This window comes from Brevundimonas sp., from assembly GCF_041648055.1.
Lineage (GTDB): Bacteria > Pseudomonadota > Alphaproteobacteria > Caulobacterales > Caulobacteraceae > Brevundimonas.
The window spans coordinates 1-56232 of record NZ_JBAZPS010000013.1 but is presented as its reverse complement, the minus strand read 5'-3'; the positions used below and the strand labels follow the sequence as shown (position 1 = coordinate 56232).

The 56232-nt window shown below is 67.0% G+C and carries 51 protein-coding genes and 4 pseudogenes (1 of these 55 only partly in view); 19 read left to right on the top strand and 36 right to left on the bottom strand.

The window, feature by feature from the left end:
- From WC585_RS16080 to WC585_RS16025, 12 genes are all read right to left on the bottom strand, one after another.
- Positions 1-534: the beginning of a TrbI/VirB10 family protein gene (locus WC585_RS16080; protein ID WP_154725254.1), read on the bottom strand. 627 nt of this gene lie to the left of the window's left edge; 534 of the gene's 1161 nt are visible here — the first part of the coding sequence; the start codon lies at positions 532-534; its stop codon lies beyond the left edge, outside the window.
- Positions 531-1571, bottom strand: a complete 1041-nt coding sequence (trbG, locus tag WC585_RS16075) for a P-type conjugative transfer protein TrbG (protein ID WP_154725253.1) — start codon at positions 1569-1571, stop codon at positions 531-533. Before trbG ends, WC585_RS16080 begins: the two co-directional genes overlap by 4 nt.
- Positions 1550-2233, bottom strand: coding sequence for a conjugal transfer protein TrbF (gene trbF, locus WC585_RS16070; RefSeq protein WP_154725252.1), 684 nt, complete (start codon positions 2231-2233; stop codon positions 1550-1552). Before trbF ends, trbG begins: the two co-directional genes overlap by 22 nt.
- Position 2234: 1 nt before the next feature.
- Positions 2235-3680, bottom strand: coding sequence for a P-type conjugative transfer protein TrbL (gene trbL / locus WC585_RS16065; RefSeq protein ID WP_230307489.1), 1446 nt, complete (start codon positions 3678-3680; stop codon positions 2235-2237).
- Between the two features lie 4 nt (positions 3681-3684).
- On the bottom strand, positions 3685-4431 hold the full coding sequence (locus tag WC585_RS16060; protein ID WP_154725251.1) for a conjugal transfer protein TrbJ: 747 nt from the start codon (positions 4429-4431) through the stop codon (positions 3685-3687).
- Positions 4382-6805, bottom strand: a complete 2424-nt coding sequence (gene trbE, locus WC585_RS16055; protein WP_373258906.1) for a conjugal transfer protein TrbE — start codon at positions 6803-6805, stop codon at positions 4382-4384. Before trbE ends, WC585_RS16060 begins: the two co-directional genes overlap by 50 nt.
- 7 nt (positions 6806-6812) lie before the next feature.
- On the bottom strand, positions 6813-7091 hold the full coding sequence (locus WC585_RS16050; protein WP_154725249.1) for a VirB3 family type IV secretion system protein: 279 nt from the start codon (positions 7089-7091) through the stop codon (positions 6813-6815).
- Entirely contained in the window at positions 7091-7411 is a 321-nt protein-coding gene (locus WC585_RS16045; RefSeq protein ID WP_154725248.1) for a TrbC/VirB2 family protein, read from the bottom strand. Before WC585_RS16045 ends, WC585_RS16050 begins: the two co-directional genes overlap by 1 nt.
- Before the next feature lie 268 nt (positions 7412-7679).
- Entirely contained in the window at positions 7680-8636 is a 957-nt protein-coding gene (trbB, locus tag WC585_RS16040) for a P-type conjugative transfer ATPase TrbB (RefSeq protein ID WP_154725247.1), read from the bottom strand.
- Positions 8637-9086 carry a hypothetical protein gene (locus WC585_RS16035; RefSeq protein ID WP_196066296.1) on the bottom strand — a complete coding sequence of 150 codons (450 nt, stop codon included), beginning with the start codon at positions 9084-9086 and terminating at the stop codon, positions 8637-8639.
- The gene (locus WC585_RS16030; protein WP_373258902.1) at positions 9083-10954 is read right to left on the bottom strand and encodes a type IV secretory system conjugative DNA transfer family protein; all 1872 of its coding nucleotides are present in this window, start codon (positions 10952-10954) and stop codon (positions 9083-9085) included. The genes WC585_RS16035 and WC585_RS16030 overlap by 4 nt, the downstream gene beginning before the upstream one ends.
- Position 10955: 1 nt before the next feature.
- The gene (locus WC585_RS16025) at positions 10956-11576 is read right to left on the bottom strand and encodes a GntR family transcriptional regulator (protein WP_196066295.1); all 621 of its coding nucleotides are present in this window, start codon (positions 11574-11576) and stop codon (positions 10956-10958) included.
- A gap of 236 nt (positions 11577-11812) precedes the next feature.
- Here WC585_RS16025 and WC585_RS16020 point away from each other — a divergent pair, with 236 nt between their 5' ends.
- The 3 genes from WC585_RS16020 (at position 11813) to WC585_RS16010 (ending at position 14952) form a co-directional block, all read left to right on the top strand.
- A complete protein-coding gene (locus WC585_RS16020) occupies positions 11813-12298 on the top strand; it encodes a helix-turn-helix domain-containing protein (protein ID WP_154725245.1) in 486 nt (161 codons plus the stop codon).
- Positions 12299-12550: 252 nt separating this feature from the next.
- Positions 12551-13207, top strand: a complete 657-nt coding sequence (locus tag WC585_RS16015; RefSeq protein WP_154725244.1) for a lasso peptide biosynthesis B2 protein — start codon at positions 12551-12553, stop codon at positions 13205-13207.
- Positions 13207-14952 (top strand): asparagine synthase-related protein, encoded by a 1746-nt coding sequence (locus tag WC585_RS16010; protein ID WP_373258900.1) that lies wholly within the window; start codon positions 13207-13209, stop codon positions 14950-14952. The genes WC585_RS16015 and WC585_RS16010 overlap by 1 nt, the downstream gene beginning before the upstream one ends.
- On the opposite strand, the gene WC585_RS16005 is transcribed toward WC585_RS16010, so the two are convergent.
- The 4 genes from WC585_RS16005 to WC585_RS15990 form a co-directional block, all read right to left on the bottom strand.
- Positions 14915-17386 carry a prolyl oligopeptidase family serine peptidase gene (locus WC585_RS16005; protein ID WP_373258898.1) on the bottom strand — a complete coding sequence of 824 codons (2472 nt, stop codon included), beginning with the start codon at positions 17384-17386 and terminating at the stop codon, positions 14915-14917. The two genes, WC585_RS16010 and WC585_RS16005, sit on opposite strands and share 38 nt — an antisense overlap.
- 6 nt (positions 17387-17392) lie before the next feature.
- Complete coding sequence (locus tag WC585_RS16000; protein WP_373258896.1) at positions 17393-20326, bottom strand: TonB-dependent receptor domain-containing protein; 2934 nt, start codon at positions 20324-20326, stop codon at positions 17393-17395.
- A gap of 88 nt (positions 20327-20414) precedes the next feature.
- Positions 20415-21392, bottom strand: a complete 978-nt coding sequence (locus WC585_RS15995; RefSeq protein WP_154725240.1) for a FecR domain-containing protein — start codon at positions 21390-21392, stop codon at positions 20415-20417.
- 14 nt (positions 21393-21406) lie between these two features.
- Entirely contained in the window at positions 21407-21919 is a 513-nt protein-coding gene (locus WC585_RS15990; RefSeq protein ID WP_373258895.1) for an RNA polymerase sigma factor, read from the bottom strand.
- Positions 21920-22621: 702 nt separating this feature from the next.
- Between WC585_RS15990 and WC585_RS15985 the strand changes: the two genes are divergently transcribed.
- Positions 22622-23536 (top strand): HEPN domain-containing protein, encoded by a 915-nt coding sequence (locus WC585_RS15985; protein WP_154725238.1) that lies wholly within the window; start codon positions 22622-22624, stop codon positions 23534-23536.
- Between the two features lie 8 nt (positions 23537-23544).
- Here WC585_RS15985 and WC585_RS15980 read toward each other — a convergent pair whose 3' ends face one another.
- From WC585_RS15980 to WC585_RS15960, 5 genes are all read right to left on the bottom strand, one after another.
- Positions 23545-23949, bottom strand: a complete 405-nt coding sequence (locus WC585_RS15980) for a hypothetical protein (protein WP_154725237.1) — start codon at positions 23947-23949, stop codon at positions 23545-23547.
- An 88-nt stretch (positions 23950-24037) separates the two neighbouring features.
- The gene (locus WC585_RS15975; RefSeq protein WP_154725236.1) at positions 24038-25279 is read right to left on the bottom strand and encodes a DUF3363 domain-containing protein; all 1242 of its coding nucleotides are present in this window, start codon (positions 25277-25279) and stop codon (positions 24038-24040) included.
- A 331-nt stretch (positions 25280-25610) separates the two neighbouring features.
- A complete protein-coding gene (locus WC585_RS15970; RefSeq protein WP_154725235.1) occupies positions 25611-26552 on the bottom strand; it encodes a DUF2493 domain-containing protein in 942 nt (313 codons plus the stop codon).
- Positions 26553-27209: 657 nt separating this feature from the next.
- Entirely contained in the window at positions 27210-27398 is a 189-nt protein-coding gene (locus WC585_RS15965; RefSeq protein WP_154725234.1) for a hypothetical protein, read from the bottom strand.
- A gap of 111 nt (positions 27399-27509) precedes the next feature.
- Positions 27510-28061: a GcrA family cell cycle regulator gene (locus WC585_RS15960; protein WP_373258894.1), complete on the bottom strand. Its 552-nt coding sequence runs from the start codon at positions 28059-28061 to the stop codon at positions 27510-27512.
- 391 nt (positions 28062-28452) lie between these two features.
- Between WC585_RS15960 and WC585_RS15955 the strand changes: the two genes are divergently transcribed.
- The 4 genes from WC585_RS15955 to WC585_RS15940 are packed head-to-tail and all read left to right on the top strand — an operon-like array spanning position 28453 to position 31635.
- Entirely contained in the window at positions 28453-29595 is a 1143-nt protein-coding gene (locus WC585_RS15955; protein WP_154725232.1) for a tyrosine-type recombinase/integrase, read from the top strand.
- An 11-nt stretch (positions 29596-29606) separates the two neighbouring features.
- Positions 29607-30239: a hypothetical protein gene (locus tag WC585_RS15950; RefSeq protein WP_373258892.1), complete on the top strand. Its 633-nt coding sequence runs from the start codon at positions 29607-29609 to the stop codon at positions 30237-30239.
- Positions 30236-30724: a hypothetical protein gene (locus WC585_RS15945; protein WP_373258890.1), complete on the top strand. Its 489-nt coding sequence runs from the start codon at positions 30236-30238 to the stop codon at positions 30722-30724. The genes WC585_RS15950 and WC585_RS15945 overlap by 4 nt, the downstream gene beginning before the upstream one ends.
- Complete coding sequence (locus WC585_RS15940) at positions 30724-31635, top strand: tyrosine-type recombinase/integrase (protein WP_373258889.1); 912 nt, start codon at positions 30724-30726, stop codon at positions 31633-31635. The genes WC585_RS15945 and WC585_RS15940 overlap by 1 nt, the downstream gene beginning before the upstream one ends.
- Here the strand turns inward: WC585_RS15940 and WC585_RS15935 are convergent, their stop codons facing one another.
- The 9 genes from WC585_RS15935 to radC all read right to left on the bottom strand — a co-directional run bounded on the left by WC585_RS15935 (position 31636) and on the right by radC (position 42124).
- The gene (locus WC585_RS15935) at positions 31636-32100 is read right to left on the bottom strand and encodes a hypothetical protein (RefSeq protein WP_373258888.1); all 465 of its coding nucleotides are present in this window, start codon (positions 32098-32100) and stop codon (positions 31636-31638) included.
- A 79-nt stretch (positions 32101-32179) separates the two neighbouring features.
- Complete coding sequence (locus tag WC585_RS15930) at positions 32180-32473, bottom strand: hypothetical protein (RefSeq protein ID WP_373258919.1); 294 nt, start codon at positions 32471-32473, stop codon at positions 32180-32182.
- 11 nt (positions 32474-32484) lie between these two features.
- Positions 32485-32955 (bottom strand): DUF6878 family protein, encoded by a 471-nt coding sequence (locus tag WC585_RS15925; protein ID WP_373258887.1) that lies wholly within the window; start codon positions 32953-32955, stop codon positions 32485-32487.
- A gap of 74 nt (positions 32956-33029) precedes the next feature.
- A complete protein-coding gene (locus WC585_RS15920; protein ID WP_373258886.1) occupies positions 33030-33449 on the bottom strand; it encodes a single-stranded DNA-binding protein in 420 nt (139 codons plus the stop codon).
- 34 nt (positions 33450-33483) lie between these two features.
- A complete protein-coding gene (locus WC585_RS15915; RefSeq protein ID WP_373258885.1) occupies positions 33484-33837 on the bottom strand; it encodes a single-stranded DNA-binding protein in 354 nt (117 codons plus the stop codon).
- Between the two features lie 136 nt (positions 33838-33973).
- Positions 33974-38233, bottom strand: a complete 4260-nt coding sequence (locus WC585_RS15910) for a strawberry notch-like NTP hydrolase domain-containing protein (protein WP_373258884.1) — start codon at positions 38231-38233, stop codon at positions 33974-33976.
- A 156-nt stretch (positions 38234-38389) separates the two neighbouring features.
- Positions 38390-40474: a ParB/RepB/Spo0J family partition protein gene (locus WC585_RS15905; protein WP_373258882.1), complete on the bottom strand. Its 2085-nt coding sequence runs from the start codon at positions 40472-40474 to the stop codon at positions 38390-38392.
- On the bottom strand, positions 40471-41427 hold the full coding sequence (locus WC585_RS15900; RefSeq protein ID WP_373258880.1) for a toprim domain-containing protein: 957 nt from the start codon (positions 41425-41427) through the stop codon (positions 40471-40473). The genes WC585_RS15905 and WC585_RS15900 overlap by 4 nt, the downstream gene beginning before the upstream one ends.
- Before the next feature lie 7 nt (positions 41428-41434).
- Positions 41435-42124 (bottom strand): DNA repair protein RadC, encoded by a 690-nt coding sequence (gene radC, locus WC585_RS15895; protein WP_154726960.1) that lies wholly within the window; start codon positions 42122-42124, stop codon positions 41435-41437.
- A 116-nt stretch (positions 42125-42240) separates the two neighbouring features.
- On the opposite strand from radC, the gene WC585_RS15890 reads away from it, so the two are divergent.
- The 4 genes from WC585_RS15890 to WC585_RS15875 all read left to right on the top strand — a co-directional run bounded on the left by WC585_RS15890 (position 42241) and on the right by WC585_RS15875 (position 47171).
- Positions 42241-42660, top strand: a complete 420-nt coding sequence (locus WC585_RS15890) for a nuclease (protein ID WP_373258878.1) — start codon at positions 42241-42243, stop codon at positions 42658-42660.
- Positions 42661-43200: 540 nt separating this feature from the next.
- Positions 43201-45000, top strand: coding sequence for an acyl-CoA dehydrogenase (locus tag WC585_RS15885; protein ID WP_373258876.1), 1800 nt, complete (start codon positions 43201-43203; stop codon positions 44998-45000).
- Positions 45001-45006: 6 nt separating this feature from the next.
- Entirely contained in the window at positions 45007-46260 is a 1254-nt protein-coding gene (locus WC585_RS15880) for a TetR/AcrR family transcriptional regulator (protein ID WP_373258875.1), read from the top strand.
- Between the two features lie 119 nt (positions 46261-46379).
- Entirely contained in the window at positions 46380-47171 is a 792-nt protein-coding gene (locus tag WC585_RS15875) for an SDR family oxidoreductase (protein ID WP_373258874.1), read from the top strand.
- Positions 47172-47200: 29 nt separating this feature from the next.
- On the opposite strand, the pseudogene WC585_RS15870 reads toward WC585_RS15875, so the two are convergent.
- A pseudogene (locus WC585_RS15870) lies at positions 47201-47344 on the bottom strand (transposase); the annotation flags it as partial.
- Between the two features lie 163 nt (positions 47345-47507).
- On the opposite strand from WC585_RS15870, the gene WC585_RS15865 reads away from it, so the two are divergent.
- Together WC585_RS15865 and WC585_RS15860 are read left to right on the top strand one after the other, a co-directional pair.
- Positions 47508-47966 carry a PaaI family thioesterase gene (locus WC585_RS15865; protein ID WP_154726955.1) on the top strand — a complete coding sequence of 153 codons (459 nt, stop codon included), beginning with the start codon at positions 47508-47510 and terminating at the stop codon, positions 47964-47966.
- A gap of 141 nt (positions 47967-48107) precedes the next feature.
- A protein-coding gene (locus tag WC585_RS15860) for an IS5 family transposase (protein ID WP_373258873.1) occupies positions 48108-48865 on the top strand; the annotation gives its coding sequence in 2 pieces (ribosomal slippage) (positions 48108-48429 and positions 48429-48865; 759 coding nt in all).
- Positions 48866-48947: 82 nt separating this feature from the next.
- On the opposite strand, the pseudogene WC585_RS15855 reads toward WC585_RS15860, so the two are convergent.
- A pseudogene (locus tag WC585_RS15855) lies at positions 48948-49134 on the bottom strand (IS1595 family transposase); the annotation flags it as partial.
- Between the two features lie 66 nt (positions 49135-49200).
- On the opposite strand from WC585_RS15855, the gene WC585_RS15850 reads away from it, so the two are divergent.
- The 5 genes from WC585_RS15850 to WC585_RS15830 all read left to right on the top strand — a co-directional run bounded on the left by WC585_RS15850 (position 49201) and on the right by WC585_RS15830 (position 53601).
- The gene (locus WC585_RS15850) at positions 49201-49845 is read left to right on the top strand and encodes a TetR/AcrR family transcriptional regulator (RefSeq protein ID WP_025292348.1); all 645 of its coding nucleotides are present in this window, start codon (positions 49201-49203) and stop codon (positions 49843-49845) included.
- Positions 49846-49875: 30 nt separating this feature from the next.
- Entirely contained in the window at positions 49876-50553 is a 678-nt protein-coding gene (locus tag WC585_RS15845) for a type 1 glutamine amidotransferase domain-containing protein (protein ID WP_025292349.1), read from the top strand.
- A gap of 174 nt (positions 50554-50727) precedes the next feature.
- Positions 50728-52152, top strand: a complete 1425-nt coding sequence (locus WC585_RS15840) for a coniferyl aldehyde dehydrogenase (RefSeq protein ID WP_025292350.1) — start codon at positions 50728-50730, stop codon at positions 52150-52152.
- Positions 52153-52196: 44 nt separating this feature from the next.
- Positions 52197-52607 carry an organic hydroperoxide resistance protein gene (locus WC585_RS15835; protein ID WP_025292351.1) on the top strand — a complete coding sequence of 137 codons (411 nt, stop codon included), beginning with the start codon at positions 52197-52199 and terminating at the stop codon, positions 52605-52607.
- 16 nt (positions 52608-52623) lie between these two features.
- Positions 52624-53601, top strand: coding sequence for a zinc-binding dehydrogenase (locus tag WC585_RS15830; RefSeq protein ID WP_025292352.1), 978 nt, complete (start codon positions 52624-52626; stop codon positions 53599-53601).
- 103 nt (positions 53602-53704) lie between these two features.
- Here WC585_RS15830 and WC585_RS15825 read toward each other — a convergent pair whose 3' ends face one another.
- From WC585_RS15825 to WC585_RS15810, 4 genes and pseudogenes are all read right to left on the bottom strand, one after another.
- Positions 53705-53860 (bottom strand): hypothetical protein, encoded by a 156-nt coding sequence (locus WC585_RS15825; protein WP_154725288.1) that lies wholly within the window; start codon positions 53858-53860, stop codon positions 53705-53707.
- A 105-nt stretch (positions 53861-53965) separates the two neighbouring features.
- Positions 53966-54407: pseudogene (locus tag WC585_RS15820) on the bottom strand (transposase); the annotation flags it as partial.
- A 20-nt stretch (positions 54408-54427) separates the two neighbouring features.
- Positions 54428-55318: a LysR family transcriptional regulator gene (locus WC585_RS15815; protein ID WP_075821216.1), complete on the bottom strand. Its 891-nt coding sequence runs from the start codon at positions 55316-55318 to the stop codon at positions 54428-54430.
- A 318-nt stretch (positions 55319-55636) separates the two neighbouring features.
- Positions 55637-56088 (bottom strand): annotated as a pseudogene (locus tag WC585_RS15810) (transposase); the annotation flags it as partial.
- Between the last annotated feature and the right edge of the window lie 144 nt (positions 56089-56232).

Below are 56232 nucleotides of genomic sequence, written 5' to 3'. Positions count from 1 at the left end.
GGTCGACCGCTCCTGAGCCGGTCCAGAACCTGCCGGGGTCGTTCCCGCGCTCCCCGCCTGGGCGAAGAACAGGCCCGACTGCGCCGCCAGCTGTCGCGGGCTCGGTCCCGTCGGCCGGGCCGGCGCCGCAGACCGGTAAGAGGTCGCATAGGCGGCCTCCCGGCGAAGTGGAGCGGCCGTCGCTTCGCTCGTCGCCGCCGTCGGCTTTGTATCCGCCCCGCGAGGCTCCGGAAGCCGGTCATAGCTGGCGGGCTGATCGGTGACGGCCTCGGTCGGTCGCACCGAACCGCGCGCGCTGTCCTCCCGATCCTCGGCCTTTCGGATCCGGGCCGCGTCGCGCAGCTCGGGCTGGACGACGAAGGCCCAGGCCAGGGAGCCGGAAACCAGAACGGCTCCGCCGATCACGATCATCTGCACCACCGATTTGCGGAGCCGAACGGCGTGAGGCCGGGCCGCCCGCGCGTCGAGACCCGGCGCCGGCTCTTTTGTCGGAGGCGCCGCCGTGACGGGCTGCGGGGTTTCGAACTCAGTCATGAGCGGCCTCCTGAGACGCGGCGGATGCGAACGATCTGGGGGTGGCGGTCGCCGAGCCTGAGCTCGGCCCGGTCGAAGACGCGGTCGACGACGAAGAGGCCTCCGACCTGGCGGTAGTTGACCATCTGGGTCTCGCCGTCCGGCGCGACGACGAACAGGACCGGCGCCTCATCGACCTGGACGTCCGGGTCCAGGGTGATGAAGGTGCGAACCCCGTCGTTGAAGACCGCCGTCGGGGTCCAGCGCGCCCGTCGGCCTTGCGGCTCGATCCTGTAACGACCGTCGAGCGGCCCCTCCGGCGTCACGACGGGATCCGGAACACGCACCTCCGCCAGCGCCAACGGCGCAGTCACGGCTTCCGTCCCGGCGGCGGACGCTCCGGCGTCCCAAGCGACGGCGGCGTTGAAGGCGTCCGCCGCTCCGCTCTTCAGATCAATGAGATAGACCCGCCTGTTCGTCGTCAGGATGAGGTTTGTCTCCAGGCCGCGCTCCAGAGGCTTGAGCATCACATGGGTCCGCGCCTCGGTGCCGGATCCGGAACTGGCCTCGCCGATCTGCCAGCGCACCGTGTCGCCCGCCGCCTTGGACTGGAGGGTCTCGCCGGGCGCCAGGGTCAGGGTCGTGACCCGCAAGGGCGCGGTCCAGACCTCGAACACCCGCCCAGGCGACCAGGCGAACACCTGGACGCCGCCCACGAAGTCGTCGGAGCGGGAGGGCGCCCGCGCCGAGACATTGGCCGCCGCGATCGCCGCGCGGCCGCTGACCGCGGCGGATCGCGTGACCGGTTGAGGCTCCGGACTCTCCGCCGCCTCATAGGGGCGCGTTCCAGAAACTGGTTCCGGCGTCACCGGCTCATCCACGGCGACAGGCGCGTCGAGCATCACCGCCAGCGGTTCCGGCGCTGATGCCGTCGCCGCAGCCGCCCGGACCATCGTTTCGCCCGAAACACCGGGCGGAGCGGATTGCGCTCGCAGGAGTGCGCAGCCGGACAGCAGAAGGCCGCTCGCGGCCAGGATCAGGAGGCGTCGGGGGTCCATGAGATGTCCTCGATTTTCAGGCCCAGGGGGTTCTTCATCAGCTCGGCCTCGGTGCGGGGCGGCTGGGTCGTCGTCGTGATCAGGGCGCGCCAGCGCTCGGTCCCGGCCGACTGGCCGTTGACGAACCTCGTCTCCCGCCACTGCAGATCAAAAGTCCGGTCTGTGCGTCTGACAACGTTGAGGATTTCGACATTGACGGCTTCACGCCCGACCTCGGCGAACGGGTCGTGGTCCGCCGCCCAGGTGTTGAGGAAGGACGCCGCCTTCGGCGTCAGCAGGTCGTAGGCGCGCAGCCAGTTCTGCCGGATAACAATCGGGTCGATCGACTTGGACCGGACGTCCCTGACCCAGCCGGCGAGCGCATGGCCGATCTGGGCCTCGTTGGGCTCGTAGCGGCCGCCGATGGCGGTGATCCTCTGGGTCTGGCCCAGATCGGAGACCTCCACCACGAACGGCTTGACGACGGCCCGGTCGGCCTGGGCCCACCACCCCGCGCCGAGAAAGCCCGCCAGGACCAGGTTGGCGACGGCGATGCGGCGCCAGTTGCGGGCGTGGGCCAGGGACAGGCCCATGCGGTCGTCCCAGATCTGGCCCGCACGCTGATAGGGCGTCTGGTCGGGCGCCGAGGCCATGGCCCGCTTGGGCCGGAAGAAGGGATGCATCTCAGGACTCCTCGGTCTTCAGGTTGGGGGAGAGGACACCGCTGGTCTCGCCGGCCGGCAGAAGGCCGCGGCCGGTGTTGGCGATGAAAAAGGCCTGCAGCGCCTGCGATCGACCGGCCGGTCTGTTCCCGGAGCTCGTCGAGCCGCTCTGGCCAGCCGCACGGTGGAAATCCCTGCGGGCGCCTTCGGCCTCCCGTGCGATCGTCGCGGCGGGGCGACCGGCCGGGGTCGAGGCCGCTCCGCCTCCCCGCGCCGAGCCTGACAGGGCCGCCGGGGCTGCCAGCGACTCCGTCGCCGCCGACGACCAGGCGACCGCCGGCTCGGAGACGCCCGGCGTCTCTCCGGACGCCCCCGACGGTCCCGGCGGACTGGCCGCGCCGCCGCCGGCCGGCCGGCGCGGTCCAGGCGGCGGCGGATTGTCGTTGGAGTGCTGCGGCGGCGCGGACGGGCCGGCCGGAGGCCGAGGCCCCGTCGGCGGGGGCGCCGACCGTCCGCCCTGGGCGCCCGCTGCCGAACGGGCCGCGCCGGACAGCCGTCCGGCGGCTCCCGCAGTTCCGCCTCCGGCGCCCGCCAACCCTGCCGCTCCGAGCGCCGCGACGCCGCCGACCGCGACGCCAGCCGTGATCGCCGCCCCCGCGCCCAGGGCCGGTCCGCCGGTGACGAGGGCCGAGGCGAGGTTGGGGATGAACAGGGCCAGCATCGCCAGCAGAAGCGAGGCCACGAGGATCGTGAGGGCTTCGTAGATGTCGGGATTGGCCGACGGCTGGAGCTGGTCGAAGATGGTCCGCGCGCCCGAGACCACGATGGCCAGCGCCAGGACCTTGAGGCCTGAGGAAACCACATAGCCGAGCGGGCGCTCCGCCAGGAAGGCGGACTTGTTCCAGATGCCGAACGGCAGGAGCACGAACCCGCCCAGGGTGACGATCTTGAACTCGAGCAGGGAGACGATGATCTGCAGCGCCAGGACCGCGAACGCCAGCATGATGCCGATCATGGCCAGGCCCAGGATCAGGGCGTCGGCGAGATTGCCGACCACATCGAGCGGATTGTCGACGGGCGCGGGCGTGTCGCCGAGCGCCTTGACGATCTCCCAGCCCTGCTGGAGCACGGCCCCGGGGTTGAGGAATTCCTCGCGGCTCAGCGAGCCGCCGCCGGCCGTCAGACCCAGTTCGAGGAAGCCCGCGTAAAGGGTTTCAGAGAGTTGCTGCCAGTCGTTGATTAGAAAGGCGAAGGCGCCGATCAGCAGAACCTTGCCGAATCCGGCCGCCAGGACCTCCCGGTTCGAGGACAGCGCCCACTGGATGCCGGTCAGGGCGACGACCAGCACGATCAGCAGGCCGAAGACCCCGTTGACCGCGCCCTGCAGGGCGTCGAACCCGGCCGAGACGGTGTTGGAAAACACCACCATGAGCTCGTTCGAGGTCTCCATGCTGACCGCGCCCGACATGGCCTCAGTCTCGCGCGTGCGACAGGGGATCGAAACTGGGCGCGACCGGCGCGGACGCGCCGCCCGCCCAGCGGCGGCGGCGCGCCTCGTCGCCCGAAGCCCGATCGGCGGCGTCCCGGGCCGTGGTCTCGGCCATCAATCTCGACTGGGCGAGCATGATGGTCCGCAGCGCCGCGAGATCCTCGGCCAGGACCGCCAGCAACTGATTGGTCGACTGGATGGCGGCGGTCTGGCCCTGGGCGGCCACGCTGGAGTCGAGCGCGCCCGACACCCTGGCGTGCCGCGCCGTCCCCAGCCGTTCGAGCTCCGCGGCGGTCCGGGCGACATCCTCGGCGGTCCTGCGGGCGTTCGCCGTGCGCGACCGGCTCTGTTCGAGAAGCCGCAGAGCGTCGGTCCCGCTGAGGTCGTCGGGGAACAGGGTGTCGAACTGCCGCTCGAGGCCGCTGACGGAGGTCGCCAGGCCCCGGGCCGTCCTCGCGAGCTCGGCCATGTCGCGCAGGCTCTGACTGGAGCCGGCCAGATGGCTGTAGGGATTGGCGGCCAGGCTCTTCGCCTCGTTGGCGAGGCTCTCGAGCTGGCGCGCCGCCTGCAGGGCGTTTTCGATATGGTTGCGCGGGTCGAACACCACCTGCTGCGCCGGGACGGGCGTGGCGGCGAAGAGATTGACCGCCGTCAGGACACCGGCGGCGATGGAGACGATCCTATTCGGCCGCGAGCGGACGGGCGAAGGCGTCGAAAACGGAATCAACATTCTGCACTCCCTTGGCTTTGAGAAATTCACGGGCGAACGCGGGTTCGCCGAAGCGGGCGAGGACGTCCTCGATCAGGGCCTGGTCCTCGGGCGATCCCGCCCCGCACAGGGCCAGGGCCACACCGGTCAGGCGCAGGTCGAACAGCCGACGGCCCCGGGGCTGGCGCCAGTAGTAGGCGCGCTTGGGCGTGGCGAAGGCGATCAGCTCGAGCTGGCGCCGGTTGAGACCGAAGCCCCGATAGAGCTCCGCCGACGAGGGCTCGAGCGCCCTGGGATTGGGCAGGAAGACCTGGGTCGGACAGCTCTCGATCAGGCTCGAGGCGATGGATGACCCAGCGATGTCGTCCAAGCTCTGGGTCGCGAAGATCACCGCCACCCGCTGCTTGCGCAGGGTCTTCAGCCATTCGCGGATCTTGGCCGCGAACCCTGTCTCTCCGAGGAAGAGCCAGGCCTCGTCGAGCACGAGCAGGGTCGGGCGACCGTCGAAGCTGCGCTCCAGCTCGTGGAAGAGGGCCGAGAGCACCGGAGCCACGGCCGAGGGCGTCGCCATCAGGGTCTCCAGTTCGAAGGTGTCGAAGCGGCTGACGGAGAGGGCCGCGCCCTCCCCGTCCAGAAGCGCGCCGTGCGGACCCTTCAGGGTCAGGGGTTCGAGCGCGGCGGCCACCGCCTTGTCCTGCACCAGGGCGCAGAAGACGGTCAGCGTTCTCTGGCTCTGCGGCGCCTCGGCCAGGGCGCCGAGCGCGGCCCAGATCTCTTCGCGCACACGAGGAACGGGCTCGAGCCCAGCTAGCTTCACGGTCTCGGCGATCCATTCGGACGCCCAGGCCCGTTCGGTCTCGTCGTCGATCTGCGCGAGAGGCTGAAGGGAGACGCCCGCGCCGGGCGCCATGGCCCGCCATCGGCCACCGGCCGCGTGGGTGGCGGCGCGCGCCGAACGTCCCTTGTCGAAGAAGACGACGCGGGCGTCCGGATAGCGGAACCATTGCAGGGCGAGGAAGGACAGCAGCGCCGACTTCCCCGATCCGGTCGGGCCCACGACCATGGCGTGGCCGACGTCCCCGACATGGAGGACGAGGCGGAACGGCGTGGATCCGGTCGTGCGGGCCGTCGCCAGGGGCGGGCCATCGAGGCAGGCGTCGATCGACGGCCCGGCCCAGACGGCGGAGACCGGCAAAAGGTCGGCCAGGTTCAGGGTGGAGACCAGCGGCCGTCGGACATCGGCATAGGGTTCGCCCGGCAGGGATCCGAGCCAGGCCTCGACCGCATTGAGGTCCTCGATCCGGGCGACGAGACCCTGGGCGTTCAGGGTCGCCTCGATGGCCCGGGCCTTGGCGGCCGCCCCCTCCTCGGAGGCGTCCAGCACCGTGACGGTCAGGGTCAGATAGCCGAAGGCGCAGCTCTCGGCCCCGAGCGCGGCCAGGGCGCCGTCGCATTCCTCGGTCTTGGTGGCCGCATCCGTATCGAGGAGCGGCACCTCCTCCTTGGTGATGGCCTCGCGCAGCAGGACGCCGACGCCCTTGCGCTTGGCGAACCAGCGCTTCCTGAGCTTGACGATCTCGGTCTCGGCGTCGGGCTTGTCGAGGCCGAGCCAGCGCGCCGTCCATCGGTATTCGAACGGCAGGGTGCCCAGGGCGTCGAGCAGGCCCGGCCGTGTCACCGAGGGTAGGCCGCGCACCGACACGACCTTCAGCCACTGGTCCCCGAGCCGGGGCGCCACGCCGCCGGTCAGGGCGGCGTCGGCCAGAAAGGCGTCCAGGAACATGGGCGCTTCGGGCGCGCGCACGGCAAAGGGCCGGGCCGAGACGCTATCGTGCAGCCAGGTCAGGAGGATGTCGTCGTCGAGCCGTTCGATCTCGTTCAGCCCATCGGCGAGGAGATCGAAGGTCGTCGCCGCCTCCCGTTCGAAGGCCGCGAGCGACTGGCGCCAGTCCTGACCGGCGCGGGCCAGGCCGTCGAACAGCCAGCGTTCCATGCGGCGGGTCTCATCCGCCGGAGGCAGCCAGGTCAGGGAAAGTCGGAAGTCGGTCTCGAACGCCGGGTCCGCGCTCTCGAACCGGCTCCGGCGTTCCTCGTCCAGGAGCCAGGCCGCGTCGACGTCGAAGGCGCTCTCCGGATAGGGCGAGGCCGGCCGCCGACGCGCCTCGACGTGCAGGCACCAGCCCGAGCCGAGACGGCGCAGGGCGTTGTTGAGGCGGGCGCGGACCGCCATCAGCTCGTCCTCGGTCGCAGACTCCAGGTCCGGACCGCGGAAGCGGAAGCCGGACAGGAAGGACCCGTCCTTGTTGAGGATCACCCCGGGCGCGACCAGGGCGGCCCAGGGCAGATGGTCGGCCAGGGCGGCGGGCCGTCTGCGATGCTCCTCGAGAAAACGCATAGGAGCCTCACGCGTCCAGATGGCCGGGCTTGGCCAGATGACGGCGAAGCACGTCGAAGAACCGCCGGTCCGAGCGCGCCGCCCACAGGCCGAGCGCGTGGGCGGCCGCCCACCAGGCCAGCCCCAGCCACCAGATCCGCAGCGCCAGACCGAGCATCAGGGCGATCGTGCCCATGGCGATGGCGTAGTCTCGCGGCATCCCGGCCATCAGGACCGGCTCGGCCAGGGCCTGGGCCACCGGCAGATCCCAGCCTTCGGGGCGCGCGTCTGAACGAGCATCGGCCATCACCCGATCTCCGCCCCGCCGGCGAAGCCGAAGAAGTCCAGGAAGAAGGTCGAGGCGGCGAACGCGATGCAGAGACCGAACATGATGCCCAGGCCTCGCCGCATCGAGGAGCCGTTCTCGCTCATGGCGATCCCGGCGCCGAAGACCACGACCGCGACCACGGCCGCGGCCTGGACCACGGGGCCCGTGATCGATTCCACGATCTGTTGAAGCGGGCCTTCCCACGGCATCCCGGATCCTCCCGCCAGGGCGGGACCGGCCAACATCAGGCCGCACGTCATCATCGCGCCGAACAGGCGGCGCCCAGTCTTCCGTCGCATCGATTGCTTCCTTTTGTTCAACGCGGTTCAGCGCGTTTCGACTCATTGCAAGCAAACAGACGGACGGGTTGTCAACAACAAAATAAGAGTAAAATCGGCGACTTGGTCGCGACTAACAAACAACTCTAGACAACTCATTCGACGACTTGCAGCAACTCGCGGACATAAGTCGGACACGACCCGTCGATGACTTGGAGTGACCCACATCATCGCATTTGATTTGTTTGGAGAAATCGGCCTCAGCAGCGACCCTCCAGGTCGAGAGGCTTCAGCCGAGGGTCTCGAGCCGGTACTCTTCGGCGGTCAGTCCGTTCACCGAGACCACACGCTCGATCCGGCGACCGGCGTCCGTTCGCCGGATATGGACGACGACGTCCACGGCCTGGGCGATCGTGCGGCGCGGCGGGACAGCCACGACCTCGGTCGCGAGATCCTCCAGCCGGCGCAGCGCCTCCTCGGCCGAGTTGGCGTGGAGTGTCGACAGCCCTCCGGGATGGCCCGTGTTCCAGCTCTTGAGGGTCTCCAGGGCGGCGGCGCCGTCGCGAATTTCGCCGACGACGATCCGGTCCGGCCGCATCCGGAGCGCATCGCGAACCAGATCGACCACGCCGATCACGACCGGGCCGCGCCGGGTCAGGACCGCGACCGTGTCCCAGGCGGAGCATTGGAGCTCGGGCGTATCCTCGATCAGGAAAACCCGATCCCCGGCGAACCCCGGCTCGGCGAGGACGGCGTTGGCCAGGGTCGTCTTGCCCGATCCCGTGCCGCCCGAGATTAGGATGTTGCGCCGGCTCGCCACCGCGTCCCGGAGCGCCGCCGCCTGGGCTTCGGTCATCACCCCGTCCCGGACGTAGTCGTCCAGCCCCCAGATCACGGCAGGACGTTTGCGGATCGACCAGGCGGGGGCGATGACGACGGGCGGCAGGAGGCCCTGGAAGCGCTCCCCGGTTCCGGGCAGCACGCCGGACAGGCGCGGATCGTCCCGGGTGATCACCTCGCCCATGTGATCGGCGATCAACCGGATGGTCCTCTCCCGGGCCTCCGGGTGAAGAACCTGCCCCGTGTCGCTTCGGCCGTCGCCGAGCCGGTCGACGACGATCCGCCCGTCCGGGTTGGCGAGGATCTCGACGACAGCGGGATCCAGGAGGGCGGCGAGCACCGTGTCGCCGAGGGCATGGCGCAGGGCCTCCAGCTTCCGTTCGGCGATCAGGGGGTGGGCGGCCATTCAGTCGGCCGGACGAAAACTGCGGTCATCGGGCCTGCGGCGATCGTCTTCCGGGACCGTCCGGCCGGAGACGATGCGCGCGGCCGTGTCATCGAGCATCTGTTCGATCCGGCGCTCCACCGCCGCCAGCACCGTGGGATCATGGTCGGCCACGCCGTCCGGCAGGCGCAGGAAGAAGGCCCGCGCCAGTTCGACCAGGAGCTCCTGGATGATCTGCATGTCGCGGGCTGTCGTCCGCATATGACCTTTCAAGGCCTGTTCCAGCGCGAGAAGCCGGTCTTCGGGATCGGCGCGTGGACTGCTCTGCAGGCCGCGCGCCAGGGCGTGCCCCGCCGCCTGACTGACCGACACCTTGCCGGCGCGCGCCTCGCGGCCCAGGCTGGAGATGACCTTGGGATCGTTGAGATAGACCTGGACCCGGGCGGTCTGGACGGGAGCTCGCCTGGTCATGGGGTCAGTCCTTTCAGATGATCGAGGGCCGCGTCCTGGGCGGCCATTTCCTGGGCGACCCGGCCGTAGATATCCGCGGCGCGGGCCGCGACCTTCTTGTCGTCCATCGCGGCGACGATCTCCTTGAACAGCGGCAGGCTGGCCTCGGCGTCCTCGCCCAGGCTGCGCCGCCCCGCCCAGGGATGAGGCCGGGCCGGCGGTCCGTCGATACGGACGTCCTGGGCCGGGGGCGCGAGCCCGGCGCGGCTGCGGAAGGGTTCGCGCCGGTCATAGAAAAGCTTGTCCGTCACCAGCGGCTTCTGGCCGGCGACGAACACCAGCTGCTCGGTCTCCGGCAGGCTTCGGATTTCTCCGGGCTCCATCAGCGGGCGCTCGACCTCCGACCGCGACACGGTGCTGCGTCCCGAGCCCATCATGGCCGGCCCGCTGCGGCTGGTCCGGCTCTCCTTGATGGTCCCGGTGAGCCTGGAGACCTTGTCCTGGGTCAGGGGATCGAGCGCCGAAAAGGCGGTGTAGACCGCGCAATTGTCCAAAATCGTATTGTACTGGCCGTAGGTCTCGACGATGTCGTTGAGGCTCTGGGCCACGAACATCGCCTTGACCCCGAAGCCGCTCATCAGCCGCAGCGACTTCTCGAAAAAGGCGAGACGGCCCAGCAATGGAAACTCATCCATGACCATGAGAAGCTTCCACCGCTTGTCCCGGCCGGCGGAGTCCTTCGTCTCCTCGGCGGTGAGGCTCTGGGCCGCCGCGTAGAAGACCAGACGCACCAGGGGACGGAGCGCGGCGGCGTCGGCCGGAGCCACCTGCACGTATAGGGAGACCGGCGCCTCGGCGCACATCAGATCGCCCATGGCGAAGTCCGAGCCGGACAGGACGTGTTCGAGATCCTCGCCCGCCAGCCATTTGAGATAGGAGCGCGCGGTGCCCTGCACCGAGGTGCGGAAACGATCGTGCATCGCCGCATAGCCCTTGACCGCGGTCGCGATGAACGGATGGGTCTCGGGCTCGCCGTCCGGGCCCTTGCGATGGAGCGTCCTGACCATGGCGTCGGCCGCACCGTCGAGGTCGGCGAGCAGTTCTCGGACCTTGAGCAGGGTCTTGTCCGCGTCCTCGGCCGTGTAGAGGACATGCAGGATGACGGCTTCCAGGATTTCCGACGCCGCCTTGTCCCAGATCGCCTCGTCGTCGCGCGCACCCCCGGGGTCCGACAGGATGGCGACGAGCCGCTGAACCTGAGCGATCTCGCCGGCTCCCGGCCGGATCTCGGCCAAGGGGTTCCACCGGGCCGAGGCCGGATCGCGCGGATCGAGATAGAGGGTGTGCGAGAACCGCGAACGCCATCCTGCCGTCACCCGCCAGAGCTCACGCTTGGGATCGTGCACCATCACGCTCTGGCCCCAGGACAGGAGAGTGGGCGTTACATGACCCCTGCCCTTGCCGCTGCGGGTGCCGCCGGTGACGAGGGTCGGCCGCAGATCGTGGGTGGCGAGGAGCCGTCCCTTGAAGACGCCGAGGACGGCTCCGTCGCGTTCGAGAAGACCGGCCGCTTTCGCCTCCTTGAAACCGCCCCAGCCGCGAACCCGGCGCCGCGCGCCACCGCCGTCCGCCGCCGCGCCCAGGCCGAGACCGCCGACTCCGCCGAACAGGATCAACATCGCCGACTTCGCCAGGGCTTCGGATGCCTCCGCCCCGAACCTCGCCTTCCAGCGCAGGATGGCCCACGGCGGATAAAGGACGGCCTCGCGTCCGACCGGAAGGCCCGGTCCCAGCGCCTCGTCCCAGCGATAGGTCCAGGCGAAAGCCTGGGTCGCGGCCTGCAGCCCGACCGCCAGACCCAGGGCGCCGCCGATGAGTTTAGCGCGCATCTCAGCCTCCCGGGGCGGATCGACCGGCCTCGGCCTCGACGACCAGCAGGGCCGCCGCGTCGATGCGTCTCTCGTGATAGGCGGTCAGGGCCTCGGGAAGCCCCGACCCGGCCGGCGCCCTGAACAGGGTGACGATGGCCTGCGCCTCGGCCTCCAGATCCTGGAACAGACGCTGTTCGGCGACAGCCAGCTGGGCCAGCAGGCTGCTGACGCGGTCATAGGCCTCGACCAGGGCGCCGTTGCCCGTGCCGCGCACCGCCCGGACCATCTGGTCGTGCAGGGCCTGCTGGTGACTTCCGCCCGTTGCGGTTCCGGGACCGAGTCCGTGGACCTGACCGGCGCCGTTGAGGCCGATCCGGAGGCAGAGAAGCCGGAAGCTCATCTCGTCGCGAACCCGCGCCGGATCGAGCCGCCGCATCAGATAGCCCCCCATAGGCGCCCGCTCGATCAGACCATAGCCGCTGAGCCAGGCGAGAGCCTCGCGGATCGGCGTGGGGGAAAGCCCGAGACGCTTCGCCTCGTCGATGATGACGATGGCGGCGCCCGGAGCGAAGGCCCCGCTCTCCACGCGGGCCTTGAGGCTTTCCAGCGCCATCAGGAAAGGATCGGGTCTTCGGGTCACCACGGCCTCCGATGAAGCGCGCACCATCGCCGCCTGTCCCGCCCTCTCCAAGAGGTTGTGGAGCCTGAAAAGCCGCAGCGCCGGAAAAGGTCGCGACCCGCGTCTAAATCTGGCGCGGCCTGCGCCGAAAAGTGGCGCGCACAGACCCTTTCGGATCGTAACCGCACACGTTACCGTTGATCAGTAGCCGGACTACCCTCGACGAGATTCGAACCGGAGCGTGTGCGTGAAGGCTGATGACTGAAGATGCGCCCTCGGGGGCTCGCGACGGCGCCGTCCTCTCAGAGGCGCTCAAGGCCATCCGCAAGGACCGGGGTTTGACGCCGCGCCAGACGGCCGGCGCCATGCACATCGCGCTCAGGACCTATCAGCGGTTCGAGGCGGGCGAGACCAAAGTCAATCTGGATCACATCTATCGCTTCGCCCAGGCCACGCGAAGCGATCCCCATGCGATCTTCATGGCGATCTCGATCGCCTCGCCGCGGCACGCGCTGCGCGGCTCCGAAAACCTGATCGACACCATCCTCACCATCGGGGTCAAGGAGCTCGACGACATCCTCGGCGACCGGATCCGGGATCTGGACCAACGTACGATCGTCACGGCCGTCACCACCCTGGTCGACACGCTGGCCGCAGGGCTCGACCGAACGGACCCGACGCAGCGCTGGCTTGAAGATGGCGCGCAGGAGCTCGCAGCGCGGCGCCCGAAGCCGGGACGGTGAGTTCAAATATACTCCAAATATAGCTTCACTGTCCGCCAAAGCGCGCGCTCACTGGTTGCGCCACATCCGTGGCGATCAACCAAGGAGAGACCAGGATGAAGATCACCAAACTCGTGCTCGTCGCCATTGGCCGCGCCAGCGTTCTGACGCGCGCCGAGGAAGAAGGCGACTTCGACGAAATCGGCGTGCTGCGCACCTACGAGCCGATGTGAGCGGACCGGGCGGCCGTTCGCGGCCGCCCGGAACATCGGAATGCCGACCGCCTCACATCTCCTTCGGGCCCATCTTGCGCCCCACATCCACATGGCATGGCGCGATGCCGACATTGTCGTGCTGGATGTCGCCGCCGACAGCTACGCCTGTCTTGTTGACGCTTCGACGGTCCTGCGTTCGGGACCTGAAGCCGGCGTGATCCTGGCGTCCGACCCGGACGTCATCGAGGACCTGTCACAGGCAGGCTGGCTCGTCGATGAGCCGAGCTCGCATCGAACGCTGATCGCGCCATCCTCCGTTCTCCAGCCCCTCCGATCCACGAACCCCGCCCTGCCTTTCGGCGCCCTTCTCAACGGACTGGGATCCACGGTGCGTTTCCGCAAGACCGCCCTTCCCGGATTGATCCGGCTCGTCGCCGCGCGAAACGCCCGGCTGAAGCGGTCCGATCCACTGGCCGCCGCGCAGGCCCTTGCCGCGTTCGAAACCGTGCAGCCCTGGTTGCCGTTTGCAGGGGACTGTCTGCAGCGCGCCTTCCTCCTTCACGCCCATCTTCATGCCTGCGGCCTTGCCTCGGACTGGGTCTTCGGCGTCCGGACCTGGCCGTTTCTGGCCCATTGCTGGATCCAGATCGACGATGTGGTTCTCGGCGAAACGCTCGAACGGGCCCGGGCCTTCACGCCGATCCTGAGGGTGTGATGGCCGGTTTCCTTGTCGTTGCTCATGACGGCGGCCCGTCTTCCCGCGACGCCAGCGACGCGGTCCGCGCCGTCGCGATCTCGCACGGTCTGAAGACCACCGATCTGGGCGCCTCCTCCTGGCTCGTGAGCCTCGGCCCCCGCGACGTCGACACCGTTCAGGTTGGGGCCTGGACCCTCATCGGACGGATCCACGATCGCAGGGCGCCGCCTGTCGGCCGCGTTTCGGACAAGTACCCGCACGCCTACGAAAAGAAGTTGCTGGCGCGGTTCTGGGGCGGATTCATCGGTCTCTCGTTCACGACGGCCGGCCAGCCGACGGCGGTTCTGCGCGATCCCTCCGGAGCCCTGGACTGTGCGGTTTGGCGGGAGGAGGGTCTGACCCTCATCGGCTCGGGTTTCCCGGACTGGCTGCTGGCGTTGCGAAAGCCGTCATGGCGAATTGCCTACGATCGCGTCCATGCCGCGATCATCGATCCGGCGCTGGCCCTCGGCGACCTTCTGATGACCGGACCCGTTTCCGTGGCGCCGGGAACCCTGCAGCCTCTCCCGGAAGGGCCGCCGGTCGTCCTGTGGCGGCCCGACTGGATTACCCGCTCGGGCCAGGCGGATCCTGTTGACGACAGCCGTGCAGCGCAGAGCCTTCGCGAGGCCGTCGACGAGGCTGTTGCAGGACTGGCCCGGCCATCGCCTGTCGCAGCGGAGGTTTCCGGCGGTCTCGACTCGGCGATCGTCGCCGCCTCCCTTGTCAAGACCCGTGCGATGGTTCCTCTCTGGCTCAGCGCCTATGGTCCCGATGCATCCGGCGACGAACGTCCATTCGTCGAGCGACTGGCCCGTCGGCTCGATCTGGCCGTGTCCCCGCAGCCCCGACGAGTGGGGGTCGTCACCCGGTCGTTTCTCGAAACCATGCCGCAAGGCCTTCGACCCGGCCTCGCGGCGCTGGACGGTCTGCATGACGCTGACTGGTCTGACCGCCTCCGTCACGCGGGACTGACGGCGATCCTCACCGGCAAGGGCGGCGACGGCCTTTTCGTGCAGCCGGCCACGGGGGCCGTCTTCTCGGATCTGTGGCGCGAGCGGGGGTGGCGCGCCCTGGCCTCTCCTGCTCTTCCGGCCCTGGCGCGCTGGACGAACCGGTCCGTCTGGTCGCTGGTGAAGGAAGCCCGTCGTGGCCCGACGGGACGGGATCGGCCAAAGCGAAGCGGGTTGGTGACGCCACTCCCGCTGACCGAGGTGCCGCCCATGCCGGCCTGGCTGACGGGGATCAACGATTTCGGTCCCGCCAAACGCGCCCAGATCTCCGCCGTGCTCTACGGGATCGGACTCCATGGTCCCTCTCTTCAGACCGAGGCCGCTGACGTCCTGCATCCCCTCCTGACCCAGCCGGTGGTCGAGGCCTGTCTCCGTTTGCCCGTTATCCAGCTTACGCTCGGCCGGAGGGACCGGGCCCTGGCCCGGCGGGCCTTCGCCGAGCGGCTGCCCCCGGAGATCATCGAACGGCGCTCGAAGGGGGAGATGTCCGCCTTCTATGGTCGGATGATCGCGGGCGGGCTGGACGCGCTCCGCCCGTGGCTGCTCGACGGCCGGCTGGCCGCAGAGGGCGTGATTGATCGGGCCGCAGCGGAAAGCCTGCTCACACCCGAAAGCCTGATCTGGCGAGGCGGCTACGCCGACATCATGAACGCCGCCGCCTTCGAGGGATGGGTCAGGGCGTGGGAGGCTCGCCTGGGTCCGACGACGTGACCGCACCGGCGCCGATCGTCTGGTCCAGCCAATCGAAGATCTGGTGGTAGACATCCCGGATATTGGCAGGACTGGCGTTGTCGTGCCCCTCCCCCCAGTAGGCGATGAGCCGTGCGCGCCGGCCCTGCCGATGCAGGGCCGTGAACATCCGTTCGGACTGGGTCATCGGCACGTAGTCCCGGTCTGCGGTAATTAGGAGCAGAGGCGTGTGGATGCGATCCGCCAGCCAGTAAGGACTGGCGTCGGCGTACTGCCGGACCGCGTCCCACGGCGGATTGCCCATGCCAGCCTGGCCCGTCTCGACGGCTCCAATCGGCTGGTTCAGGGTGAGCCCGTCCTGCGGCCACAGCCTGCCTTGGCTCATGAACTCGCCCCATTTGCCGGCCATGTCGGTCGGGGCCGCCCAGACCACGAGCGATCGGAACCGATCCGTCCGCGTCGCCACGCCGAGAGCGGCATAGCCCCCGAAACTGTGACCGATCAGGGCGAGGCGATCCCGAGGCAGTTCCGGAAACTCGATCAGCATGGCCTCGACGGCCAGATCGACGCCTCGGGCGAAATCCTCGAACATTTCCGCCCGCGCACTCTCGGCCTGGGTCGGCAGTCCGACCGACAACACGGCATAACCGCCCGACGTCAACAGCTGCGGCCGAAGACTGGACTGCAGACTCTGTGCATCGATCCTTCGACCGTCATCGGCGATGCCGGGATAGACTTGGACGAGGACGCCCTTGACCTCGGAGGCGGCGAGGCCCGGCGGCAGATAGAGAAAGCTTTGGGTCATTCGGCCCCGCACATCCCGGTGCGCAATCGGCCGGGCCTGCGGTATGACCAAATCCTCGAACGCCTCATTGACCCGGTCCACGATCCGGAGGCCTGCCGGGGTCGCCAGACTCAGGGTCTCGACGCCCCGGTCAACGCAAAGCACGACGGCGGCGGTCGGACTGGCAGCCCGCAGCCGAGGCCCTTGGGCGCACGGAGTCCGGACCTGCCACGCGGCGACGCCGCCGAGGCTCCGGACCCCGATCGTGGCCGCCGCCGCCGCCGCAGCCCAGGTCCGGCGAGGGGCGGTCGCCCGCACACGCACGGGTTTCATCGGATCGTCCGCCTGGCCTTGAGACCAGGCCTCTTTCGAGGACGAAAGGCGGCGAAGACCACCCGCTGTCATCTCCCAAAGGGCCTCGTCGGCGAACACCAAAGCCCGGCCGTCCTCCACGGCCGCAAGACGTTCAGGCGTCCGCGCAAGGGCGACCGTCAGCGGGACCGGGCGCTCGCCGTCCAGGCCCCACCAGTCGGAGCGACTGGTTCCTGCTTTCCTGGCGTAGAGGATGACCTTGTCGCCGAGCCAGTCGGCCCGGATCGGGCGCAGTTCGTCGACCGTTCGCCCCTCCCCGGTGGGGGAAAGGCCGGTCGACGCGATCCGTCTCACGCGACCGTCGACGCCGACCGCGGCGAGCCCACCGTCCGCCCAGCCCTGATCGTCTCGTCGGGTCCAGACAAGGACCTCGTCTGATGCCGGCGACCATCGCAGCAGGTTCGGGGCCACATCCAGCGGCCCGGCCGAGACGGCAGGGCCCTGCCCGACCACCGACACCAGGGTCAGCCGTCCCCGCCGGAGCACCGCGGACTGCACATTCCGCTCCGCCTCCACCAGCGGTATCGGCTCGGCCGCTTTCAGAACCGCAAGCCATTGGCCGTCGGGGGAGACGGCGATGTCCCGGATGCGCCCCTCGGCCAGCACGTCTGTCGCTCCACTCACGCTGTCGATCAGGACCAGCGTCAGGAGCGCCGAGAGCTCATCCGAAGACACCGCCGCGTCGCGCGTGTCGAAGACGGTGCGGGACGGCCGACGCCCCGCCGCGGTCTCCGACCATCGGCGATCCATCACCCTGGCGCCGGAGCCGTCGAAGCGCAGCATCCAAGGCAGGCTCGCGTCTGCACGGACCGTGAGTGCGAGACGGCGACCGTCGATCCAGTCCGACCCGGCCCCCGTGATCGGCAGGTCGGGCGTCAGTCCGGTCCAGCGGACCTCCCCGGTCGGCAGGGTGACGACGCCGGCTTCCAGCCGGTCCCCGTCGAGCCGGTAGACCAGAACCCGTTCGCCATCGGGCGACCAGGACCCCAGCAGATACCCAACCCCCGCCTTTGCAACCAGCAGCGGGCGCGGCTTGCCAGACCGGGTCGCCACAAGCATCAGCTCCGAGGCCCCCCACCAGGATCGGGCGCCCTGATCGAAGCGGGGAGATGCGTCATAGGCGCCTCGACGCTCGTAAATCGCCCACTGCCCGTCCGGAGAGACGGCCGCCTCGCCAAAGGTTCGCATCGCCAGCACGTCGTCGAGCGTCACGGGCCGCGCCTGCGCGTCGGCGCACGCCGGCGCGACCAGCCAGGCAAGCGCAATCAGGGCCGCCAGCGCCCCATCGGACCGGGTCAACGGCCCTTACCAGCGCTTGATGAGCTGCAAGGCGACCGAACGTCCGAGCGGATTGGCCTGCCCGGGGTCGAAACCAAAGCCGACGGCGCCGTTGTAGAAGGGGGGATCGGCGTCGAAAAGATTGAGGACCGTCAGAGCGAGACGCAGTCCAGCGAAGGCCCCGCCTGCGGGCGCCCAGCTCAGCTGCAGGTCCGCCGTATCCCAAGCCTCGACCGTGTCCCCGACCCCGTCCTCGTAGGCAGCGACATGGTTCCAGTGCACATCGGCCCCAAGATCCGCGTGCGACCAGGACAGGCCGGCGCGCGATCGCAGACGGACCGGATAGCCGACGACGCCGACGACACTGAGGTTCGGCGCCGCGACCGTGGTCTGCATGTCGTAGTCGAGAATGTAGGATCCGCTGACGTCGAAGGTCAGACGATCCCCGCCGATCTCCAACGGATAGGCGAGCGTCAGGTCGAGTCCCCGGACATCGACTGACGTCGCATTGACCCAGCGCGCGTCCAGGATCGCGCCAAAGGCCGTATCCGGATACAGGGCGCCCTGGGTGAAGGTGGGCAGGGTCGTGAAGGTGCGGACCAGCGCCAGGTCGGCCGCGTTGTTTCCGGGATCGACCAGGGTGACGAAGGGGGCGACCGAGGGATTGGTCAGGACGCCGCTGACATTCTCCGCCACGGGCTGGGAGATGCGGTTCGAAAACCGGGTCTCGAACGCGTTGACGCTGAACCGTAACCCCGCCGGGCGGACGTAGTCGAAGCCCAGGGTCCAGGTCTCCGCCGTCTCCGGCTCGAGATCCGGATTGCCGCCCGACCGGTAGAGCGCCAGCACATTGGCCCCGTCGGCGCGCGGAACGGTCGTCACCGAGACACCCGACCGATCATAGAGCTGCGTCAGGGCCGGGGCGCGGAAGGAGGTGCCGTAGGAGGTTCGCAGCGTCAGGGCGGCCGCCGGGGGCCAGACCAGGCCGATCTTGGGATTGGAGGTCGTTCCAAAGTCGTCGTACCGCTCGATCCGCCCGGCAATGGAGAGTTCGAGCCGGCGCAGACCCGGCCTGGCGTTCGCCTCGCCCACGATCGGGATCCGCGCCTCCGCGAACAGCCCCGCGATGTCGCGTTCCCGGACTGGCGTGACGACGCTGACGGGCAGCACCGTCGAGGCCCAGGTCAGACTACGCGTTCGGAACGTCTCGCTGCGGGCCTGGCCCCCGAAGGCCAGTTCGAGGGGACCACCCGGAAGCTCCAGCACGGATCCCGACGCCAGGAAATTTGCTGAGCTGGCGCGGGTGCGGTTCACAGTCCCGCCGTACCCGCTGCCGATGAAGGCGAGCACTGTGGCGTTGTTGGCGCCGCCGCCGCCGAACGGATTAAAGTAGCCGTCGCGGCTTGCACGGTAGTCGGTCGCCGGATTGTCGGCCGCCGTGCCCAAGGCTTCGTTGAGGAACAGGCTGTTGACGCGCCCGTAGGTGGTGGTCCCTCCCCTTTCCTCGGCGAAGGCGAGATAGCCGTCCATCGTCCAGCCGGCGCCGAGGTCATAGGTCGCGCCGCCGGTGACGCCCACGCTGCGGGACACGCCCTTGCGGCGGGTGGCGCCCAAATCCTCGAAGAAGGAATAGGCGATTGTATGGGAGGTCGCGCCGGACGGAGAGACGAAGAACGGATTGTTCCGGTTCACCGACAGGATGGAGACCGTTGCCCCGTTGTCGAAGCCGAAGCTGCGGCGGCTGAACCGGACGTCGGCGGACAGCTCCAGGCGGTCTCCGAGCGACTGCCTGACGCGGCCATAGAGACTGTGACGCTCCACATCGGGCCAGAGATCGACGCCCAGAAGCTGGGAGGTCAGGTTGGCCGTGTTGGCGGCCAAGTCGGCGGGCGAGGTTGCCGTGCCCGAGGCGCCTGGGCGGATCGCCCAGCGCGAGACATAGGCCTTGGAAACGGCGTCGAAGGCCACGATGTTGCCCGGCGCGCTGAAGACCGCCCGCCGGTCCGACCCGCCGAAGGGTCGCAGGTCGGCGTCCCGCGTATAGTCGCGATCCAGCGAGTTCAGGCTGTTTGTCCGCTGGTACTCGTAGGATATGAAAGCCGCGCCACTGCTCCAGGTGCGGCCGGCGAGATGCGAGGCGATGATGTCCTCGCCACTGCCCCGAACTGCGCCCAGTCTCAACCGACTCTCTTGGCCCTCGAAGGATCGGCGCATGATGATGTTCACCACGCCCGCCACAGCGTCGGAGCCGTAAAGTGCGGAGGCTCCGTCCAGCAGCACGTCGACCCGCTCGACAGCGGCTGACGGCAGGGCCGAGACGTCCGCCAGTTCCCCGCGGGACCCGGAACCTGCAACCCGGCGGCCGTTGACCAGAACAAGGGTCGCATCGGCGCCCAGGCCTCGCAGATTCACGCCGGTCGCCAGGGAGGTATTGCCGCCGTTCTGGTCGGCCAGAGCCAGGGACGCGCCGGGATTGGCGGCGCCCGCGTAATTCTGCGGCAGGGCGGCGAGCGTGTCCGCCACCGTCCCCAATCCGCGCGCGTCGAGATCGCCCCGGCTCAACACCAGGACGGGCGAGGCCAGTTCGCCCGATGTTTTCAGGAGCGTGCCGGTCACCACCACGTCCTCGACGGCAACTGCTTCGGCCGTCCGGGGAGTGCTCTCGCCGCGGCGAATGTAGATCACGCCGGGGCGCGTCTCGGCCCACGTCAGTCCGGTGCCGGCAAGCAGACGATCAAGCGCCCCACGGGGCAGATGACGCCCCCGCAGTCCGCCGGTACTCAGGTCCGTCACGAGATCCGCCGTGAAGAAGATCTGCTGATCCGACTGGCTGGCGAAGGCGTTCAGGGCCTCGCCCAGCCCTCCTGCCGGGATATTGAATTCGCGCGTCTCCTGCGCGCAGGCGGTGACGCTGACCGAGAGCGCGCACGCGACAATCGCGGTGGCGGTCAGAAGACTCAAGCGGTTCATTGTTGATTTCCCCTCCACGCCACACGGCGTCGAAGAGGGGGTGAGCGGGACCCCGGCTGACCCTTGAGGTCTTCGCGAATTATTTTCCGCGTTCCGACAAATGGACCGAGCCGTTGCGGCCGGGGGAAGCTTGCAGGTCGAACACCTCCGATGCGACCGAAACGAAAGCGTCTCTATCCCCGGTCTTGAACACCCCGTTGACCCGCACCCCGTCCAGGGACCGGGCGTCGAGCTCGATCCCGGCGGTCAGATAGCGGTTGACCTCCGCGACGGCGACGCGAAGGGGCGTCTCGCGAAAGACGATCCGGCCCTCCGTCCAGCTGGTTTCCGTCTCCACGTCGACGGGGCCTGTGACCGCGCCCGCTGCGGTGACCCTCGCCTGCTGGCCCGCCGACATCCGGTTCTTGTGGCGCGCCGCTCCTCCATCCGCCACGTCCACCGCGCCGGATACCAAGGTGACCGTCGCGCCTTCGCCATCGCGGCGCACCTCGAACACGGTTCCTACCGCGGTCACGGAGGCCGCACCGGCTTCGACAATGAAGGGTCTGGCCCGATCATGGGCCACGTTGAACAGGGCCTGACCGCCTTCGAGCTCCAGCCGCCGGGCGGCCTTCGAGAATCGCACCCTGATCCTGGAAGCCGTATCCAGCCTCACGGACGAGCCGTCCGCCAGTTGCACGACGCGCTGTTCGCCCACGGCCGTCTCATAGACGCCCCGGTTCTGAAGCCAGGTCCATGAGCCGAAGGCGAGAATTGCGGCCACCGCGACTGCGGCGACACCGAGAAGAGGTCCCCGCACGGTTTGCGGAGGCGTTCGCCTCGCCTTGCGGTTCAACGCGTCTTCGACGGCGTTCTGGATCCCGGCCTTCGGCGTCAGGGCCTTGGCGTCGTTCCAGACCTGCTCCACGCGCCTGTAGGCGTCGGCGTTCTCCGGGATCCGCCGCCAAGCGAAAAAGTCTTCGATCGTCTGGGTGGTGACGCTCCGCTCGCCCAGCCTCTGGTGCCAGGCCGCTGCTTGGGTCTCGGCGGTTTCCACCCGCATCTTCGGGCCGGCCATCGTGAGCCCCACTCCTAGCGCCGAAGTTGGGCGGCGCAATGTGCCAAGGCCTTGGTCATCCGCCCCTCTACCGTCTTCGGACTGATGCCCAATTGCTCGGAAATTTGCAGATTCGTCAGCCCGACGAACCTCGACAACACAAAGACATCCCGGAGAGGTTGTGGCAAGCCAAGGATGAGCTCCTCGAGCTCGAGGGCTTCGGCTTGGCCGCCTGCATGTCCCGCAGCCCCGGGAGTCATGTTGAGCTCGAGCAGCTCGTATCGCCGGTCTGCCTGCCTCCCCCTGCTCCGCGCAAGGTTGGTCGCCAACGTCAGCAGGAACGCCTTCGGATGGCGGATGTCCAGCGTGGCTTCCAGCGGCGCGATCTTCAGCCAGGCGTCCTGGACGATGTCCTCGGCGTCCGCGCCATAGCGTCGCCGCAGCCGGGCCTCCAGCCACGAGGAATAGCGGCGGTAGAGACGGTCAAGCCGCGCGCGCGACTGCCGGCGGGCGGACGCAACATCCCCGATTGACTCCGCCTCCGACACCCGACGCCTCCTTGACCGCGCGAGGGGCGTTGCAAGCCGCACATGGAAAACCCGCGCCCCATGAGGGATCGTCGGACAGCGTCGAGGGACGCGTCCGGACAGGACGGCGCGCGGCCGAGGGCCGGCATCATCGATATCAACCGAGACTTCGCAGGGGATTCCACGCCCCTATCGGCCGGGGCCGACAGGGAATCGTGACTGATTTGATTTCCCGGCGCAAGGCCCGGAAAACTCGAATGGGGGCGGGCGTTGGAACCTTGCGAGAAGGCCTCACGGTTTCAACCCGGGCCCCGCCGGTCGCCAGCTCGCGCCAGCGCCCCCCGGCGATCGGATCCGCGCCTATAGGTCGGCGCCCGCCCTGGGGTCTTATCCGAGCCGCCAGTGACGGACAACAGAGGCCGCGGCGACGCTCGGACCCGCAACAGCGAACTGCGGCGAATGGGGCGCGGGCGTGGAATCCTCGCAAGTCATAGAGGCGCGCTTATTCGCCGCCGACCGCATCCGACGTGCGCGAGCGCACATCCCCCGGACCCAGGATCGGCGCCTATTCACGACAACCCGCTAGTCCGATCTATAACGCAGGCGTCGGCGTGAGACCATTGCCAGCCCGAGCCTGACATCTCGTTCCATCTGTCGCGCTTTTCGCGTGCAAGGTGCGTTGCAAGCCTTGCCGCGTGACGACTCATGGTCGAGACTCGCCGCATGAAGCGTCCCTTGAGAAAACTGCCAGCGGGTAAGCGCCGCGAGCTCGATCACGCCGTATCGATCCTGCGCGAAACCTTCGCCGAGACCGTCTCGACGCGGAAGGCCCCTCGCCTGCGCGACGGCAAGATCCTCAAGATCATCCTGTTTGGCAGCTATGCGCGCGGGGACTGGGTCCACGACCCCGTCGGCCGCTATTTCTCGGATTTCGACCTACTGGTCGTTGTAGACCACGAGGACCTGACCGACCTGGAGTTCTGGGAAGCCGCCAACGAACGACTGCTCGCGGAAATCTCAACCGGCAGCCAGCTCCGCACCCCTGTCACCTTCATCGTTCACAGCTTGGACGACGTGAACAAGAAACTTGAACTCGGCCGCTACTTCTTCACGGACATCCTGCGCGATGGGGCCGTCCTGTTCACCGAACCCAACGCTGCCTTCGTCGCACCACAGCCGTTGTCTCGAGCTACTGCGCTTGGCGAGGCGGAAGAGTATTTCGAGGAGATGGTGAAGACAGCCACGATGCGCTTTGATCTCGCGCAATACGCTGTGACGAAGGGTTATCAAAATGGAGCGGCGTTCGAGCTCCACCAAGCTGTCGAAGCCCTCTACATTGGCGTGATGCTAGTGCTGACACTCCACTCGCCAAAAGCCCATAACTTGGTTCATCTGCGGAGGTTGACGGAGCCGCTCGTGCCTCGTTTGGTGGAAGTCTGGCCGCACGAGACCAAGTTCCAGAAGCGGGCATTCGAGCTGCTACGGGCCGCCTACGTAAAGTCCCGCTACAACACGAAGCACTATCGGATCACCGATGAAGAACTCGCCTATGTGACAGAACGCGCGGGGGTTCTGCAGGAGATCGTTCGCGAAGCCTGCGAGAGCCGTTTGTCAGAACTGAGAAATCCGTCCGCTTGAGATTTTGGCTAGCCTGTGAAACTCGGAGCAGACGCCGAGCAATTTCCGGGAGCCTCCCATCTGGATCGAACTGCTGCCCGAGACAGTTCGATCACATCAGCCACGCTGGGCTTTCCAATCTTCAATAATCGATCCCAGAGCATTGCAGGGATCAGCGCCTCCTCGGTGGCCGCGTCGGCTGCCCGTTCTTCAGCGTCGACCGTGCTAACCTCAAGGTTGTCGATGATCATCGCATCGGACTCCGAGTGGTGCATCAGATGCACGCATTCATGCAGCAGCGTGAAGCCGGTCAATGCCCAGTTCAGTCTGCCTTTCCCGCAGCACCCGCCCGCAATCTCCAGAAACGCCTGTCCGCCGGCCTCATCCAGCATCAGCGCGGCCAGAAGCTTTTCCTGTGTCGTCAGATCGCTCATCAAGCCTCCGCTCTATCCACGCCCTGCCCATTCACCGCTGTCTGGCGGGCCCCTTATGACCACAGACAACAGACGCGAGCCCTCGCTTCTACAAGCCGAGATCCACGCCGCGCCCGAGCGCAAGCCGCGCCAGCCCGTTCTCGCCGCCTTGCAGGACGACCGCCTTGCCGGCCTTCGGAAGAGCGGTCCCTGCCCCCAGCCGGGCGTAATGTTCGACCCCGCCCTTGTCTTTGACGATGACCCACGGCGAGGCGCCGGCCCCATCGTGCGTCCCGGTCCGAACGACCCGCCCGGCAACCACGCCCTTCCCCAACGCGCTGACCTCCTTGGCGCCCTCGAGCCGCCGCTGGTTCAGCGTCCGGATGACGTCGCGGCGGATCTGGAGGGTCCTCAGCTTGAGCTCCATCTCGCCATCGAGCCGGTAGCGCCGACCCGATCTCACCGCCAGTCCAAGCCCTTCCAGATGACGCAGCCGGCCCCGGGTCAGGGCCGCCCAGGCGTCGCTCGCCCCCACTCCGTCATCGACCATCCCGCCGGCGTCCGCGGCGTCCAGCAACCGCTTGTCGAAGCCGGTGAACCGGTCGGCCTGGGTCTCTTTCCAGATCCGCCGCTCGGCGTCGACGCGCGAGAGGTCGCCAAGCCGCTCCTGCGCCACCTCCTGGGCCCGCGCCCGGAAGCCGTAGCCGACGTAGTCACGCGGGATCACCAGGTCGCGTCCGTCCCCTCGCCTGCCCCGGACAAGCACATGAGCGTGCGGCTGATCGGTATCGTAGTGACACGTCCCGATCCACTTCATGGCAGGCTCCCCAAGGTCATCGCCGACGCGGGACATGACCTCCCGCACATAGGATTTCAGATCGTCGATCCGGTCCCCGTGTTCCGGCGAGATGATGAAACGGAAATGATGCCGATCCTCGCTCCATCCGTTCGTCTCGGCGGCGGGCGACAGGGCGTCGGTTTCGCGATCGAAGAACTCCGGACGGGACCCCTCCATCCCGGCTCCGCTACGGCCGAGATAGGAAACATGCATGGCCAGCGCCGCCGCACGGTCCGCCCCCTTGCCGACATGCCGCGAGACCAGGGCCTTGACGATCACGCGCTGACGGACATCGAGGCGGAAGGCTCGGCCGGACCGGTTCTGCGCCGCCCTGAGCACCCCCGAACGATCGCCGAGCGCGAAGGCGCGCGAGCTCGCCAACCGCTTCATCATGCCGTTCTTGACGTTCATCCGCTCGGTTTTCAGCCGCAGCGGAAGGCCAACATTGACCGCATCGACCCGCCCCCCGGCGCCGGCCGAAACCCGGTCCTCAATGGCCTCACGGATCAGCATCGTCTCACTTCCACTGAGCAGCTAAATGCCCCGATCCCGAACAACTCACTCCAAGTCATCCGGGATCGGAAATCGGCCGACTAACGTGCTGACAAGATACGAGAAACGGGAACCGTCCCAAACCCCCTTTTATCTTGCCCTCCACCCCTTTTGGCAGATTTTCAGACATCGCCGTCAACACCGCCGACATCCCATCAAACGCGATCAACAGGACTTGTGGACGGCGTCCGAAGACCGGCTCTCGATCCCGCTGATCGTAGGACGGCCCCGGATGACAAACAAAAACCCGCCCGGCCGAAGCCGAGCGGGTCGTTGCTGCAGGCGTGATCTGTCAGGCTGCTCGAGCCTTGATGGAGACGTGCCGCAGCCCGGACTCCATCGCCTTCTGCCCGAGGTTGAGCGCCGGTCCGAACGGCCGCCGATCCGTCCGCGCCCGATCCACCGAATGGACCAGGGTCAGGCAGACCTCCGGCTCGAGCGCGATGAGTTCGTCATTCGCCCGGAAGGGAGCGGCCTTGCCGTTCTTGTCGAAATCCGCCCGGGCAAGGATCAGCTTCACCCCCTTCTGCTGGGCCCATTTGATCGCGAGTTTCTCGGAGCCCTTCGCCCCCGTCGTCGCGAGCGCCATGTCCGGCCATTCCTGCTTCGCCCAGTTCAGGGCGTCGAAGATCCGGCCCGCATCCTCTGAGGTATCCGCCGTTGGCGCGCCCCGGAAGGCGATCACCGGACCGCCCGGATCCGCTTCTCCGGACTTCCGATTTCGGATCGCCCGGATCGCCTGCTTCGCTTCGAGCTGCGCCGCCGTCAGATGCGTGCCGCGCCGCGATCCCCGCCAGGCCGTCCAGACCTCCCCGGTCGCGACCGTCCAGGTTTCGGAGGCCGCGTCCCGGATCAGTTCGCAGGCCTGCGTCGCCGCGTCGCCCGCTCTTGCCTTCGCCGTGGCGTCCTGAAGTTCGGTGTCGGCCGCCTCCGATCCGTCGAAGTCGCGGTCGAGTGATCGCATCGTGTCGCGCGCCCTGTCCGCATCCCGTTCGATCCGTCCGGCCGCCGAATGGAAGGCGCCGATAAGGGCCTCCCCGATGATCGTCTGATAGTCCTCCAGCGCGGTGTCCGAGATCACGTCCACCAGCTCGGTCATGAGCGCGCGCCCGAGCTGGATCAGGGCGTCCTCGGTGGGATGCGGACGCTGATCCCCGAGGGAGGCGGACAGGTCGTCGAAGGCGGAGTCGGACTTCGGGGAAAACGCGGAGGAAGCGGTGTTGAAGTGGGTCATTGGAACAATCCTTGAGATTGTCGAGCGCCCCATGCGCAACGACCCCGGTTTTGGCCACAGCGGGGTCCCCGGCAGTCACCGGAGCGGAGGGCCGCTTGCCCTCCGTGGAGGGAATAAGGCGAAGCCGTTGACTTCCGGGGTGCTGTGACAAAATCGGAGGGCGTTGTGTGGGGGCAAGTCGTCGTCGCCCTTCGCGACGACGACACCATTCGGCGCCGTCGCGCCGATGCGGACGAAGACGCGACGGTCTTCAGTTCAGTCGACGGCGGCGAGCCGACGGCGTGTCCCGGTCGTTGATTCAGCACAGCGCCGCAGGCCCTCGTTCGCATCCGCCGCACGCGCGCCAGTCGTCGTCGGAGTAGCGATCAGGATTGCAGCGTCATCAATACCAGAGCGAGATGACGGTCGCGGAGACAGGCCCGTTGGGTGCGGTCGAGTGGCGGGTATAGGTCAGCCTGGCCTCGCGGTGTCCGCACTGGCAGCGGAAGCGGTAGGATCGCCCCTAGGCCGGCCAGTTTCGCCTGCCCCCGAACAGGGGGGGCCATCAGGATGGTGTGGTAGCAACCCGGCCGGTCGCACTGGACGATCAGGCGGTGTCCGTGCTCGGGCGTGACATCTTCTCGGGCGAGGCGCGGCCGGTTCGGATCGGGCATGACATCACCAGCCCGTCGCCGTGGCGCACCCCAGCCGTCGCAACTGGATTCCGGCGGCCAGACGCAGGACGGACCGCGGCGCCCGCTGTTCGACGCAGTTGAGGATTTGACGCGCGGCCTCGCTCGGATCGTTCTGGCGCGCGAGCGCAAGGTCGAGTTCGGCCAGCATATCGGCCAAGGACTGGTCGTTCATTGGGACTCTCCAGGCTGCCGACCCGGCTTCGCTTGTGACTCCGGATGAACATGGCCCGCAAGTATTTGTTCTACCTTTGTTCCGATAATCGACAGGTTTGCGGAAGGGCCCTCACGACAATGGCGACCTCTTCGAGGTCGCCATCCGCGCAGAGCTGGAGATGTGAAAGGGCCGGTCAAGCGAGGAGGTCAAACCAGTCGGGCCAGGCGCTCCAGGCTTTTGGGGCATGTGAGGCCTTGGCCGATAGGCGATCTCGGCATGCTCGACGCAGAACGCACCGCGAGCGACCGGACCACCGCAAAGGCTGAACCCCGGCTGCAGGGGATCACCCAGCGGCCAGCGGCAGTCGGTCCGGCCGACGGACAGGATGGTGCGCGTCCCGCACTGCGGCTCGGGAGGCGGCTCAGGCGACGCCAGGGGCGTCGCCGCCCGGTTCGGCGCCGGCTGCGCAACACGAACCGGCGTCCTGGCTTTTGGAGCCGAGACCTTCGGTGTCCTGCTGGTCCTCCCTGCGGACAAGCCCAGGCGGTAGACCTTGCCAAGCACGGCGCTGCGGCTGATGCCGCAGCCGAGGTCCTGAGAAATGACGTCGGCTGTCCGGCCCTCCAGCCAGAGGGTCCTGAGGCGATCGATACGGTCTTCGGTCCAGGCGGAGGCGATCATGGGAGGCTCCCGGATTCAGCGAGCCCGATCGGCTCACCTCGCGTCGCCCTTCCTTTCCCTCCCGCCGCCGATGAAAAACGGCCCGACACTCGCGCGCCGGGCCGTCGATTCAGTTCGTCGTCGCAAAGGGATCGACCTCCCGATGAATGGGCTGGGCGCGGCCCATCCACGGCAATGGCCGGATGGCGCGCGCCCAGTCCGCGAAGCTCGGAATGAACCCGAGGTCCTAGCGCACGTGCTGTTCGCCGATCAGTCGGACGGGCACGACCCGCCCGGTCGAGAGCGTCACCGTGGGCCCGAAGAAGCGTTCGAGCATTATATGGACACACTCTGCCTGCGGGCGCTTTCGGCGTAGGTTCGCCGAGGGACGCGACCCGATCGGAGGAGTGCCATGTTGGATGATTCCGCGACGCATAACGCCCGTGAATCGGCCGCGTTCGACGCGGCCGCGGCGGAGTTCGGGATATACCTCGGCGCGTCGGGTTGTTCGCCCAACACCGCGCGGGCCTATGGTCACGATCTCACGCATCTTCGTTCCTTTCTGATCGAACAGGGTCTGGAGTGGCGCGCGCTGACGCCAGCGCGAGCGGTCGATCTGCTGATCCACCTCCGCAGCAAGCGAAGCCGCCGTCGCGGCGCTGCCCAGCATCCGTCATTGGTGTCGGTGGATGGCGAGCGCGCCGTGCCGCGCCTCAGCACCGCGACGATCAACAGGGTACTGGCGGCCGTGTCGTCATTCTACGAGTGGGCCCGGATCACCGACCGGTTCGAGGGTCCGAGCCCGATCACGCGGATTCATGATCGCGCGGCGGCTCGCGTTTCCGATCGTCATCGTCCGTTTCTGACCGGTATCACGTCGCGATCTCAGACGCGCAGCCCCGTGAGACTCAGGCAGATTCATCGCTTGCCGCGGCCGATGGCAGATCCGTCGGTGGATGCGCTCCTTGCGCAGCTTCGATGCCGTCGCGATCTGGCGATTATCCGCCTGTTGCTGGACGGCGGTCTTCGCCCCGGCGAGGTTCTCGGTCTGCACCTCACCGATATCGCCTATGGCAAGCGGCGTGTGACGATCCGGGTTCGCTTCGATCATCCGCGTGGCGTGCGCAGCAAGTCCCGCACCGAACGTGTCGTCGACCTGCACGAGGCGGTGACGCTCGAAGCGGTCAGCGCCTACGTCATGCACGAGCGTCCACAGGACACGGCGTCGCCGATCCTGTTCCTGGTCGGCGGCGCCGGACGCCGTCCGCTCGACGCTCTGTCCTATGCGGCGCTGGCCAAGATGTTCGCGCGCGCCTGTTCACGCGCTGGCATACGGGCGCCATGGGTGACGCCGCACGCGCTGCGCCACACCCACGCGACCCGGATGTGGGAGGCCGGGATGCGCGAGCTGACGCTTCAGCGGCGGCTCGGTCATGCGTCGCCCGACGCGACGCGCATGTATACCCGTGTCTCCGATCCCATCGTCGTCGCCGAGTACCGGCGCGCCCTCGGCCTCGATGCCGATGCGACGGCCCCTGCGGCAGACAGCGCGTGAGGTGCGGTTTCGTGTCGGCCGCAGCGATGCAGGCGCGGGCTGCGCCGGAGCCGCCGGATTTCCTCAGCCATCACTGCTCCGCCGAGGAGTATGATGCATTTCTGGCGCGCTGCGATGTCGCCAAGCATTTCGTTCAGCAGCGGCGCAGCCATCGCAAGTTGTTCGTCGAGGCATGGCCCGACCTGAACGCCTGGCTGCGCGCGCCGCTCGCCGAACGGATCGGCCGGATCAACGGACAGACCCGGCGTACGCTGCACAATCCGCCGTCATACTGGGCGCGCGCCTATCTCTACTACCTCGCGCTCAGCGGTCATTTGCGGATCGACTATGACTGGCTGCTCGCTGTCGGCGACGTGTGCGTCCACGATGTCGTCCATCACATGCGGATCGATCTGGGTGTCGAGGTGCTGGCGCGGGAGGCGAGCGTCCTTGGGCTGGGTCGTCCTCATGTCGATTGCGCGATGCGGTGGACGCTGGGTCGGATCGCACTTCACAGCGGTGTCCGACCGGTCGATCAGCTTGTGGATACCGATGTTGATCGGATGCTCGTGGCCGTCCGCAGGTTCGGTGAGCGGCCCGATCTTGCGGATATTGGGGATCAGCCGAACGCTATCGTACCGTTTCCAAGCCGTGGGTCACCATGATCGGCCAGCTTCGGCTGGTGCTCTATCATCGCGGCCAGGTGCATGAGCCGCCGCGCAAGATCATGCCTTCGGCCGTCGTGCGTGCGGCGCAACCGGCGATGGGCGTGCTGGTCGAGAAGTGGCTCGAACGCCGAGCGCCGACCTTGCGACCGGCGACGCTCTATCACCTGGCGCTGACCGTGCGCAGTTTCCTGGATCATCTTGCGGCGACCGCACCGGCCATTCAGACGTTCGCGGCGGTGAAGCACCAGCACGTCGTCAGCTGGATGAACGCGATGGCGACCGATCCGTCGCTGAAGACCGGCCGACCGCTGACGCCACATTCGCAGCGCGGGCGGGTCGTTCGCCTGGCGCAGTTCTATAAGGACGCCGAAGACTGGCATGGGCAGACGTGCCGAGGTGGCCGCTGGTCGCCCGTCGCGATCTGCCGCGCCAGCCCGAGCGCATCCCGCGCTATATCCCGCGCGCCGATCTTGATCGGCTGATGGGTGCGATCCGCGCGCTCCCTGATCCCTTCCAGAGAGCGGCGATGATCGTGGCTCGCTGGTCCGGCGCTCGCATGGGCGAGGTGCGCCGTCTCACGACCGATTGCCTCGATAGCTATCCCGACGGGACTGCGCGGCTGCGGATCCCTGTCGGCAAGACTGCGCGCGAACGGGTCATTCCGCTGCATGATGAAGCAGCCGACGCGCTGCGGACCGTCTTTGCGATGCGCGCGACCGTCGCCGACCGGAACCTGCCTGACGAGCGAACCGGGGATCTGGTCCGGTTCGTCTTCGTCTGGCGCGGTAAGTTGATGAGCGAACGTCACCTGTTCGGAACGCCGTTGAAGCGCGTCTGCGACGCGACCGGCCTCGTCGATGCCTTTGGCAAGCCGACGATCACGATGCACAGGTTTCGGCATACGCTCGGGACCGAACTCGCCGAACGTGGCGCCAAGCTGCACACCATCATGAGCATTCTCGGCCACGAGAGCCCGCAGATGACGATGGTCTATGCCAGGATCAGTGACGCTGAAGTGCTGCGCGATTACCGGTCGGTCCTCGAGCCCGGGGCAGTCATCGCGGGAGTGGGCGCCGAGGCGATCCGCGCCGGTACGCTCGCCGCGTCCGCCGTCGACTGGCTGCGGACCAACTTCTTGAAGACCGAGCTGGAACTGGGCCATTGCCTGCGGTTGCCGTCGGAAGGGCCGTGCGAGTGCGACCTTTATCTGAGTTGCTCGCGGTTCGTGACGACGCCGGCCTATGTGCCGCGGCTGAGGGAGCGTCATCGGCTCGAGCTGTCGCTCGCCGATGATGCACGAGAACGATCCTGGCCCCGCGAGGTCGAGCGCCATTGCGCCGTTGCGCGTCGCGTCGAGCAGCTGCTCACCGATCTCGGTGATGCGAAGGATTGACTATGCGGGCGCAATGCCCGGATCGCCTTCGATCACGAGCGGTGGCACCGTGAAGTCGGCGGCGTCGAAGTGGTCGAGGATCGCCTCGATCAACCCGAGCCTCTCGATAGTTCCCCTGTCGACCAGAATGTGGTCCTCCTCGTCTGCGGCATAGGACGCCGGCTGTCCCTCGCCGGTGAAGACCGCCCGTTCTGGACCCCATTGACCGGGATAGGCGCCGGACCATCGAACGAACGGCCATTTCCGCTCCACGCAAAAGACCTCCAGGACTTCGAACTGGCCCCAGGCGACCTCGTGGGCATACAGGCTGAGCGGTTGGCCGACGGTGCGATGCGTCGGCTCGAAGGGTTCGCCGTCCCATTCGATCGATAGTCCTTCTTCTGCGATGATCTCGGCGAGCTCGGCATATTCAGGGGCGGTCAGCGTCCCGCCCAGGACGATAGATGCAGACACACGATCAGCCATGATAGTCTCCTGAACTGTAGAGCGAGCTGAAGCTTGGCGAAGCTGCAGCCAGCAATTCAAAATCGTTTGAAAAGCGGCTTCAGGCCGCGCTGATGCATCGCTGCGCGATGCGAGGGACAGGCCGACCCCCGCCAGCTCTCTGGATGAGCGCAGCGGTCGGCCTGTCCCTCATCGGCCGGAATTCCACGACACGCTTGCATGTCCATATAACGAGCATGAAGACGCCTTCGGCATGATGCCGCAGAGCCCGGTGCCGGAAGTCGGCCGTGATGGACTTGGACTCGTCGAACCAGTTGTGGAGCGCCAGGAAGTCGTCGGCCTGCCCGCCCCAGCGTCTCGCCGACGACAGGGCGTGATGATAGCAGTGTCCCATCATCGCCCCCCTCAGAACAGGTGTTCAGAGAACAGGCTGTCGGTGACCCGCTCATTCATCTCGAGCCGGATCGTCCGCGCGGGCACGTCGAAGACGAAGGTTCCGTAGGCGCCGTCGTTGTTCTCCCAGCCGCTGTGCTCTCGGCCGAGGCAGTCGTAGGTGAGCACCTCAACGGCCTCCCGCAGGCTGTAGTCGATGAAGCGCCGCTCTCCGTCGGACCGGTCGTCGAACCGCGGGGAGACGACTTCGGCGGGGAAGTCGGCGTCCTCGCCTTGGGCGGTCTCGGCCTCGATCGACTCGATCTGGCCGGAATCCCCGCCGCCGTCAAACTCGACCCGGATGCGGGCGATGCGCGAGCCTGCGAGACGGTCGAACACGGCGGTCTTGTTCTCCTCGAGACGCACGGCGTCGCGTCTGTCCTGTTCAAACGCTTTCTGAAGGAGGGCCCTCACATCGTGCATGAGGTGGGTTTCCTCGGTCATGATGATCTCCGGATAAAAAGACGCCCGGAACGCGGGGTCGCGTTCCGGGCCGAAGGTTGGGGTTTCAGGGTCGATCAGAACGGAATGTCGTCGTTCAGATCGTATCCGCCGGCGGGTTCCTGAACCTGGTGGTCATCGGCAGCGCCATCGGCCGAAGGCCGCTCACGCCGGTTCTTCAACCGGATGTCGCCGACGATCAGACGCAGGTCGTAATGCTCGACCCCGTCCTTGCCGGTCCAGGTATCGTTCTCGACATGGCCCTGGATGACGACCCGACTGCCCTTGCGAGCGTAGGTCTCGATGTATTTCTCGGCCGTGGCCTCGTTGAAGCAGAGGCAGTTGAAGCCGGTGGTGCGTTCGCCAGGCGTGCCGTCGGCCTTGCGATAACGGGTGGTCTCCAGCACGCGGAAGCTCGCCCGCTTCCTGCCCGAACCCTGGGCCGAGAGGATGGACGGATTGGCGGCCAGATAGCCTTCGATGATGAGGGTCTGCATGGTCAGTCTCCTGGATATGAAGGATTGAAGGGGTTCAGGCGGCGGCGCGATCCGACGCCGTGTCGGCGTCGAGATCCTCGGCCCAATCGAGGACGGTGAGCCGGTTGATCACCAGCTCCTTGGCCGTGCGCTCCGTGCCGTCCTTGGTCGCGTAGGCGGTGTCGATAAAGGCGCCGATGACGATGGCCTCGCAGCCCTGGGCGAGCCCGCGGGCGATGACCTTCTCGTTGAGGCCTTTCGACCAGCTGACGCAATTGACGCCGACGAGCCGGTCCTTGCCGGCTGAGTCCACGCCACGCTTCTCAAGCAGCCGGAACACCGCCTTGGCGTAGTCGGGGCTGATCTGGGGGTCGGCCGCCAGTCGGCCGGTGAACATCATGGATTGCATGTCAGTCTCCTGTTGATCTGAAGCGCTGGAGAAGCCGATCTCCTCCATCCCGCTTCACTCAGGGACCTCCCTTCCTCCACCTTCCTCCTGACCGGACGGGGCCTTTGCACCGTCCGGTCAGACTGGCCGGCCCAGCTCACGCCGCCGCGCCGTCGAGAACGGTCTGAACCGGATGGCGACGCAACACCGCCTCCACCACGGCCGGCCGGTCGATAGGCACGAAGACCCGGGGCGTGAAGGCGATGATCTCGACGAAGCAGCCGAGTGCGACCAGGGCGTCGCGATCGGTCCGGCCGCCGACTACCTCGATCCGCCAACGATCCATGACCCGCGCCCGCTTCAGCCATAACCCGCCCTCCAGCGCGAGCTGGACGCTGCGGTCCAGCAGGATGGCGGCGGTCCGGGCGCCGTCGGTCCAGGCCTCCCCGACCTCGGTCAGACCGAGGGCGGCTTTCAGTGTGCGCGCCTGAACGGCGTCGAGAACCCGGCCCAGCCAGCGCCGCCCATCGGGGGCGCGCACGCGGCGAACCGAACACCCGCGCGCCGGCAAACGTCCCCAGATCGGCAGCAGCAACCCTGTCGCCAAGGTCAGTTCGCGCGTACGCCAGGGGTCCGTCTCCGCTACCTCCTTGTCCCAGACCCGCCGCCACGCGCCGACCTCGGCGGGTTTCCAGGCCGACTCGTCGAACGCCTTCTCCGGCAGGGTCTGGCGATCATCTGGCCGGACGAGGCGCACGGCCGGGACCAACCGGTCCTCGTCCGTCGCGGTGGTCAGGCCGAGCTCCGCAATCGCGGCCCGTCCGGACTTCTCATTGATGACCAGCTGGTGGGCGACATTGTCCGCCCGGACCAGGGCCTGGTCGGACAGCAGGATCTCGCGGCGAACCTTGAGCGAGAAGGTCACCAACGCCGTCTCGGCGCCGGTCGAGACATCGGTCCGGATCGTCTCCTGATCCAGAACCTCCAGCTCTTCGGCCTGGATGTCCTCAAGCCCCCGATCCAGATCGCCCGAAGCGGCGGCCCGCTCCAGAATGCCCGACAGGATGGCGTCGAAGTCCGCGAACAGGGCGTTCTGGTCGGCGATCCGCAGCGCCAGAAGCCGGTTCAGGAAGGTGTGGATCGGCGGCAGGTCGTCCGAGGATTTCAGCCCGCCGTCGGCGTCGAACAGTTTGAGCCCGGTCTTGTCCATGAAGGTCTCCACCGTCATGGACGCCAGCTCCCCGAAGGCGAGCGCGCCGTAGAAGACGAGCAGAGCGCGGCGCGCCCAGGGGCTCTGCAGATTATCCTCGGCCCGGAACAGACCGGCCCCGGCCGTGCGGCGCTCCCCGCGCGTCAGGGCTCCAAGCGAGTCCAGCCGTCGCGCGATGGTCGAGGTGAAGCGCTTCTCGCCCTGGATGTCGGTGGTGACCGGCCGGAACAGGGGCGCGGACGCCTGGTAGGTCCGGTGGCTCCGACCCAGCCCCTGGATGGCGGCGTCCGCCCGCCAGCCGGGCTCGACCAGATAATGAACACGACGCTGTTGGTTTCCCGCCGACAGGTCCGAATGGTAGCTGCGGCCGGTGCCCCCGGCGTCAGAGAAGATCAGCACCCGCTTGCGTCCGCTCATGAAGGCGTCGGTCTCGGCGCGGGCGGCCGAAGCGCCGCGCCGCTCGACGACCCGGCGTCCGTCGCGCAAGACCACCCGGCGCGCTCGGCCGGTGATTTCGGCAACCGCGTTCGTGCCGAAGGCCTCCAGCAGGGCGTCGAGCACACCGGGAACAGCGGGCAGACAGGCCATCTTCTCGATCAGGGCCGCCCTGAGAACGAGCGCCTCCTGACTGACGGCGGGCCGACCATCATCCATCACCGAGACCATGGTGACATTGCCGTCGTCGTCCTCGATCGCCTCCATCAGGTGAACGGGGAAGGCCTCGCGAAGATAGTCGAGGACATACTCTCGCGGGGTCAGGTCGATCGACAGGTTGTTCCATTCCTCAGGAGGGATGGAGGACAGGCGACGTTCCATCACCGCCTCATTGGTCGAGACGATCTGGACCACGGCGGACCGGCCCGAGGCGAGGTCGTCGCGGATCGAGGCGACCAGGCTGGGCGCCTTCAACCCCGCCAGCAGATGGCCGAAGAAGCGCAGTTTGGCGCCCTCGAAGGCGGAATGGACCGCCGACGCCGCCATGGCGCTCTTCGGCTTGCCCTCCTCGTCATTGAGGCCGGTCGCCTTCAGGGCCTCGGCCAGGTTGGCGTGGATCAACTGGAAGGCGTCGGCCCACTGGTCCCAGATCTCGATGTCATCCGACGTCAGCGGATGGACCAAGGGTTCGTACTCGACGCCCTCGAACGACAGCGATCGCGCCACATAGAGGCCGAGCGCCTTAAGCTCGCGCGCCACCAGTTCCATGGCCGCGACCCCGCCCCGGTCCATGGCGTCGAGGAAGTCGGCGCGCGACATGAAGGGGGCGTCCGGTCCGTCCCAGAGACCCAGGCGGGCGGCATAGGCCAGATTCTCCGCCGTCGTGGCGCCGGTGGCGGAGACATAGAGCACCCGCGCCTTGGGCAGCCGGTTCTGCAGAGCCAAACCGGCCATGCCCTGAAGCGACGCCTTTTTGGTCCCCCGCGCGCCCTTGCCGCCGCCTGCGGCATTGGCCATGGCGTGAGCCTCGTCGAAAGCGATGACGCCGTCGAAGTCAGCGCCCAGCCAGGCCACGATCTGGTCGAGACGGGACTGTTTCGCGCCCCGCGCGGGCTGGCGCAACGTCGCATAGGTGGTGAACAACACGCCGCGATCCAGCCGGATGGCGTCGCCCTGCTTCCAGCTCGACAGGGGCACGATGTCATGGGCGCCGCCGCCGATCGCGGACCAATCGCGCCGGGCATCCTCCAGCAGGGCGTCGTTCCGGGACAGCCACAAGGCCCGCACCCGGCCTTGGGCCATGTTGTCGGCGACGACGGCCGCGATCTGGCGGCCCTTGCCGCAGCCGGTGCCGTCCCCAAGGAAGAAGCCCCGACGGAACTGGACGGCGTCCTCGTCGTCGTCGCGCGCCAAGACCCTCTCATGCGGCGTCTCGCCCGCCCGCCACCGCCCGGGCAGGTCGGCGGCATGGGCCTCGCCCGCATAGATCACTGTCTCGGTCTGGGCGTCGGAGATCCTGCCCTCCGCGCGGACTTCAGGCGGAAGGACCGGGCGATAGGTCGGCGCCGGCGGCGCGACCGAGGCCATGGGCCCGGACTCCACCAGAGGCGAGGGATGCGGCCGGGGATCCCGGAGTTCAATCCGCGCCAGGGCATGGGCCTGATAGAGGCCGACGTCGCGGCCCTCTCCGGTCCAGGCCCGCACCTCATAGGCCAGAGGCGTCGCCCCCGCGAGGAAGCCGAGGCGACCCGTCGGCAGGGCGAGGCCGCGTTCACGCGGGGCGAAGGCTCCGGCGTCCAGGGTCAGTCGCACCCGGGGCTTGGCCGTGGCGCGCGCAGGAATCGCGGCGAGGATCCGGGCGGTCCCCTCCAAATTCTCCGGCTGGTGCAGCAGGCCGTCCCAGGTCGCAGCCTGACGCCGATCCATGACGAGGAGGCCCGTCTCGACGGAGGTCCCGTGTTTGGCGAAGGCCCGTGAGGGAAAGGCGACAGCGCAGACCATGGCGCCGTAGCGCTCTAGCGCCCGTCTCAGACCAGTGTCGGCCAAAGCCGTGAGCGGCACGATCGCCGCCATGCGCCCGCCGTCCGCGAGAGCCTTCAGGGCCGCGGCCAGATGGGGCTGAAGGTCGGAGAAGGGTGGGTTGCAGACCACGACGTCGAAGGTTCCGGCCTTTTCGAGAAGGTCCGGAATCTGGCGGCCGTCATGGCGGTGGCGGTCGGCGGTCGGGAAGAGGCCGTCGAGCAGGGCGGCGCGCGCGGGCGCGATCTCATTGAGGGTCAGGGCGGCTCCACAGGCCTCGGAGACCGCAGCGATCAGCCCTGTGCCGGCTGAGGGTTCGAGCACGAGGTCTCCCGGCCGGACCTGGGCCGCGAGAACCGCGAGCGCCGCCAGTTGGGGCGGAGTCGAGAACTGGTCGAGGGCGACCTGATCCTCGCTGCGCCGGCTGTGGGTGAGGCCGAGGGTTGACACCCCGGCGAGCAGGGCGGCGATCTCGGCCGGTGCGTCCTCCAGCCGGGCGACCTGTGGCGCGAGGCGGCGGATCTGCAGAACGGTCGCCGCCTCGATCGCGTCATAGGCGTCCCGCCAGGTCCAGCCGCCCTCGGCGTCGGACGCTCCGAAAGTCGTGGTCATGACATCGGCGACCAGGTGGCGGTCCAGCGGGCGCGACCGCGAAAGGTGGACGGCGAGCGACCGGGCCGCCGCCAGGATGTTGGCGGGGGTGTCCATCGTTGAGGGATCGGCAAACAGGGACAAGCTGCGGGTCGTGGTCATGGCGAAGCTCCGGTCGCCTGAAGCGGAGGGCTCCTCCCTCTCGGTCCTTCAGGCTCGCCTCGCTCCGCCCTCCCTCCGCCTTTCGGACGCGCGGCGATGTCCACAGAGAAACACCGCCCCGGCGAGCGCCGGGGCGGTGCAGAGACTTCAGAAAACTCAGACCGCTTCAGTGGACTCCAGAGCCGCCTCGCCTGTGGGGGTGACGACGAAGGCGCCCGAGCCGTCGTCGCCATCACCGTCGACGGACGTTGCCCCTGTGTCGTCGTCCAGCGCCTCGGCGCCATCGTTGAGACCATCGCCGAGACCATCGTCCTCGATCGCCGCCGTCCACGATAGGCCGGCGGGCGCCCAGGCCCGGGCTGCGGCCTGTTCGGCGACCCAGTCGACCAGTTCGGTCTTCTTCAGCGACTTCGTCCGCTCGTCTTCGGCGCCCATGGTCTCGAGCATCCCCAACAGCAGTCCCTTGGAATGGGACTGCAGGAAGGGTGCGTCGGGCGTCCAGTGCAGGGTGATGTCGGCGTGGCACAGGACCGCCAGTTCCGCCGCTTCCGTCCGGGCGTTGCGCCGGATCAGGGTCGTGCGCTCTTCGCGGACGTCCAGACTGACGGCGGTCAGTTCGGCCAGCAATCCCATCTTCTCGCCGTGGGGAAGGCCATGAACCCAGGCGATCACGGTCTCACCCGACGCCTGCCAGGCGGCCCTACGGTCGTCGAGCCGCCGGCGTACGGCGCCGTCGAGGGCCTCGATCACGCGCCCGCCCGTGGGATTGAAGCCATTGGCCAGGATCGCCAGGGCCGAGTCAGACCGGGCAACGTGGGCGCGCCGAACCAGCACATTGAACAGGCGCGCGATCAGGGCCGTCAGGGCGGCTCCGGGATCGTCGGACAGAGCGCGGATCAGCCCCCGGGTGGCGACATCGGTGCGGACGCCGTGAAGCGCATGATTGACCCCCTCGGTGTCCGGCTCGGGCGCCTCGACCTCCGGCGGAACATAAACCGGCGGCGTCGGCGGTCGAGCCGGTCCGTTATCCACGGCCGTGTCGTCCTCGATATCCGGTTCCTCGGGCGTGTAGCACCGCACATCGACACCCGCGCCCGCCGACGGCCACATCACCAGGGTGGTCACCACCCGCCCGCCGCATCCGGTCTGGTCCGAGGCGATCCGGGCGTGGATCATATCCACGATCGCGAGATCGGCGAGGTCGGGTTGATCGATGTTGGTAAGAGCCATGCGCGCCGCCTCGACCCGCTCGTTGTAGACCTCGCGCTGGGCGCGGTAGCGGGCCATGTCCTCAGGCGGAAGCGAGCGCGCATAGACATAGCCGAGCGCCTCCAGATCGTCGGGCAGTTCCGGCTCGGGCCCGGCGGTGACATGGACCGCGATGCCTTCGGCCTCGAAGACGGCGGCGATGCCGCGGGCGCGTCGGGTCCAGACCTCGGTCAGGATGTCCGGATCCAGCAGGACCGGAACCAGTTCTCCAAAGAGGTCGGTTTCAGTCCGGCCGCCAGCCGCGCCATAGGCTTGGGGGTCGACAAGGGCGCAGCGGCGATCGCGAATGGTGACCCGGGCGTCGTCGAGACGTTCGAGGATACGCCAGTCCTGGAACCCGTGGCCGTCCAACGCGGCCTCGGCCAGTTCTTCCTGCTCGGCCTTGTCCGGCAGCCGGGCGAGGAGTTTGGCCTGCTTCAGGGTCATCCGGCCCGACTTGAGCGCCACGACGGCCGCCGACGGCAGGCCGGCCAGGGCGGCGAGACGCTTGATCTCGATCTCGGCGTATCCGAGGGCCCGGGCGATGACCGCGACCGTCAGCTTCGACTTCAGCATCCGGCCGATCGCGGCGATGACATCGGCCACATGGACCGGCACGGCGGTATTGGTCAGCAGGACCGCCGCCGCCTGACGCGCCGGATCGGTCTCGACATAGGCCCGGACCGGATAGTCCTCGTCGAGCTCGCCGGCCTCCAGCAGAAGGGAGAGCGCCAGCTGACGACGACGGCCGTCGAGCGCCATCCAGGCCCACTCCTTCTTGCCGCGCCCCGGCCGGACGGTGATCGGCTGGAGTTGGCCGGCTGCCTTCAGGGTGGCGGCCAGGGTCGGGATATCATCATCGGGCGGCTCGCCGTGGCGCAGGTTCTCGCGGGCGACGCCGAGATCGCCGAGGCGAATGATGCGCTCGACCGGCGTGAAGACGACGGCTGCGACAGGCGCCGCAGGGGCGGTTACGGGAACAAGATCGGTCATGAGGTCTCTCCGACCGGGCGGCGAGGCTCATCCCCACCGCTCCGGCGCCCCCCAGCGCCCTCCCTCCCTCCTTTCGACGCCGCGATCGCGACCTCGTTCCAGTCGCCGAACGGCGCATCCGGCCAGATCACGCAAACCTCGAGACCCAGGCCAACCAGGCGCCGCCGCAACCGCGACGCGGCACCCTGTCCGACAACGCCCCGATCGGCGGCGATCAGGACGCGACGCACGATGGAGGGCGGCGTCCAGGCCGCGAGATTGTTGGCCGCCATCAAGGCCCACCCCGGAAGGTCGAAGCGGTCTATCGCCGACAAGGTCGTGGCCACCCCCTCTGCGACCAGCATCTGTTCTGCGGCGGGAGCCAGACGGACGGCCGCGCCGGGCGGCAGTTGGCCGACGGTTTTCCGAGGCAACCGCAGACCGGTCGCGAGCCTGCCGTTGGAATCCAGATAGGTGATTTCGACCGCCGTCAGCCGGTCATCGGCGTCACTGATCCGCGCAAGCAATGCGGGACGCGACCGTCCGCCCTCTTGATAAACCGACACCGGCGCCTGCGGATGAAAGCCGATATTGACCGCTGAACCTCCGGACCGGATGGCGCGGCGGCTCAGATGTCGGCAGGCGGGGTCTTTGGATTGAAAAGCGACGGTCCCGGCCCACAGATGAGCGGCCGTCTCCCGACGCACCCGCAGATCCGGCCTCGGTGTCGAGACCCCGCTGCGTCCCCCGCCGGTCAGGCGGCCGGCGTCGTCGATGAAGCCCCTGGCCCGCAGATCATCCCGGGCGGTGCGCCAGTCGGCGCCCCCGAACCCATGAATCACGATCCGGCCCTCGCTCAGCAGCAGGGACACCGACCGATCCTCGGCGCTGTGTCCGGGCCCCGGGATGCTGGCGCGAGAGCCGCCGTTGTAGAGGTCGCCGCCCAGGGCGGCCACGATCGCGTGCAGGGTCATGGCCGCCTCAGATCAGGCCGAGGGTCTTGAAACTCGCCGTGCCCTGGCGGCCGATGACGAGATGGTCGTGAACCTGCAGACCGAAGAGCCGGGCGGCGTCGATGATCTTACGCGTCATCTCGATATCCGCCCGCGACGGCTCGGGATCGCCCGAGGGATGGTTGTGGACGAGGATCATCGCCGAGGCCGAAAGGTCTAGGGCGCGGCGCACCACTTCGCGGGGGTAGACGGGGGCGTGATCCACCGTGCCTTCGGCGAGAAGTTCGTCGCACATCAGGGTGTTGCGGCGGTCGAGATAGAGAACACGGAACTGCTCGCGCAACCGATGAGCCATCGCCACGCGGACGTAAGCCACGAGAGCGCTCCATGAGGTGATCACAGGCCGGCGGCAGGCTTCGCTGCGGGCGAGGCGGACGGCGAGTTCGGGCAGGAGCTTCAGGTCCGCGAGCACGGCCGGGCCGACACCGGGCACCCGGACGAGTTCGCCGCGATCGGCCCCGGCCACGGCGCCCAGGGTGCCGAAATGGACGAGCAGGTCGCCGGCCAGGGCGTCCGGATCGGTGACGGAGCGCCGCAGCATAAGGGCAAGCAGGGACCGATCGTCCAACGCATCGTAGACTGTCGTCGGGGTTGACCGAATGTCTCGACGGCCTCCGTGATGGGTGTCGTCATCAGTCCGGTTCAAGGTCGGTGTCATGGTGGTCTCCTTTGCCGCTCTACTCGGAGCGTCCGCCGTCCGACCTTCCTTTCCCCTCCGCCGCGCCACCTTCGCTGGGGTTTGTCGGCCTGACGCCTTGGCGTCAGGCTCACCCGATGAAATGGTCCCTGATCATCGCCGGTCTTCTCCTCGCTCCTGTCGTCGCCCCCGCCGTCGCCCATGCCGATCCCTGCGAAGGTCGCTTGCCCGCCAGCGCGGGCGAGACCTTCTCCGGGGTCGTCCGCCATATCGGAGACGGCGACAGCCTGTGCCTGGGACCGAGCACCGATCCCGCGACCTGGATTGAGGTGCGCCTGTCGGACTTCGACGCCCAGGAGCTCAACAGTCCGACAGGACGCGCCGACCGTGATCGCCTGTCGAGGATCGTGCGCGGCCGGGTGCTGACCTGCATCGCCGTTCGTGGCCGCAACGGTCGGGTCATCATCTATGATCGAGTCATCGCCTCATGCCGTCTGAACGGCCGAAGGGTGGGCGATCTGCTTCGCGCGGCCGGCGGTCGCGAGGGCGGCAACTAAGCCTGGAACCGGTCGCGCTCGGCCCGCGCCAGGCGAACCGCGACGCCCGGTGGCACCGGGCCTATGGTCTTGCGCATCAGGGGGAACCTTGACGCCAGTCCGTCGTTCGGATCGAGTTAGGTCAGTTTGACCGCTGTGAGCCGATCCTCGACGTCGCTTATCCGTGCAATGAGAATCGGACGCCGCCCTCCGTCGTCGACGAAGCCGTGCCGGCGAAGGTCATCGCGCATGGTGCGCCTGTCGATGCCGCCGACCCCATCGATGACGACGCGCCGACAGCTTGCGGGGCGGACAGGGCGGCCATGTAGGTGCTTTGCCACTGTGTTTCATGCGTTCAGTCTATTTTCCATTAGCCATGGAACAGCCCGGAGGTGTCCCTCAAATCGTGAATTACGCCGATCGTAGCCGTGGACGGCAATCAGGCGGCAGTACGCGTCGATCAAATTTGCGGCCCAGGGAGAAAATCAGTACGTACTTGCAAATCTGTTCCCCAAGTGGGCTGTCGTCCTTCTCTGAAGGTCGTTGAGAAAGTCGTTCGTCATGTCCCAGATCGTCAACCGCAGGGATCTCGACTTCGTTCTGTTCGAGTGCCTGGAGATGGAGCGGCTGTTCCAGACCGATCGCTATTCGGCCTTCGATCGCGCCGGGATCGAGGCCGTGCTCGACACCGCCCAGGCCATTGCCGAAGAGCGGTTCCTGCCGTTCGCCTCGACGCTGGACGCCAACGAACCGAAGTTCGTCGATGGCAAGGTCGAGATCATGCCCGAGGTCGGACAGGCCCTGGCGGCATTCGCCGAGGCCGGGTTCTTCGCCGCCGGCATGGACGAAGCGCAGGGCGGACTGCAACTGCCCTATGTGGCGACCTCGGCGATCAACGGCCTGTTCACGGCCGCCAACCTCGGCGTGGCCAGCTACGCCTTCCTGACCACGGCCAACGCCAATGTCATCGCCGCCTTCGGTACGGACGACCAGAAGGCGCGCTTCCTGCCGCCGATGCTGGAGGGACGCTGGTTCGGCACCATGTGTCTGTCCGAACCCCAGGCGGGATCGTCCCTGTCGGACATCCGCACCCTGGCCGAACCGCGCGAAGACGGAACATGGCGGCTGACCGGATCGAAGATGTGGATCTCGGGCGGCGATCAGGAGATCAGCGAGACCATCGTCCATCTTGTGCTGGCGCGCACGCCGGGCGCGCCGCCGGGGGTGAAGGGGCTGTCGCTGTTCCTGGTCCCCAAGCATCGCATCGGGCCGGACGGCGCGGTGGGCGAGCGCAACAACGTCGAACTGGCCGGGCTGAACCACAAGATGGGGCATCGCGGCACGACAAACTGCCTGCTGAACTTCGGCGAGAAGGGCGAGTGCGTCGGCGAACTGGTCGGCGGGCTCAACAAGGGCCTGGCCCACATGTTCCACATGATGAACGAGGCGCGGATCGGCGTCGGTCATGGGGCGGTGATGTCAGGGCTGGCGGGCTATCTCTATTCGCTGGACTACGCCCGCACCCGGCCGCAGGGGCGCCATCCGCAGGACAAGGACCCGACCTCGCCCCAGGTGCCGATCATCGAACACGCCGACGTGCGTCGGATGCTGATGGCCCAGAAGGCGGCGGTCGAGGGCGGGCTGATGCTCAGCGCCTATTGCGCCATCCTGGTGGACCGGCAGAAGACGGCGGTCGATCCCGAGGACGCCGCGCGACTGGGGCTGCTGCTCGACCTGCTGACGCCGATCGTCAAGTCCTGGCCGTCCGAATACTGCCTCGAGGCCAACAAGCTGGCGATCCAGGTCTTGGGCGGATACGGCTATACGCGAGACTATCCGGTCGAGCGCTTCTATCGCGACAACCGGCTCAATCACATTCACGAGGGGACCTGGGCCATCCACGGCCTGGATATCCTGGGCCGCAAGGTGCGGATGCAGGATGGCGCGGCCCTGAACCTGCTGGTCGGCCGGCTGAACGAGATCATCGCCGAGGCGGAGGCCGCCGGCGACTTCGACGAAGAGACGGCGGGCCTGAGCGGCGCCATCGAGGCCTTGTTGCAGACGACGCGCATCGTCGTAGACTGCCCCGACCTGAACCGGGGCCTGGCCAACGCCACCCTCTATCTGAACGCCTTCGGTCATGTGGTCGTCGCCGGTCTGTGGCTGTGGCAAGCGGTTCGGGCGCGCAAGGGTCTCGAAACGGGCGTCTCCGGTGACCGCGCCTTCTACGAGGGCAAGGCAGCCGCCTGTCGGTATGCCTTTCGCTACATGCTGCCGGACGCCCTGACGGGGTTCTCAGTGGTTCGATCGCTGGACGACACCTGCCTGAGCCTGACTGCCGAACAGTTCGTCGGGACCTGACGACGCATGGAGACGACCGAGCGACCGGTCCGGGGTCGGCCCGCGCGCCAGGAACGCTCGAGCCATACGCGCGAGCGGATCGCGGAAGCCGCCGTCCGGGTCATGGCCGAGCGCGGCCTGGCCGGCCTGACCCATCGCGGGGTTGCGGCGCTGGCCAGGACGCCCCTGGCGGCGACGACCTATTATTTCGAGACCAAGGACGACATCCTCGCCGAGGCCTCCAACCGCATTCTGGCAGGCTATGTCGCGGCCTTCCGACGGGCGGAGGCGCGGATGCGGGGCGGTCCAGGCGGCCCGGCGCCGTTTCGCGCCCTGACGATCCGGCTCGCGGCCAATGCGGCCGGTCCGCACCGGACCGGCGCCCTGGCTTGGTGCGAGATCATCCTCGACGCCGCACGGCGCGAGGAGACGCGCGCCCTGGCTCGCACCTGGTTCGATCGGACAGGCGAGGCCTGGAGCGACATCGCGCGCGTCCTCGGGCTGGAAGAGCCCGAACATAAGGCCGGCGCGGGCGTGGAGATCGTCATCGGCCTGATCCTCATCGCCTGCGCCCTCGGCCTGTCGCCGGAACAGGTCCGCAGGGTGCTGGAGGACGGCGCCGACCCGCTGGTCGTCTGGCGTCCGGCCGGCGGCGCGCCCGATGAAGCGGCCCAGCCCGAACCCGCGGGGCGAAAGGCGGCGGCGACGCGAGAGCGAATCCTGACCGCCGCCATCGATCTCCTGACCGAGCAGGGCCCAGGCGGCGTCGGCTACCGCACGGTGGCGGAGTGTGCGGGGCTCACGATCACCGCCCCCGCCTATTATTTCCGCACCATCGGCGACCTGCTGGCGGCGGCCCAGACCCGGTTGTTCGCCGCCTCGAAGGCTCGGTATCGCCAGGGCGTCTCGGGCGCAGACTATTCGGCGATCGACCTCGCCGGGTTGATCGACCTGACCGCCGTCATCTTCCTGCGCGAGGCGACGGAGTACGGCGCGGCGAACGTGGCCGGCTTCTCCCTGTGGCTGGAGGCGGCGCGCCATCCCGCCCTGCGTCCCACGGTCTGGAGCGCAGTCGAGGACCAGAGCCGGGCCTGGTCGCGCCTGCTGTCGCGCCTGTCCCCCTCGCCCCGGCCGATCGACGGGCTTCTGCTCCAGTGCCTGTTTCTGGGCAAACTCGTGCGGATCACGGCGACCGGCGCCGAAACGCCCGACCTGGCCGCCGTGCGCGGCGCCTTCGCGCGAGACATCGCCGCCATCATCGAAGATCGATTCTGGCTCTGATGGATCGGTACAGTTTTTGAATTATGATTGACCTCGCCCTTTGCGCCCGCAAAGAGCGATAACCTAGGCAGACCGTCCGAAAGCCAAGGAACGGTCTCGTCCTCGCAAAGGAGCGGACCATGGATACGAGCAGACTGTTCTCGCTGGAGGGCCGCACCGCCCTGATCACCGGAGGCTCGCGCGGGATCGGCAAGATGATCGCCGCAGGCTTCGTCGCCCAGGGCGCCAGGGTCTATATCTCGGCCCGCAAGGCGCCCGCCTGTTTCGAGACGGCCGAGGAACTCGGCCCCAACTGCGTCGCCCTGCCCGGCGACGTCTCGACCGTCGAAGGCTGTGAGGCCCTGACCGCCGCCTATCTGGAGCGTGAACCGTCGCTGGACATCCTGGTCAACAACGCAGGGTCCGCCTGGGGCGCGCCGTTCGAGGAATTCCCGGAAAGCGGCTGGGACAAGGTGATGACCCTGAACGTCAAGTCGCCCTTCTTCCTGACCCAGAAGCTGCACGGCGCGCTGAAGGCGGCGGCCTCGGCCGGACGGCCCGCCAAGGTCATCAACATCGGCTCCATCGACGGCATCCGCCTGAACCCGTGGGAGACCTACTCCTATCAGGCGTCCAAGGCCGCGATCCATCAACTGACCAAGCGGATGGCCGCCCGGCTGATCGAGGACCATATCAACGTCAACGCGATCGCGCCCGGCGCCTTCGCCTCGGAGATGAACCGCGCCGCGCGCGACCATGCCGACGAGGTCGCCAAGGCCATCCCCGCAGGCCGCGTGGGCGAGGCCGAGGACATGGCCGGCGCGGCCATCTTCCTGGCCAGTCGCGCCGGCGACTATGTGGCGGGCGACATTCTGGTGATGGACGGCGGCGTCGTGAACGCCGCGCTCGGGACCAGTATCGACGCCGGCTGACCGGCGCACAAACAGCCTAGGGTCCGGACTCATTTGATCCAGTAGCAGACGATGGCGGCGATGAGGACGCCGGACAGGAAGGTGTCGGCGCGCTTGTCGTAACGTGTGGCGACGCGACGGTAGTCCTTGAGCCTGGCCCAGAGACGTTCCACGGTGTTGCGGTCTCGATAGGCGACGGCGTCGTGGGACGCGGGGTGCTTTCGTTTTGCCCGGGCTGCGGCCACGTCTGCGCAGCATCCCTCTTCTGTATCGTCAGGCATCTGCCACGACGGCTCTTGGTCGAGCGCGGCAGGCCTTGTCTTTTCACACGACCGACAGCTTTTCAGGAGAAAGCCGATGGATGAACTACAAAGTCCCCCTCCACCTTTGGACGATGCAAGCGGTCTTGAGTTCCTGCGCGCGGGCCTTGAGGGGCGGTTGCCTTTGTCGTCCATCTTTGGAACGATGGGGATGTCTATTCTGGAGCTGGACGCGGGGCGCGTCGTCTTCGGCGCCTGTGCGGACGGGCGGCACCTCAATCCCATGGGTGGTGTGCATGGTGGTTTCGCGGCGACGGTATTGGATTCCGTGACCGGATGCGCCGTGCACACTCGGCTAGACGCAGGCGTTCGTTATGCGACGGTCGATCTGGCCATAAAAATGCTGCGCCCCATTCCCCAAAACGTGAATCTGATCGCGGAGGGGCGTCTCACCCACTTGTCGCGTTCTCTGGGCGTCGCGGAAGGGGAGGTCCGTGCTCCGGATGGCAAACTCTTGGCAAGTGGGACAGCGACCTGCTTCATCATCCGAAGTTGACGCCCGCCCGGAGCCTGACCCCTATTTGCTTCAGACGCGTCTCGCCCTCTACGCATTTCCGGTGAAGCAACGGCAAACTAGGCTCAGGACCCATTGATTTGCGGCGTGCGATCTGATTCAGGCTCCTGAGGAGTCTGGATTATGAGCAATCTTTATTGGCTGACGGACGAGCAGATGGCTCGGCTGGAGCCCTATTTCCCTAAGAGCCACGGCAAACCTCGGGTGGATGATAGGCGGGTGTTGAGCGGGATCATCTTCGTCAACCGCAACGGCCTGCGCTGGCGGGATGCGCCGGCAGCCTACGGGCCTCACAAGACGCTCTACAATCGCTGGAAGCGGTGGAGCGAGGCTGGCGTCTTCGTCCGGATGATGGAGGGCCTGTCTGGCGCACAGGCCGAACGCCGGACCGTCATGATCGATGCCACCTATCTAAAGGCGCACCGTACGGCTTCGAGCCTGCGGGTAAAAAAGGGGGCCTCGGGCGACTGATCGGACGGACCAAAGGCGGGATGAATACCAAGCTGCACGCCGTCACCGATGCGAATGGACGCCCCATCAGCCTGTTTGTGACGGCTGGTCAGGTCAGCGACTACACCGGCGCGGCGGCTCTTCTCGATAGTCTACCCCGAGCCCAGTGGCTGCTGGGCGATAGGGGCTATGACGCGGATTGGTTCAGGGACGCCTTGGAAGCCAAGGGGATCACACCTTGCATCCCCGGACGTAAAACCCGCACCGAGGCCATCCGGTATGACAAGCGCAGATACAAACGACGCAACCGCATCGAAATCATGTTCGGTCGTCTGAAAGACTGGCGACGCGTTGCCACGCGTTATGATCGGTGCCCGAACGTCTTCCTCTCCGCCATAGCCCTCGCCGCTACAGTGCTCTTTTGGCTATGAGTCCTGAGCCTAGGTCGGCTGACGGCTTGGTGAAGTCGGCAGGATCAATCACCGCCTGCTGTAACCGACCGTCTTGCGTGGTCTCTACCGTGATCGCGAAGGGGCGCTTGTTCTCCGATCCCTGGCCTGCCTTGGCGCTGTTGCGCTCCCCGCCCAGATAGGCATCGTCCAGTTGCATCACGCCGCCGAGCATCCCGTCCTGCTTTCTGTTCCTCCATGGCCTGCATCAGCTTGTGCTTCATTCGCCAGGCTGCCTGATAGCTCGTGCCATTCCGGTTGGACGGCGATTTCCATGGCACTAGACGACCGGTTTATTTCTATGTATAGCTACACCCATGAACCTGACCAAAAAAGCTCAAGTTACCAGGCAACATATCCTCGACACGGGGTATCGGCTCGTGCTGCACAGGGGGTTCGCTGCAATGGGCCTGATGGAAATCCTCAAGGAATGTGGCGTCCCTAAAGGGTCGTTCTATCACTACTTTGCGTCGAAGGAGGCCTTTGGCTGCGCGCTATTGCAACAGTACGTTGACGAATACATTGAAAAGCTTGCTCGCCTGCTCGCGGAGACAGGCAATGGACGTGAAAGTCTTATGCGGTACTGGAATGCCTGGATCGCCGATCCGACCAGTTCATCTGATTCGGCCAATCCGGTGCAAGGGTGGGCCGATGATTGTCTGGTGGTGAAGCTCGCCGCAGAGGTGGCTGACCTATCCGAAGACATGCGCCGCGTGCTCGATGCGGGCGTTCAACAGTTGCTGGCGAGAATTGCCGCATTGATCGACGAAGCCCGCGAAGACGGCTCAGTGCCCGATGGTGCGCCGTCACCTGCGCTGGCGCGAATGCTGTACCAGATGTGGCTGGGTGCCGCGCTACTCACCAAACTCAGCCAGAACAGGATGCCACTACATCAGGCCCTGATTGCCACGGAAACCCTGCTCGCCTGTGATCAAACGCCCCCAAATGTTCCGATCACGTAATTGATTCTAACCCATCGAAGGATGATTCTTATGAAGATCTTGTTCGTACTGACTTCCCATGACCAACTCGGTGATACTGGTCACAAGACCGGCTTCTGGCTCGAGGAATTCGCCGCTCCTTATTATGTGTTCAAGGACGCCGGTGCTCAGATCACCTTGGTATCCCCCAAGGGTGGCCAACCCCCGCTGGATCCAAAGAGCGATCTGCCCGAGTTCCAGACCGATTTGACCGCCCGCTTCAAGGCCGATCCTCAGGCGCAGGCGGAGCTGGCCAACACCGGAAAACTGGCCGAGGTGGCAGTGTCCGATTTCGATGCCGTGTTTTACCCCGGTGGCCATGGCCCGCTGTGGGATCTGACCAACGACCCGGTGTCGATAGCGTTGATCGAGACTCAGGATCGCGCGCGCAAGCCGCTCGGTCTGGTCTGCCACGCGCCGGGCGCGCTGACCAAGGCGCATCAGGCCGATGGTCGCCCCTTCGTTGCCGGTCGCAAGGTCACCGGATTCACCAATGGCGAGGAAGCGGCGGTCGAACTGACCGAGATCGTACCATTCCTGATCGAGGATGAATTCAAGCGCCAAGGTGGCCTTTACGAGAAGGGCCCGGACTGGCACCCGCATGTTGTCGTTGAGGGTCATCTGGTGACCGGCCAGAATCCGGCCAGTTCCGAAGGAGTCGCCCGCGCACTCCTCAGCCTACTCGGCTGAGGCCGGCCTGGCGTCGTGCCGACCGACCGGCGCTAACGCGCGCCAGTCGCTCTCCCTCTGCCAAAGCGATCCAGGCTGCTCTGCTGCCGCAGCGAGCCGTCATGGGCACATTCGTTCCTACCGGAGGCGGCTTGCCACCGGCTTCGGGATGGTCATTCACTCAGGAAATCCGCCATGAATACTTCAGATATTTCTGCCGCGCTGAACGCCAAGGTCGCGCGGATGAAACAGGCGCACCTGGCCGGTGGCCCGGCCAGCGCCGAATTGCGACGTGACCGTTTGCAACGTGCCGCGGAACTGCTGATCACACACCACGATGAACTGGCTGATGCCATCAGCGCCGACTACGGACATCGTAGCCCTTACCAAAGCCTGCTGGCGGACGTGCTGTCGTCGGTTGCTGCACTTCGCCATGCCAGCGAGCATCTGGAAACTTGGATGCAGCCGGGTGAGCAAGATGCTCCCGGCCCTGGGATGCAAGCGCGCGTACAATATCAGCCGTTAGGCGTAGTGGGCATCATTAGCCCCTGGAATTTCCCGATCAACCTGGCGTTCAGCCCTCTGGCGGGCGTCTTTTCAGCAGGCAATCGTGCGCTGCTTAAGCCCTCGGAGTTGACGCCCCGCACATCCGAACTGCTGGCACAACTCGTCGCACGCTACTTCGACCCACTGGAACTGGAGGTGGTGCTGGGCGATGCCGAAACGGGCCAGGCGTTCAGCGCGTTGCCGTTCGATCATCTGATCTTCACCGGTAGTACGGCCGTGGGTCGCCACGTCATGAGGGCGGCCGCTGAAAACCTGGTCCCGGTGACGCTGGAGCTGGGCGGGAAGTCACCCGTTTTCATTGACACGGATGCTGACATAGCTACCGCCGCTGCGCGTGTACTGACGGTCAAGACCTTCAACGTCGGTCAGATCTGCATCGCGCCGGATTATGTGCTTCTGCCAGAAACGGCGCGCGACGCTTTCGTGGAGCACGCTCGTACCTTTGTCGCCCGCACATTGCCGACGCTGCATGACAACCCGGACTACACCTCCATCGTCAGCGACCGCCACTACCGCCGCCTGATCGGCCTGCTGGACGACGCCCGCGCCAGGGGTGCCAGCGTGGTAGGGCTGGAGCCTGCGGGTGAACCGCATACTGACGCACGCACGCGCAAGCTCGCCCCGACCCTGGTGCTCAATCCGCAGGAAGACATGCAGGTGATGCAGGAAGAAATCTTCGGCCCTGTCCTGCCGGTGCTGACCTACCATGACCCGCAGCAGGCGCTTGATTACATCAACGCGCATCCGCGCCCGCTCGCGGCCTATTACTTCGGCAATGACCCGGCAAAGCAGCAAGCGTTTCTCGAAAGCACGACTTCCGGCGCGGCGGTCATCAACGATGTGATGACGCATGCCGTGGTCGAGAGCGTGCCCTTCGGCGGCGTGGGTCCGTCTGGCATAGGAGCGTACCACGGCATTCACGGCTTCCGACGTTTCAGCCACGCCAAGGCGGTGGTGGTGCAAAGTGCCGATGGCGCGTCCAATCTTCGCTTGCGCGCGCCATATGCCGATGCGCTGGCGCAAGCGCGGGCCCTGCTCGCTGGCAAGGCATAACGCACTCGCTTTGTGTCGTCGTTCTCGTTCAACAGGAGCCAATCATGAAGATTTTCTACAAAACCCGCGCTACCGCCACCGGCGGCCGTTCCGGCCGTACCGCGCTGGACGACGGCAGCCTCGCACTGGACATGGCCATGCCCGGCTCCGGCAAGACCGGAGCCAACCCCGAGCAGCTTTTTGCGATGGGCTACGCCGCCTGCTTCGACAACGCATTGCCCGTGGCCGCCAAGCAATTGGGACTGGCGCCGACCGCCACACGCACCTCGGTGGAAGTGGGCATTGGCCAGACCGCCGCCGGCGGTTACGCGCTGGACGTGGACTTGCATGTGGAAGTCCATGGACTGGACCAATCGGCCGCACGCAAGCTGGTGGAAGCCACCCACCAGGTGTGCCCGTATTCAAATGCCACGCGCGGCAACATCGAGGTGCGCCTGCACGTATCCGTAGCCTGAACAGGAGAAAACCAGCATGCGCAGCGCCATCCATACTGCATTCGGCGAACCCGCCGAAGTCCTCGAACTCGGCGACCGTCCGATACCGCAACCCGGACCAGGCGAAGTCCGCGTCAAGACCACGCTTGCGCCGATTCACAACCACGACCTGTGGACGATCCGGGGCCGCTACGGCTATAGGCCGGACCTCCCCGCAATTGGCGGCAGCGAGGCGGTTGGCATCGTAGATGCGCTTGGCGATGACGTCGAAGGCGTCTCCAACGGCCAGCGGGTAGCTGTTGCTTCGGTGCATGGCACCTGGGCAGAATATTTCCTTGCCCCCGCACGGCTGCTGGTACCGATGCCGGAAGCCATCCCGGACGAAACCGCGGCGCAGCTCATTGCCATGCCCCTGAGCGCGTTGATGCTGCTGGAGTTCCTCGAGGTCGACCAGGGTCAGTGGATCGTCCAGAACGCGGCCAATGGTGCGGTCGGCAAAACCTTGGCGATGCTGGCCGCCGCGCGTGGAATAAATGTGCTCAATCTGGTGCGCCGTGATGCTGGTGTGGATGAACTGGCGGCCCTGGGCATTGATCATGTCGTTTCCACCGCGCAGCCCGAGTGGCAGGAAATTGCCCGCGCCATTCTTGGCTCCGGGCTGGCGCGCGCGGGAATCGATTCCATTGGTGGCGCCGCCAGCGCGGCGTTGTTGGGATTGCTGGGCGAAGGCGGGACACTCGTTTCCTTCGGCACGATGGCTGGAGAGCCGATGCAAATCGACTCCGGCTCGCTCATCTTCAAGCAGGCCACGGTCAAGGGCTTCTGGGGCAGCAAGGTTAGCCTGGCCATGTCGGCGGACGACAAACGTCGCCTGGTGGGTGAACTCTTGCAGCGTACGCTGGCCGGTGAGCTGCTGCTGCCAGTGGAGGCCGTCTACGACCTCGCCGATGCCGCCCAGGCCGCTGCGGCCAGCTTGCAGCCGGCCCGTAAAGGCAAGGTCTTGCTGAGGCCGTAAGCGAGTTGAGGGCCGGGAAGTGCAAAAGAGTGGATCTGAGGCAACGCTGGTCAAGCCGCTGTCGTAGCCCAGTTCTGGAGTGCGCCCCTGCGGGTAGACAGGATCAGGCTACGGATTTGACTGTGAGCCGGGCGTGTTGATCCTCCAACTGCTGCGGACTGAGATAGCCGAGCGCAGAGTGCAATCGGCTGGCGTTGTAGCCCTGATCGATGAAGCGCGTAAGGTCGGCAGTGATGTCTTCGAAAATCTCGTAGGCCATCGGATAGACAGCCCCGACCTTGAGCGTTTCACGAAGCTCTCGGCCTTGGCGTTATCCTACGGATGGGACTATCAGTAATTTTGTGCGCGGGGCCGGTTATCGTCATCAGATGACGAACCGTTCGCCGAAGATCACGGCGAACTGGGTTTTTGCCTCCGACCACTCGCGCGGCGGCCGTTTCCATTCCTCGGCCGCCTTGTTGAGGACGGAGGTATAGTAGCTTCATCGCGGCATCGTCACCGGGGAGGTGGCCGCGGGTTCGCACGGCACGGCGCAGCTTCGAGTTGAGCGCCTCGATCGCGTTGGTGGTGTAGATGATCCGGCGCACGCCTTGCGGGAAGGTGAAGAACGGGATCACCTGGTCCCAGTGACGCCGCCAGCTCTGGGCGATCGCCGGATGCCGCTTGCCCCAATGGCCGGCCTCGAACGCGTCGAGCGCCGCCAGGCCGGTCTCGGCCGTCTCGGCACGATAGACAGCGCGCAGCGCGCTCGCGATCGGCTTGCGTTCCTTCCATGACGCAAAGCTCATGCTGTTCCTGAGCAGGTGGCCAGCGGCCGGGCTACGAATTAGCCCTGCGTGCTGTGTCGGTTTGTCTCCATCGCCAGAGCAAGCAACTTGACGATCGCGGGATCGCGATTTCCGGGCAACCAGACGGCCGAGAAGGCGATGGCGTCAGGCTCGTCGTGGACCGGCAGGAAGACGACGTTCGCCATGTTGAAGGCTGCGCCTTCCTCGGCGAAGAGCGAGACACCATGCCCGGCTGCGATCATCGACAAGAGTGCGCTGCGGCCCACATCGACGCGGCGGATTGCCGGTGTCGGCCATTTTCCGGCGGAGCGTAGCAGGATCAGATCGAGAACCTGCGGTCCTGTGCCGCTATAGCGGATGAGAAATGTTTCCTGTGCAAGTTGCCGCCATCCCACTTCCGATAGTGCTGCCAGCGGATGCCCGGCCGACAGGGCGACCATCAGACGGTCGCGCCAGATTACTCGGGAGCTGAGGTCGTGGATTTCGTGGGTGCAGGCCATGAAGGCGAGATCCAGCCTGCTTTCACGCAACATGATCTGGGCTTCGCGCGCCGTGCATTCGGCGATGTCCAGGCGAATGCACGGATGCTCGGTGTGGAAATGCTCGAACAGACGGTCGAGGAAGCAACCCGGCGTGAGGGCATGGACCCCGATGCGTAGGTTGCCTTCCTCGCCGCGCGCCTGCATCCCGGCTGTAATAATTGCGAAGTCGATTATACCGAGGGCATCACTGATCTGATCGACAAAATGGCGACCTGCTTCGGTCAGCCGGACGCCGCGCGTGTTGCGATCGAAAAGAACGACGCCAAGGTCTTCCTCAAGCGCCCTGATCCGCTGGCTGACACTCGACTGGCTGGTGCTGAGCATTCGCGCTGCGCGATGGAAGCTGAGATACTCGGCTACGGCCAATGTCTGGATCAGGGCGACCATTGGAAAGCGCCCGCAACGCAAAAGCGTATGCTCGATCGTCGTCGGCTGCTTTACGCTACCCCGCTTATGAACTTGCCGGCGACGCATGGGTCATGGCCCAATCGCCGCCGCCGGGAAATGGGGAAGAACGTGCTCGGCCAACTCGTCGAGCACTTCATCCATTGGTCGCCGGAGTGGTTTGAGATTAAGGGCGACATGGGAGACACCTTCGTCCTGTTGCCGTTTCCATAGTTCAACCAGCGCGCGGCGACCGATGCGGATGCCTCGCACGAACTGCAACGAGGCATTGGGGTCAGAGTCGAGATCGAAGAAGGTGCCATAGCCGAACCGTCGCCGCTCGACAGCCAGGGCGCGCAGCCGCTCCCGCAGCGCCGTGTCTGGCGGGCGGCAAGAGCGATAGCGCACCGATTTGCGGTCGGCCTTGATGATGGAGCAGGCCCGCCGCTCGCTGACGCCGAACGTCGCCTTCACATGGGCGACGGCTTGGCGCATCGCCGCGGGCCCTACCACTTTTTTGAGAGCAGATCGTTCAGCGCCGCCTTGTCGAGCATGGCGTCGGCCAGCAGGCGCTTCAGCTTTCCGTTCTCATCTTCCAGGGCGCGCAGGCGCTGGGCGTCCGACACGCTCATCCCGCCGAACTTGGCTTTCCAGGCGTAGATCGTGCCCTCCGACACGCCGTGCTTGCGCGCCAACTCGCCCGCTTTGGCGCCGGCCTCGTTCTCCCGCAGGATCCCGATGATCTGCTCTTCCGTGAATCTCGCTCGTTTCATTCCGTCCGTCCTTTCAATGATCTGCTCCCCGAAAACTGGATCACCGGACGTTAGAGTTTTTCGCTGAGATTTCCCTGGCTGGGAAGGAGCGAAAACCATGAAGGCATCGGCTTTCTCGGACGCCCAAAAGGCGTTCATTCTGAA

Coding starts and splice junctions, on each gene's coding strand:
- WC585_RS15910 (WP_373258884.1), bottom strand. CDS start 38,233: ATGACCACGACCCGCAGCTTGTCCCTGTTTGCCGATCCCTCAACGATG.
- WC585_RS15955 (WP_154725232.1), top strand. CDS start 28,453: ATGTTGGATGATTCCGCGACGCATAACGCCCGTGAATCGGCCGCGTTC.
- WC585_RS15880 (WP_373258875.1), top strand. CDS start 45,007: ATGGAGACGACCGAGCGACCGGTCCGGGGTCGGCCCGCGCGCCAGGAA.
- trbG (WP_154725253.1), bottom strand. CDS start 1,571: ATGGACCCCCGACGCCTCCTGATCCTGGCCGCGAGCGGCCTTCTGCTG.
- WC585_RS15865 (WP_154726955.1), top strand. CDS start 47,508: ATGGATGAACTACAAAGTCCCCCTCCACCTTTGGACGATGCAAGCGGT.
- WC585_RS15935 (WP_373258888.1), bottom strand. CDS start 32,100: ATGGCTGATCGTGTGTCTGCATCTATCGTCCTGGGCGGGACGCTGACC.
- trbB (WP_154725247.1), bottom strand. CDS start 8,636: ATGGCCGCCCACCCCCTGATCGCCGAACGGAAGCTGGAGGCCCTGCGC.
- trbF (WP_154725252.1), bottom strand. CDS start 2,233: ATGCATCCCTTCTTCCGGCCCAAGCGGGCCATGGCCTCGGCGCCCGAC.
- WC585_RS16015 (WP_154725244.1), top strand. CDS start 12,551: ATGCCGACCGCCTCACATCTCCTTCGGGCCCATCTTGCGCCCCACATC.
- WC585_RS15985 (WP_154725238.1), top strand. CDS start 22,622: ATGAAGCGTCCCTTGAGAAAACTGCCAGCGGGTAAGCGCCGCGAGCTC.
- WC585_RS15915 (WP_373258885.1), bottom strand. CDS start 33,837: ATGCAATCCATGATGTTCACCGGCCGACTGGCGGCCGACCCCCAGATC.
- WC585_RS15835 (WP_025292351.1), top strand. CDS start 52,197: ATGAAGATTTTCTACAAAACCCGCGCTACCGCCACCGGCGGCCGTTCC.
- WC585_RS15905 (WP_373258882.1), bottom strand. CDS start 40,474: ATGACCGATCTTGTTCCCGTAACCGCCCCTGCGGCGCCTGTCGCAGCC.
- WC585_RS15940 (WP_373258889.1), top strand. CDS start 30,724: ATGGGTGCGATCCGCGCGCTCCCTGATCCCTTCCAGAGAGCGGCGATG.
- WC585_RS16060 (WP_154725251.1), bottom strand. CDS start 4,431: ATGTTGATTCCGTTTTCGACGCCTTCGCCCGTCCGCTCGCGGCCGAAT.
- WC585_RS15945 (WP_373258890.1), top strand. CDS start 30,236: ATGATCGGCCAGCTTCGGCTGGTGCTCTATCATCGCGGCCAGGTGCAT.
- WC585_RS15975 (WP_154725236.1), bottom strand. CDS start 25,279: ATGCTGATCCGTGAGGCCATTGAGGACCGGGTTTCGGCCGGCGCCGGG.
- WC585_RS15995 (WP_154725240.1), bottom strand. CDS start 21,392: ATGGCCGGCCCGAAGATGCGGGTGGAAACCGCCGAGACCCAAGCAGCG.
- WC585_RS16050 (WP_154725249.1), bottom strand. CDS start 7,091: ATGGCCGATGCTCGTTCAGACGCGCGCCCCGAAGGCTGGGATCTGCCG.
- WC585_RS15980 (WP_154725237.1), bottom strand. CDS start 23,949: ATGAGCGATCTGACGACACAGGAAAAGCTTCTGGCCGCGCTGATGCTG.
- trbE (WP_373258906.1), bottom strand. CDS start 6,805: ATGCGTTTTCTCGAGGAGCATCGCAGACGGCCCGCCGCCCTGGCCGAC.
- WC585_RS15920 (WP_373258886.1), bottom strand. CDS start 33,449: ATGCAGACCCTCATCATCGAAGGCTATCTGGCCGCCAATCCGTCCATC.
- WC585_RS15830 (WP_025292352.1), top strand. CDS start 52,624: ATGCGCAGCGCCATCCATACTGCATTCGGCGAACCCGCCGAAGTCCTC.
- WC585_RS16010 (WP_373258900.1), top strand. CDS start 13,207: ATGGCCGGTTTCCTTGTCGTTGCTCATGACGGCGGCCCGTCTTCCCGC.
- WC585_RS15815 (WP_075821216.1), bottom strand. CDS start 55,318: ATGGTCGCCCTGATCCAGACATTGGCCGTAGCCGAGTATCTCAGCTTC.
- WC585_RS15925 (WP_373258887.1), bottom strand. CDS start 32,955: ATGACCGAGGAAACCCACCTCATGCACGATGTGAGGGCCCTCCTTCAG.
- WC585_RS15825 (WP_154725288.1), bottom strand. CDS start 53,860: ATGGCCTACGAGATTTTCGAAGACATCACTGCCGACCTTACGCGCTTC.
- WC585_RS16045 (WP_154725248.1), bottom strand. CDS start 7,411: ATGCGACGGAAGACTGGGCGCCGCCTGTTCGGCGCGATGATGACGTGC.
- WC585_RS15960 (WP_373258894.1), bottom strand. CDS start 28,061: ATGATCGCCTCCGCCTGGACCGAAGACCGTATCGATCGCCTCAGGACC.
- WC585_RS15900 (WP_373258880.1), bottom strand. CDS start 41,427: ATGACCCTGCACGCGATCGTGGCCGCCCTGGGCGGCGACCTCTACAAC.
- WC585_RS15890 (WP_373258878.1), top strand. CDS start 42,241: ATGAAATGGTCCCTGATCATCGCCGGTCTTCTCCTCGCTCCTGTCGTC.
- WC585_RS16035 (WP_196066296.1), bottom strand. CDS start 9,086: ATGACCAGGCGAGCTCCCGTCCAGACCGCCCGGGTCCAGGTCTATCTC.
- WC585_RS16020 (WP_154725245.1), top strand. CDS start 11,813: ATGACTGAAGATGCGCCCTCGGGGGCTCGCGACGGCGCCGTCCTCTCA.
- WC585_RS16030 (WP_373258902.1), bottom strand. CDS start 10,954: ATGCGCGCTAAACTCATCGGCGGCGCCCTGGGTCTGGCGGTCGGGCTG.
- WC585_RS15840 (WP_025292350.1), top strand. CDS start 50,728: ATGAATACTTCAGATATTTCTGCCGCGCTGAACGCCAAGGTCGCGCGG.
- trbL (WP_230307489.1), bottom strand. CDS start 3,680: ATGTCGGGCGCGGTCAGCATGGAGACCTCGAACGAGCTCATGGTGGTG.
- WC585_RS15930 (WP_373258919.1), bottom strand. CDS start 32,473: ATGGGACACTGCTATCATCACGCCCTGTCGTCGGCGAGACGCTGGGGC.
- radC (WP_154726960.1), bottom strand. CDS start 42,124: ATGACACCGACCTTGAACCGGACTGATGACGACACCCATCACGGAGGC.
- WC585_RS15875 (WP_373258874.1), top strand. CDS start 46,380: ATGGATACGAGCAGACTGTTCTCGCTGGAGGGCCGCACCGCCCTGATC.
- WC585_RS15885 (WP_373258876.1), top strand. CDS start 43,201: ATGTCCCAGATCGTCAACCGCAGGGATCTCGACTTCGTTCTGTTCGAG.
- WC585_RS15850 (WP_025292348.1), top strand. CDS start 49,201: ATGAACCTGACCAAAAAAGCTCAAGTTACCAGGCAACATATCCTCGAC.
- WC585_RS15970 (WP_154725235.1), bottom strand. CDS start 26,552: ATGACCCACTTCAACACCGCTTCCTCCGCGTTTTCCCCGAAGTCCGAC.
- WC585_RS15965 (WP_154725234.1), bottom strand. CDS start 27,398: ATGAACGACCAGTCCTTGGCCGATATGCTGGCCGAACTCGACCTTGCG.
- WC585_RS15845 (WP_025292349.1), top strand. CDS start 49,876: ATGAAGATCTTGTTCGTACTGACTTCCCATGACCAACTCGGTGATACT.